Origin of the sequence: Mucilaginibacter gossypii (assembly GCF_900100945.1) — a bacterium.
In the GTDB taxonomy this organism is placed as follows: Bacteria; Bacteroidota; Bacteroidia; order Sphingobacteriales; family Sphingobacteriaceae; genus Mucilaginibacter; species Mucilaginibacter gossypii.
In genome coordinates this window covers 691,551-749,221 of record NZ_FNCG01000001.1, presented here as the reverse complement: position 1 = coordinate 749,221, position 57,671 = coordinate 691,551, and the positions used below count along the sequence as shown (strand labels likewise).

Below are 57,671 nucleotides of genomic sequence, written 5' to 3'. Positions count from 1 at the left end.
AGGTAAAAGCACTGCGTAGTTTATTTACAGAGATCAAAGTAAACGATTACTGGGAGGACCATTACCGGTTTGATGTACAATCCAAGCCGTCATCGAAAAATATGGGCGATGGTTCTGTTGATATTTTGCTGCTCAATGCAGTGGCCTTGTTCCTGTTTAGTTACGGCAAGCAGCATCAGCAGCAATATTATATTAGCCGTAGTCTTAAATTGTTAGAAAATTTACCGGCCGAAAAAAACAATATTATTGCTGATTTTGTTAACTTAGGAGTGAAAATTGAAACTGCGTTTGAATCACAGGCATTGCTTGAGTTAAAAAATAATTACTGCAACTATAAGAAATGCCTGCAATGCGGCGTTGGTAATAAGATACTAAAACTGGCTTGACACCATGCTACAGCGGATACTTACTTTTTTTGAACGGTACTCTTTTGGTGTATGCACCTACCTTGGCGAACGCTTTAATATCTCGATCTCCAAGATCAGGCTTTTCTTTATCTACTCCTCATTCCTGGCGGTAGGCTTCCCGCTTATATTTTATTTTTTTGCAGGTATTGTGTTGGATATCCGCAACTTCATTAAACGCAAGCATACCGGGGTTACTGATCTTTAACCGCTGATCGTTTCTGATTACGTTGATTTCGCTGATTTATATTAGGAGATCTCACCGACTATTTCCTGATTTCACCGATTTTGATTAGTGAAAGCACATCTTACATTAAACCAATTTGCCAGTTTTTACAGCATCTTGTAAGTTGCGCACCTTAAATTTGGGAGTATAGCAATATTGGGCCAGTTGTTTAACCCATGTAGTATTGTAGCCAAACATCAGTTTAATAACTTTTACCCGGGTTGAGCCTTTGGGATAGCCATATTTATACCAACTGAATTTAGATGGATCTATATTGAACTGTTCGGCAAAATCGGCAAGAAAAAGGTCTATCTCAATGTCAAAAATATCCAGATCAAGATCAATACTAGTATCGAGGTTCAGGCTATGCGGATCAACCTTATGTATCTTATACCTGTTGCAATAATCAACTATAAATTCTTTTAAGGGTGGCAGTATCTCTTCCATTTAAACGAATGTTAATTTGACCATTTAAGTTATGAGACGTAGCTTTTGAAATAAGGTTGCATACAAATTTACTTTATTTTTAAATCGTTTAAATTGAACCTGATAGTTCATAAATGTTAAATATTTATTGCTGTACAATGGAGCTTTATGCTACTAAAATCAACCCGATGTATTATTATTGCACCAGGTAAACCAGATACTTCAAATGAACCTAAAAGTAATTGCCTTTGATGCCGACGACACCCTTTGGGTAAATGAACCTTACTTTCAAGCTACCGAAGAAAGGTTTTGCAGCCTGCTCGAAAATTTTTCGCCACAGCACACCATTTCCAAAGAGCTTTTTAAAGTTGAGGTTGATAACCTCCCACTTTATGGCTACGGGATAAAAGGCTATATCCTCAGCATGATAGAGGCAGCATTGAGCATTTCTGAAAAAAATATTAGCGTTGATGTAGTGGAAACCATATTACAATATGGTAAGGATATGCTTAATCAACCGATAGAGTTACTGAACGAGGTAGAACATGTTTTATCCTCATTAAAAGATCATTACAGGCTGGTGGTAGCCACCAAAGGCGATCTGCTTGACCAGGAGCGGAAGCTCAAAAAATCAGGGCTGGCACATTACTTTCACCATATCGAAATTATGAGTGATAAAAAGGAGGATGATTATATCAAGCTGATCAAACACCTTGACATCAATCCCGATGAGTTTATGATGATCGGCAATTCCTTAAAATCAGATGTAATGCCCGTGATCAACATTGGCGGGCATGCTGTTCACGTACCCTATCATACAACATGGGCGCACGAACATGTAGAAACCGTTTTAACACACAAAAACTTCAAACATGTGCATAAGATCAGTGAAGTATTGGAATTTGTGAAGTTCTAAGTCTTGAGTCCTAAGTCGATTATACCAATTTAACTTTTGACTCAAGACTTAGAACTTAAAACTTAGGACTTAAACGCTCTTCTCCATTACAATCAGCTCAATATGCTGTTTGGCATCCCCAAAACGGCCATGTGCATGAAAAGGCTGAATTTCGCCGGTTGGTTTGTAGCCGCGGCGCTCATACCAGCTTATCAGTTCGGAGCGGATGCTAATTACTGTCATAGTTAAAGTATTGCAGTTATACTTACGCGCGTAAACTTCAGCTTCTTCTATCAGTGCGCGGCCCACTCCTTTATTCTGCAATAATGGCGATACACTAAACATGCCAACATACAACTTTGGAGTTCTGACTTCAAGATAAACAGTACCTGTAATATTGCCCTCCTCATCAGTATGCTTTAAAATGATGATATTTTCATCATTCATATACCCCGTCAGAGTTTGTTCATCAATGCGGGAGCCGCCAATTAAGTCGGCCTCAGTTGTCCAACCCCGTTTTGAGCTTTCACCACGGTAAGCGCTGTTTACTAAAACATTAAGTTCGGGTACGTCGGTAAGGGTAGCTTGGGTTATTACAGGCATATGATTAATTTAAGGATGCCAAAGGTAGTATTTGCGAATTTTAAATAAAAGCTATAACCCATAATTTTAAAGTCCGCGCACTTATATCAAATGACATTAAAAAAGCCATAAGTTTTAAAACCAAGCTGTATATTTAGTAGTTAATAACACATCTGTTTATATTAAATCCCGCCATGGCTTTTATAGATTATTACAAAGTATTAGAGCTCGACAAAAATGCATCCGAAAAGGATATTAAAAATGCTTACCGTAAACTGGCCCGCAAATATCACCCCGATCTTAACCCTAATGACGAAGATGCCCACAAAAAATTCCAGCAGCTAAACGAAGCAAATGAAGTATTAAGTGACCCGGAAAAGCGAAAGAAATACGATAAATATGGCGAGAACTGGCAGCACGGCGAAGCATACGAACAACAAGCGCGCCAACAAGCCGGTGCACAAGGAGGTTTTGGTGGTTATGGCGGCTTTACCGGAGCCGAAGGATTTGGCAGTGCCGAAGGGTTTGGAAGTGACGAGTTTTCAGATTTCTTTCAATCGATGTTTGGCGGCGCAGGAGGCGCGCGTAGCGGCAGGCAGGCAAAATATCGCGGGCAGGACTATAATGCCTCGTTAAGTTTAAACCTTCGAGACGTTCTTGAAACACATAAGCAAACGTTGACTGTCAATGGCAAAAATATCCGGATAACCATACCCGCAGGTATTGAAAACGGACAAACTATCAAAATAGCCGGGCATGGCGCCCCGGGTGTAAACGGCGGCCCCGCCGGAGATCTGTATATTCAGTTTAGTGTTGCACCTGATGCAAATTTCAAGCGTGATGGTAACAATTTGTACACCACGTTGAAACTTGACCTGTACACTGCAGTTTTAGGTGGCGAAATAACTGCCGATACATTAAACGGCAAAGTTAAAGTGAAAGTAAAACCTGAAACTCAAAATGGCATTAAAGTAAAGCTCAAAGGCAAAGGTATGCCCGTTTACAAAAAAGAAAATGAATTTGGCGATCTGTACCTGACCTATGATATTCAAACCCCTACCAACCTCACCGAAAAGCAGAAACAATTATTTGAAGAACTGGCAAAATCCTCAGCCTAAATTTAAAACATTATGAAAACAGCAGAATTAATAGCAGCAAACGATTTTTGTGTATATCATAATGTTGAATACACGTTCATTACATCTTTACATGAAGCGGGACTGGTTGAAGTAACCATCATTAATGAAACTGTCTTCATCCCTCAAACTGAGCTTCAAAAGCTGGAAAAACTGGTGAGCTTGTACGAATTGGATATTAACGTAGCCGGCATTGAAGCTATCTCTCACCTGCTTAACCGGGTTGAAAAATTACAGGAAGATATGCGGTATTTAAAAAACAGGTTGAGCTTATATGAATAAGAAAGCTTTCTTTTTAGGAATGCTTAAACCAAATATTTATTCATCATTCGCTCGCTTACAATATTGGCTTCATCGATAACACGTTCTGGATATCCCATGGATTTGAGTATGGCGATTCCGTTAGTGTTTTCAAGCAGGCCCTGCTTCAGGATATAGTCAAATACCAGGATGCGCCCGTCTTTTGATTCTGAAAAGGAATATACAACAAAATCCTCGTCGAGCAGCTGGGCCAGCTCAAGGTCGTGGGTTGATACAAAAACAAAATTTTGGTTAGCGGTAATGTACGAAAGCACAGACTTTGCTGCGGCTATACGTTCGATGGTATTGGTACCTCTGAAAATCTCATCAATGATCACCATGCTTTTTATATCCTCTTTCTGAGAACTGTTATCAATGATATCTAAAATAGCTAAGGCCTGTGCCTGAAAATAACTCTTGTGTTCATCAATGTTATCGCTGGTTTTGATGCTGGTTTGTATTTTGAGAAAAGGAGCCTTGTAGGCCTTTGCACAACTTGTAAATATAGTTTGCGATAGCAGCGTATTTAATGCCAGCGCTTTAATAAATGTAGTTTTGCCAGACATGTTTGACCCTGTGATCAATGCCCCCCTGTCTGCATTAGTTGTATAAAGGGAATTAGTTACACAATTAGCTACCAATGGGTGAAAAAGTTCGGTAATCTCTATTTTGCCATCAACACCCATAAACGCGGGTTTTGAATAAAAAGGCATACCGTCACGTATTGATTGTATAGCTATCAGCGTATCGGCCCTGCCAATAAATTTATACACTTCTTTAATATCCTCGCGGTATTTACTGACTTGTTTTAATGATGATGTATAAGTATTGGGCTCAATCACAAAAAGCAGTTTAAACAAATGGAAGGCTGCGTAAGCAATATCACTTTTACCATTCACGAAGCCGCTTTCTATGTTTACAAACTTAAGCGCTCGTTTTAAACCTCTTAGGCTGGAAAGGGAACACTTTACGTCGTGTACCTGACCAAATTTCCCGCTTTTAGCTAACGCCATTGCAACTTTATACATAACCAGCAATTGCGGTAACGATTTGGTATATCCTGAAATAGCCTTGCGGTTGCTGAAGTAAATAACAATGTTGTACGCAAACAACAATAGCAAAAAGATAAAGCTGAAAATGTTAGGAATAACAATCAGCGATAATAACGCAGCCAGGATCAGAAAAGGTGAAACCTTTATATAAAAATTAATTACCGATGCAAATACCGGTTCATGTGCCCTGAGAAAAAGATCGGCTATAAAGTAAGCATCGGGGTGGTTAAGTTTTGACAATTCCACTTCAAGCAATTCGCGGCCGGGTATATCCATGTTAAGATCCTCAATATCATTGTCGAGGTCATGCAAAACATCAAGCTCGGTTGTAGGGCAATGTAATAAATTAAACAAGTATTGTTTACCAGGGTTACTGTTTGTTCTGTCGATATAATTGAAAACACTTATCAGGTCAAGATCGTCGGCTGTTTGAGCCGAAAGCTTGTTTTTACTGTCTTCCGAATCCAGGTAAATCTTTATTAAGTCAAAGTTTCGGCGGGCGTTAATCGGTTTGCCCCACTTCTCCTGAATTTTTATCAGCTGCTTTTTTGTCCAGCGTAATTTATCATAATACGACTTAATATAAAGCACTCCAATTACGATAAAGACAACTATCGCAGAAAAAACAAAGTAATACATATCTAAAAATATAAAAATTTAATTAAACCAACTTATCCATCGCCAGTCATAATTATGTATTACAATTCAGGTATTAACTAAAATTTATGACCATGAAATTTATGCGATTTTCAATAATAGCTTTTGTGATGATGTTTTCATTTCAATTTGCAAAAGCTCAAAGTATAAGTATAAGCGCACATTTTGGCCGTCCTTATCATAGGGTAGTTTACACAAGCGGATATTACGGAACACCTGTTTACTATGGCAGGGACGTCTACTATGACCAGCCTGTCTATTATGGTCGTCCACGCTATTACGCAACAGGATATTATGACGCGCCGGTATACTATCAAAGGCATTATCGTGTTCATCGTTACTGCAGGCACTGGTAAAAACAAAAAGCCTCCGGATTTCCGGGGGCTTTCTTACAATAAGCAACTATGCCAGTATAAAACGGTCATATAATTAACCAATACTATTTAGATATACACAAAATTAGCCCCATTAAAAATGAGAAGTATCAAGGGTTGTGTTAAAATACAGGCAGTTTATTACTCAAATGTTACTTGGATTTATCCTTAAAAAAAGAATGTAATGCCCGTTGCGTAAATTCCGATAAAACCAATTCACCGCTTATAGCCGCACGTTGTTTAAGCAAATCATCCCAATCAGCAGTGCCTTCCCAAAGTACCTGTTTTAATCCGGTAAGTGCTGCCGGGTTATATAAAGCTAATTTTCGAGTAAGCTCATATACAGCCGCATCAAGGCTTGGAGTATCTTCATAAACCTCATTATACAAGCCGTTTTGCTTTGCCCATTGGGCAGTTTGAAAATCTGAAGCCCTGATAGTGACCTGGGAAAATGCTGATAACCCTATTTTACGGATCACAGCGGGGGCTATCACAAAGGGGCCAATACCTATAGCAAGCTCGCTTAACTTTATTGATGCCGCCTCGCTGGCCAGGCAATAATCGGCAGCGGCGGCAAGGCCAACCCCTCCTCCAACTGCTTTCCCCTGTACCCTCGCAATTATTATTTTGGGGCATTTGCGGCAGGCACTAATCACATTGGAAAACCCTTCAAAAAATAACGCGCCGGTTTCCCTATCCTTAATTTGCAACAGCTCGTCAAAGCTTGCACCCGCGCAAAAAGTACGATCTCCCGCGCTCTTTAAAACAATGACTTTTGTTTCCGGGTTATTACCGGCACTGAATATCGCATCGGCAAGTTGTTTTAATAGCGCCGAGGGCAGGGAGTTTTGTGCCGGATGATAAAAACAAATGGTGGTTACACCGTCAGGCTCATATGTAACGGATATATTTTCGTTTTCGGCAGACATATTTTATGTTTTATATCAGGTGGTTTTCCAACCAATATCAGAAGTATTTATGTCAACTGCAATTTTGAACCGAAATAAACAATGCTTACTTTTCAAGCAAGGGCAACTCAAAATAAAAGGTAGCGCCTGCACCAAGCTCACTTTCGACCCCTATATCGCCGCTATGATTATTAATGATCTCAGCTGAGATATAAAGCCCCATACCAAGGCCGCTCGTCATAAATTTTTTATCCTCAACACGATAAAACCGCTCAAAAATATGCTCGATCTGCGCGGCCGACAATCCGATGCCAAAGTCCGTTACTGATACACGTACCTTTCCGTTTATATTACCGGTTTCAATAATGATATTTTTATTTTCGGTTGAGTATTTTACAGAATTGTTAATGAAATTTATCAGTACCTGTTCCAGTCGCCCGGCATTTCCATCTATAAAAAAATCAGTTTCCGATTTATTGATAAAATTAAATTCAGGGTATAGGTGGATAGCGTTTTCTAAAGTTGACGCTACCAGGTCGCGAAGATTTATTTTCGCCCTGGCATATTCAAGCCCTCCCGCATGAATTTTACTTACATCAAGCAAATCGTTAACCAAACGCTGAAGCTTATTTAAAGCAGTGCCGGCCTTTTCAATATATTGTTTTACTATTGAGGGAACTTCCTCCTTTTTATAAGCCAAAATAAGCTGTAAATAACCTTTCAGGCTGGTTAAAGGTGTTTTAAGTTCATGGCTGGCCACACCAATAAACTCATCCTTTAAATCAAGCTGCTTTTTCTGTTCTTCGATATCTGTTGCGGTCCCTACCCAAAAAAGAATTTCTCCATTATCATCTCTTAACGGCACTGCGCGGTTAAGGTGCCAGCGATAAGTATTATCCCAGCGGAGGTATCTGTTTTCAAGTTCATAAACACTCCCGCTTTGCAAAGATTCGAGGTAAGCACTCATTGTTTTTTGCAGATCATCTGGGTGTACGATCTGTTGCCAGCCCCAGCCTGCTGTTTCACCATATCGCCTGCCCGTATAATCAAACCAGCGCTGATTATAAAAATCGACTTCGCCACCGGGCAAATTCGTCCAGGTCATTTGAGTAATGTTATTAGCCAGCAACTTAAAATGTTCCCTACTGATAAGCAAATCATTGGTACGCTCCCTCACAGTATCTTCCAGATCATTATTCAGCCTCTCGGCAATATTCTGAGCTTCTTCAAGCTGATCATTTTTAATTTTCAGCTCCCATTCGGTTTCCTTTTGAGCAGTCAAATCGGTCAGGATCAAACTCAATGCCGTTCCTTCATCAAGATCAAGTGTGGTAGATGATAATAAACAGGGAGTCAGTTTACCATCCCGATTTGATAACAAAACCTCGCCCTTACAATCGGCATTCCAGCCATCCCTAATTATCTGCTTATATTTTTCCACCGAAACTTCGGCAACAAAAGCGTTAAAATCCAGCCCGATCACTTTTTCTAACGGTTCATTAACCATAGCCGCAAAACTCGAATTGCTATATAATATAGTACCGTCGCCATTCAACGTAACCGCTCCTTCGTTCATTTTTTCAATAAAAACGCGGTAGGTTTGGTCGGCCGTTTTCAACGTATAAAGCTGGTGGCCTTCATCATCTTTAACTATAAAGGCATCAACCTGGCCATTACGAATAGCAGAAATGACGTCGGTAGCTTCTTCTAATTGATATCGAAGCTTATTGTTTTCCGCAAGCAACTGCTCATATGTAAGTTTGTCCGGCTCCATAATTAGCTTTCTGTAAATATTCCCAGCCCTTTTAAAACTTTGTCTGTATTTGACATATCTCCGATAAGCTTGCGTTCAACGCCGGGAGATTTTTTAATAAGTAAAGGCAATGCTATGATCTGTTCTTCCCGTGCGATGAGCGGTTGCTGGTAAACATCAATTATCTCGAGCTCGTAATTAGGCTTAAGGTACCGCTCACAAATAATTTTTAAGTTGGCTATTGCCCTGACAGAATTGGGCGATGCTCCAATTACAAATAAACGCAATCGAAAAAACTGGTTTTCTCCTTGATCTAAAGGCAATTGGTTTTGCTCGGTCATCTAACTATTTACTTACTGGTATTATATTCAATCCAACCAAAACTTTTTCCTCGTTGCTCAAGTCGCCTATTATTTTGCGAATCGGTTCAGGTACTTTTCTTACCAACGTGGGGATTGCAAATATTTGATCCCCTTCGGCCAGTTGAGGCTGCTGCAGCAAGTCAATTACTTCAATAACATACTGACCTTTCAAATGTTCTTCACAATATTTTTTAAGGTTGGTGAGCGCGGTAACTGATTTAGCAGTTTTGCCCGCTATATACAGCCTTAACTCATATTTTATAACTTCATCCAGTTCCATTATTTTTTTCTTTTTGATTTACTTTTAAGCGTATCCGCATTTCCCCGGCGAATGTCGGTTATCTCTTGCCGGTTTCTTTCTATAATATCCTGTTTCAACTCTTCTTCCAGGTATATTTTGTTCAATTCCTCCTCTGTCGACTCAAATTCGGCCTGCAAGCTTGCAATTTTTGATTCAAGCATCATACGCCGGCGCAATATCTCTTTATCTTTACGAGTTATAGCAAACTCCCTTAGTGCCACGCCTGTTTTTTCCCTTAATTTTTGTGCTTCCCTTGCCGATCCTGTGAGCACTCCATCGGGGCCAAGATAAACGTCAACCAGGCTCAGCCCCTTATCGGTAATTGTAAACTCGCGTACCTGGTTTGAATGGCTCATACCGCGCGACTTCATGATGTATAACCCCCTGTTACGCTCTCCGTTCGATTCGATATCTCTTACAAGCAGCCAGGTGTCAACTAATGATGATACACCTTCGTCGGTTTGTTCACTTACCACCGTATTTAAACTGAGAGCAGTAAACATAACCGTGATCTGTTCGTCCTGTAAAAAATCTATCAGCCTTATCAGCATCGATTTTACTTCACTTACCGAACCCACCGTAATGAGGTTTGTAATCGGGTCGAGGATCACCGCTGCGGGCTTAAATCTTTTAATGATCTTGTAAATAGCGACGAGGTGCATTTCAATACCGTAAAGCGTAGGACGCGAGGCATGAAACTCGAGCAAGCCATTGTCGATGTGTTTTTGCAGGTCGAGATTGATTGATTTCATGTTGCGAAGGATCTGCTTAGGCGCCTCCTCGAAAGCAAAATAAAGGCACCTCTTTTTGTTGCCGCAAACTTCATTGGCAAAGCTGGCCGCAATACTTGTTTTACCGGTACCGGCCGTGCCCGAAACGAGGATACTGCTGCCCTGAAAAAAACCCTTGCCTCCAAACATGCTGTCAAGAGAGGGTATCCCTGATGAAATTCTTTCGGATGACACTTCTTTTTCCAATCTTAAAGATGTTACCGGAAGTACAGAAATGCCATCTTCATCAATTAAAAATGGATATTCGTTGGTACCATGCTGTGTACCGCGATATTTTACCACGCGCAAACGACGGGTTGAGATCTGATTTATAACCCTGTGATCAAGCAGGATCACACAATCTGAAACATATTCTTCAAGCCCCTGCCGTGTTAATGAAGAGCCGTCACCTTTTTCGCCGGTTATTATAGCAGTTACACCTTTTTCCTTTAAAAAAGTAAAAAGTCTTCTAAGCTCGGCCCTCAATATAATTTGGTTTGATAAACCCGAAAAAAGATTTTCAAGAGTATCCAGTACTACTCTTTTTGCCCCGATGCTGTCAATAGCAAAGCCTAAGCGAATAAACAAACCTTCCAGGTCATATTCGCCTGTCTCCTCAATCTCGCTTCGGTCTATATGCACATGATCAAGTCTTAATTTTTTATCATCCTGGAGTTTAATTAAATCAAAGCCCAGCGATGCTACGTTCGAAGCCAATTCATCTGCCTTTTCTTCAAAAGCCATAAATACACCGGGCTCGTTAAATTCGGTAGCACCCCTCACGATAAACTCAAGCGACATAAGTGTTTTACCGCAACCCGCTTCACCACATATCAGCGTTGGTCTTCCATTAGGTAAACCACCGCCCGTTATTTCATCTAAACCGGTAATACCGGTAGGAGTTTTGGGCAATTGCTCAAACGTTATAAGCTGCTGTTTTTTATGCAATTTGGTCATAATAAATCCAATCTGTTTAACTACCCGCATACCACAACCATCAAGTATACAGGATTTTGTTTTATTGGTATGGTAATAGTAATACCTATGAAATTGTTTTGATATAATTGATTTTATGGAGTAAAAAAAACAAAAAACATGGTAAAATTACCGTACTATTAATACAAATAATTCTCCTGATTTTACAAACCTTTAAAATCTCATACCATCAAATTCTCTAAAAACAGAATTTAAACATTTATACAGGTATACTGTTTAGAAAATACAAGGTATACGCTTCTGTAACCCGTTTTTATCAATAATTGCAGCTATATTAATATAACAGGCATACTCACTAATTGAAATATTATGATGTATGAATTGAGATTTTGATCTTAATTATTATAGCCTATATTTATACATATTATTTATATAATGAATAACAACGCCGGCCTTCATCAACAATTAAACGAAGATATTTTCCGTATTCTGTTCAGGGAATCTCCTACCCCTATAGCATTATATGTTGGCAAAACAATGGAGATCAGGATTGCCAATAAGGCCATGACAGATATATGGGGAAAGGGAGATGATGTTATTGGGCATAATTACTTTGACCTGCTGCCCGAATTCGAAGAGCCGGGCTTTCATGCAATATTATCAAATGTATACGATAACGGTACGGCTTATAAGTGGAAAGAGCAAAGGGTTGATCTTATGGTTAACGATAAGCTTGAAGAATTTTACTTCAACTTTATTTTTAAACCGTTACATAACGACGATGGTAAAGTTTGGGGCGTGTTGAATACAGCTACAGATGTTACCGAACTGGTTAACACCCGTAAAAAGCTGGTTGAAAGTGAACAACGTGCTCAATTTGCCCTGCAAGCTGCCGAACTGGGAACCTGGGATTTAAACCCCAGATTACAAACCGCAACATGGGACGACCGCTGTAAAGAGCTCTGCGGTTTTCGAAAAGATGATGAGATAAAGTATGATGATCTGTTGAAATTTGTCCACCCGGAAGATGAGCAACGCTTGCGAACAGCAGTAATGCAGGCTTATGATCCTGTAAGCAATGGAAATTATGATATAATCGTCCGCACCGTTGATGACACAGGGCACCTGAAATATTGGATCCACCTGAAAGGTAGGGCTTACTTTAACGATAATCATGAGCCTATCCGCTTTGCAGGTACCGTACAGGATATAACCCGCGAAATATTAGATAAACAAGAACAACAAAAACTGATTGCACTGATTGATAAAACAGCCGACGTGGTTGCAGTAGGCAGCATGGATGGTTCTGTAACCTATATCAATAAAACAGCCTACACTATATTAGGTATTGGGAGTACAAAAGAAGCTTTAAAACCCGGCGTTGAATATTTTGCAGATCATGAAGCAGACAAAGTAAATAATGAGATAAACCCCGCGGTACAGCAGTATGGTAAGTGGGAAGGTGAAATGCACTACCGGCATTTTAAGACAGGAGAAAATATTCCGGTTTACGTTAACTGTTTCAGAATCGATGATCCGTTAAATGGCTTGCCTATTGGTATGGCATCCGTAGCCCGAGACCTGCGCCCTGAAAAAGCGGCAAGAAATGAACAGTATAAATTATTGTCGCTTATTAACCATACCTCAGATTTTGTAAGCCTATCCAACCTTGATGGTAATGTAACTTACGTAAATACCGCCGGGCGAAAAATGTTGGGTATCAAAGGCGCCAACGAGCACAGGAGGCACAACAGCGAATATTTAATGCCTGATGAGCTTGATAAGCTGAGGGACAAAGTAAATCCAATTTTAATGAAGCATGGTAAATGGAGCGGTGAAGTACTTTACCGTCATTTCCAAACCGGCGAAGCCATACCTGTGTACGGCACCACCATGCTGGTTTATGACGCTGTAACCGGCTTGCCACAGGGCAGGGCTTCAATTGCAAGGGATCTGCGAAGGGAAATTGCCGATAAAAAAGCCCTTACTGATAGTGAAAGATTGCTTAAAAACATCACTAATGCATCGCCAACAGTACTTTGGATGGCCGATGCTCAAGGTAATATTACTTACGTAAATCAAACCTGGGTTGATTGGACTGGTATTAAATATGAGGATAATATGGGCGCAGGGTGGATCAACGCACTTTTAGAAGAAGACAGAACCAGGGCCGGTGAAAAGTTCTTAGCCGATTTAAATGCCCGCCGGTTCTATGAAGTTGATTTTAGGATCACACGCCGGGATGGTGAAATAAGATGGTGTATAGCCACCGGCAATCCGCAATATAATGAGCAGGGGGAATTTACCGGGTACATAGGTGCCTGTACCGATGTCACCGATAAAACACTTGCCGAAAGCGAAGTGAAATTACGTAACAGGGAATTGAATAACCAGATCAGGCAGTTTGAGTTTGTTACTGGTTTTATGCCGGTGCAACTTTGGACGGCCCGCACGGATGGCCAGGTCGACTACTTTAATCAACGTGCTGTAGATTATTTTGGTGCCCAGGCAAATGAAATAGCAGCATCCTGGCTCAATGCTATTCATCCCGATGATAGGGATGCTTGTGTTGAGGCTTGGAATTATGCAGTGAACACGGGTAATGTTTACCAATGTGAATTTAGATTAAAAGACAAAGATCAAAATTACAAGTGGCATTTGTCCAGGGCTTTACCTTTCATAATTGACGGAAAAATCATTAAATGGTTTGGTACCAATACAGACATTGATGAGCAAAAACAATTACAACGACAAAAAGATGATTTTTTAGGTATCGCAAGTCACGAATTAAAAACCCCGGTTACGAGCATAAAAGCATATGCCCAGGTATTGGGTGCTATGCTTACCAAAGAAGGCGAACAAAAAAAGGCCGAAATGGTGCTTAGGATGGATGCCCAGATTAACCGTCTTACAAACCTCATAGGCGATCTCCTTGATGTTACCAAGATTAACTCGGGCAGGCTACAGTTCAATAAAATATGGTTCGATTTTAATGAAACCCTACAGGAAACTGTTGAAGACCTGCAGCACACTACACAAAAACATAAACTTATCCAAAACTTTACACCAACAGGCCGTATCTATTCAGACAAAGATCGGGTAAGCCAGGTTATTACCAACCTCATTACGAATGCTATCAAATATTCGCCTCATACCGATACCATCATCATCAACACTCGCCGCGAAAACAATGAGGTGATTGTTTGTGTACAGGATTTTGGCATCGGGATACCCGAAGACAAGAAGGACCGGGTGTTTGAGCAATTTTACCGCGTAAGTGGGAACAAGCAGCATACATTCCCCGGTTTGGGGTTAGGATTATACATCTCATCAGAAATTATTAAGCGAGAAGGCGGCAGAATGTGGGTAAACAGCATTGAAGGCAAAGGGTCTACTTTTTGCTTTGCATTACCTGTAGACGATACCAACAGTTATTCACCTGTTGGATAGTTCACAATAAGGTAAATTTATCACAGCTAATTTCAGAGGGTTTAACCAAGCCTTTACGCCTAAAATGAATACAAAGAACAAGAAAATCATGATTGCAGATGATGACCCGGGCATTGTTGATGCTATGGAAATGCTGCTTGAATTTGAAGGCTACGAGGTAACATCAACCGTAGATGGTACAACAGTGCTTGATATGAAAGACGAACTCCCCGACTTGCTACTGTTAGATATCTGGATGAGCGGCGAAGACGGTCGGGATATCTGCAAGAAGCTAAAACAAGACGAGCTAACCAAAGATATACCTGTTATCATGATATCGGCAAGTCGCGATATACGTGATTCTGCAATGATGGCCGGCGCCGACGACTTTTTGGCCAAGCCTTTTGACATGAATGAGTTACTAAAAAAAGTGGCCCATTTTGTTCAAAAAACTTAATAATAGACAAGCAACATCAATCAACTAAATAACAATTACCCCCTCTTCGGAAAGAACCTTATAGCGGCCGTCTCACCCGGCCGCCGGTTCTTCCAGTTGCTTAAGTTATCCCTTTAAATTAATATAAACGTGACATGCTAAATGCTATTACGCCCCCCGGAATGCCCCCGGCGATGTCTGTTTTATCCGGCTGCCGATTCAGCCAGTTGCATTTATGGCATGTAGTTAAACTGGTCATTTCACTGGTCAACACCTAACTAAAATATAAAAACATTAACCCATATGGTATGTTATTTATTAAAACAAAACAACAACGCCATGGGAATTTTACAGCACGTACAACATCAGATCTCAGCACTGAACGATCTGATCAAAATAAATAACGACAGGATAACCGGATATCACAAAGCTACCGAAGCAACAGATGAAGTCGGATTGAATTTACTTTTTAATGAATATATTGATCAAAGCAAAAACTACGTTAGTGAAATACGCGATTACATTCATGTATTAGGAGGAGATCCTACAGACGGTACTACCCTTGCGGGGAAATTTTATCACGCCTGGATGGATGTAAAATCGGTTTTTGTCAGTAAAGACAGTCACTCGATACTTTCGGATTGCGAATATGGCGAGGATGTAGCAAAAAAAGCTTATCGCGCCGCGCTTGACGATAAGGAGCTGATATGGGAAGATGAGCAGGTTGTAACCATGCTTAATAACCATTTAGAAGGTTTAAAAAAAACGCATGACACCATTAAATCGTTAAGAGATGCGGTTAATGCCTGATCATAATTTTGTTATATTGAGCAGATGAGCAATTCAAATCAATCATTTTTTTCGGCATGCGGCATGCCTGATCAATTCGCTAAGGTTACCTGCACACAGGATAAGGTGATTTATACGCTTTCGCAATTAAAGCAAGCCACAGTAGCTGATATTGCATTGAAGCTAAAGGAATACGAACCTGCGGTAAATACTTTTACACACGAGAAAAACACGATTGAAGTACTTAATTATCTTTTTGACCGGGGATTGGTAAAGATCACCAAACAAAACGGCGAGTTAAACTACAACCTGGTCAACGCTTAAGCAGGTTGTAGTTTAATGTATTTTATTACATACCAGGCGCAAGTGGTTTGGCCGAAACTACGCTATCAACCACAAAAACGCTTACTCCCCGCCATGGCAGCGTATGCAGGTATTCTTTATAGTGAAGTTCTAAAAATGAGCCTGCGTTACTGCTCAGTTTTTTTGCCACTTTTTCATCGGTTACAGAAAACATAAATTCATTTGAGCCAATTGTACCCCCTGTTACCTGCGTACGGATTCCGCTTTGAATTAACCTACCTTCATAAGTTTTAAATACGTAACCTTTCTTTACAAAATAGTTCATGGTACCGGCTTTAGTTCCCTCGCCAAAAACAAAATAATATCGATAGTAAAAAAAGCCTACTATAATCAGTAGTAATATAAGGGTGATAATAACCTTGGTTTTTGTTTTCATCGGAGATTTTATTTGCTAACTAAGCTACAAAAACTTAGCAGGTAAGCAAACATTTATATCATGACAATGGCCTGTTTAGTTTGCCGGCTTCTCTCCTTCTTTAATTTTCGTGAGGTTTACTTTTTTAAAAGACTCCACTAAAAAGGTAACCAAACCAGTTAGGTTAAAAGGTGGATCATTTGTAGTTAGCGTAAGTTTGTCCTTATTGTTTTCAAAATCGATATCCAGGTAATAATTAGGTGCATCTGTAACCTGGCTACCCTGTTTCCAATCGTACATCTTTTTTAATTCACTCCGTTTTAGCCAATAGTTCAGGCTATCGAGCTGTAGCCTGGTAAGCTTTCCGGCATAATCACCTTTGTAGGGGTCAGCAAATTCGCCCCCTTTTAAACGATACGTACCATCTGCCCAAATATTAATCAGTAATTGAGGGCAATTGCCATAACAGGTTGAGGATAGGAAACGAAGTTTTGAAAATTTGATCCCATTATCAAAACTGGATTTATAGTTTTTAAACTGCAAGGGAGGGCGACCGGCTAATTTTACAGCATTATCATTAACAGCTTTAATAGTTAATTTCTTGCCATCGAAATAATTGATGATAAACTTAAAAACGTCAATATGCTGTTGTTTAAAATTATCTGCACTGGTAGTATATGTATCAATTATTTTAAGCGTATCATGCTCTATTTGGTATTTGTTTTCGTGTTTCTTATATCCATCCAAATTAAAATAAACCTTGCCGCTATTAAAATAAAGATAACCGAGATCTTCGGTTATCCACTGTTCTGATTCAACAGTAGCATGCTGGCCCATTACCGGGCCGCACAGGACAGTGAGAAATAAGATAAGCAGTGATACGCTTTTCATGTAAACTAAACTTACAAACTCAAATAATATTGGGTAAGGGATTCAAAATCGTCAAACTTATTATCATAGTCATCGGTATTGCCAAAACCGTAACTAACAAACACAAATGGTATACCGGCAAGGCGCGTTTGTTCAGCATCGCCATTAGTATCGCCTATGTAAATCGGGTTCTGCAAATTGTGTTTATTCATGAGCAGATGCATATTATGGTTTTTAGGCATCTGGTTGGTGCCATAAGCCATGCTATCTGTAATAACCTCATTAATGCCTGCCCACGTTAAAAACAGCGGTATGATACCTACCGCGCAATTGCTTAAAACAAAAAGTTTGTATTTGCTTGCCAATTGTTTTAAACCCTCTGTAACCCCACCGTACATAATACCACCGCTGGTTGGCAATATTTCGCGTCTTACCTGGTTTACAGCATTGTAGATCTCCATCCCCTTTTCCTCATCAAATTCGGGCAGCATTACCCGGGTAAGTTTTTTACCATCCATACCTATCACGTGCAGCAGTTCATCTCGTTTAATAGTCCTTTGAATGTCAAGCTTTTGAAATATCAGGTTCCATGATTCGGCGTAGGTGTCAACGGCATCCCAAAGGGTTCCGTCCATATCAAAAATGAGGCTATCGGGTTTCTGCATTAGCTAAAAGTATGTTTTTCGCTAAGATGAAAAATTAACGGCAATTAATGTTCATGTTTTCTTCATTATTAATCCTCACCTTAGCATTGTGATAAGGTTAACGCGGGTCGGCTTAGCAGGAGGCTGAGCCCGCAAAGAACCCCCGCCTCTCGGCGGGGGTTTCTTTTTATACAGGGTTATATTTTTATGGTCTCAGGTTCTCAGTTATGGTTATCTCGCTAAGACTTCCCACTTAGAAGCTGTTTAAAAACGATTCAAGATTTTTTCAGGTAGAGACGCATAATTGCGTCTCCGGTAGGACAATCGCTTTTGCAGGCCATCTTACCACCGTAAATTGCATGCGGGAGACGCAATTATGCGTCTCTAAAATTAAAAACAACCACATTTAAACAGTTCTTGGAACTTAAGGCTTCTTATTAAAGACTTATCCCATCCCCTACTTTATAAATTTCATGAAACTTGATTCCTTGATTGTCAAAATGTTTTTTGTACGCGGCATAACGCTGAAGTATGAAAAAATCTTTAGCAAACCCGTCGTGCACAGGCAAAATTTGCTTAGGATGCAGCTCATCGGCAAAGGCCGAAATTGTTGGTTCATTGGCAAATGGAGCCATCGAAACCATGATCAGCAACTCGATACCTTTAAAATTCAAAAGCTTCTCTTCCATCGAATCAACGGGGTGCAATACTTTGTTATTGATTAGGAAGCCGGTCATTTGCGGTAGTGGATTATCCATGATAAGTTCGTGCCTCACCGGGAAAGCCTGGAGTTTAAATGGCCCGGCCCGATGGGTGCCTTCTTCAAGAATTATATATTTTAAATTGATCTTATCTAATTCCCTTCCTACCTGCGAATTAGTGACAACTACTGCGCCGCTTAACTCTACAATAATTTTTAAGATATCTATATCGAAATGATCGGGGTGGATATGGGTGATCACAATAGTTCTTACATCAACAAACAATTGCGGTGTAACCAAACCTTCGGCAAATGAAAACTTTCCGGGGTCAAACAAGAGCTGATAACCGTCTAATTCAAAAAGCAGGCATGAATGAAGGTATTTTGATATTTTCATAAGCGCGTAGGTTTATTTCCTAAAGATACACAGGAAAGACTTATGAAGTTTTAAAAAGTTAATCCTGATTGAAAAGCGGATATCACGCTCAGTGTTTGGACTCCAGGAATTTAGGGAGCGAATTATATATAAAAGCGTAAAGCCTTACGAGGTTTTAAAACTAAGTAAGGCTGATTTTTACAACAACTCCGTAGCCAAATTGGCCAGTTCGCTCCTCTCCCCTTTTTGCAGGGTGATGTGAGCATAAAGCGGATGCCCTTTTGCTTTATCTATTAAATACGACAGTCCGTTACTTTCGGCATCGAGATATGGGGTATCTATCTGGTAAATGTCACCTGTAAATACAAATTTGCTGTTCTCTCCGGCCCTGGATATGATAGTTTTCACCTCGTGCGGGGTGAGGTTTTGCGCTTCATCAACAATAAAGAATATCTTACTGAGCGTGCGCCCGCGAATAAAAGCCAGTGGAGCTATCGAGATTTTATCATTATTGACTAACTCATCAATTTTGGCCTGCATTTTTTCGTCGTCACCGAACTGATCCTTTATAAATTTTAGGTTATCCCATATCGGGGCCATATAAGGATCAATCTTTGATTTAATATCGCCAGGCAAAAAGCCTATGTCTTTATTGCTTAAAGGAACAATAGGGCGGGTAACAAAGATTTGACGATAATATTTACGTTGCTCGAGCGCGCTGGCCAAAGCTAATAGCGTTTTACCCGTGCCGGCGTTTCCTTGTATAGTTACTAATTTTATATCCGGGTGCAATAACGCATGAATAGCAAAAGACTGCTCGATATTACGAGGGTGAATATTTAAAACAGGCTGCTCGGTAACTTTTTCAAGCTGCTTAGTTTGTGAATTGTAAAAACCTACAGTATCGCCTTTTTTTCCTTTTAATACATAAAAGTGATTGTTGGTATACGAACCTATCTTTAAATTTTCGGCCGGTAAATTTTCATTTTTATTCAGAGTGGTGATCAGTTTTTCCGTCACCTTATCTACATCCGTTTTACCCGTATAAAGTTCCTCCAGGTTTTTGATCTTGCCCGTTTCATAATCTTCGGCATGCAGGTTAAGGGCTTTGGCTTTGAGGCGAAGGCAAATATCTTTTGATACCAACACTACCTTTTTGCCAGGATTTTCTTCCTGTAAGCCAAGGGCCGCGTTGAGGATACGGTGATCAGTTTTATCTGAACCAAAAATCTGCTCGGCATCCTGGCCGGTAGTTTTAGTATCCATGGCAACTTTAAAGCTGCCTTTGGTTTTACCATTAAGCGGGATCCATTCGTTGATCAGTCCATTGTGCGACAGGTCATCCATCAACCGGATAAAGCTTCGGGCTTCAAAGTTGCGGGTATCATTACCGTTCTTTTTATTATCGAGCTCTTCCAATACCTGGATGGGTATGGCAACATCGTGCTCCTGAAAGTTTTGAAATGCGTTGTGATCATACAGGATCACAGAAGTATCTAAAACAAATATTTTCTTCTGGTTACGCTGACCGTCCTTCATATCCGCCTAAAATAACGATTTTAAGGTTTGAAGAAAAATTTCTCCTCAAACAAAAAACCTGTAAAAGCGAAAACGGGAGTCATCTCTTGCGATTTGAACTCCCGTTTCCAAACTGTTGTTTAACCGTAGTTGCCCAACAGCATCAAGTTTTGTGTATCTCTTACCGACATGATCTTCGTCCGTTGCTCTCACGAGCGGTCGACTATTTTCAATGTCACCGGTTTCTGTTGTTTCCCTCCGTGGAGTTCTTCTTCTTAATTCCGGTACCTCCTTTAATTGCTTTCTTTTTTCAAAAGACTTTCGCCTTTTTCATTTTTTCTTGCAACTCAGGGACTTCCCTTGATCTTTAGTTCCCCCGAAGGTTCACCCGATTCAATTTCTGTTTTCCTGAAAGGCTGTCAAAGTACGTCGTTCTTGATGATTACAATATCGGGACATTACCGTGATTTGGCAAATATTTTTGATTATTTTTATTAACAGTTTATTAACAACAAATCAACACTTATCAACATTGAATTTCAGTCCTTCTCAAGTATAAATTAGGGTAATTAACTGAAATACAGACTACATTATTAACATCAACCTTTATTAACAAAATGCATGAAAAACCATTTGTATCGAAAAAGAAAAAATGCTCAAAATCTTAAAAACGTTAAATTTTCTCTGTTAAATGCCGCCAATATCGCCTGGGAATATGACGCACATGAAGCCTGGTATTTTTGCGTGAAGCGATGTTTATACTATTAAAATAATTCTTCCAAAGGTTTTGATAGACACCTTCGTCCTCACTATAAGCCGCAATTACATTAACCGGTTTACTTAACTCATCAAAATTCATTTCGATGAATTGCGTGTCATGAAGATCGTAGTACAGCCCATAATTTCTTTTAGTATCATAGATCATCCATTTTTGATCGGTATAGCGGCTTTTGAAATGCTTAATCAACAATGGCAATACATTAAAATCAGGCTCAATGGCAGCATAAAAAGTTCCGTCATTCAGTTTTTGAAACCTAACAAAAGCTTCCATCCTGTGTTTTTCGCGCCGCACCATTTTTAAAATTTCCGACAGGCGCATTACATATTTATTGCCATAATCTTCTTCAATATTTTGGTCGCTGTCAAAAACATGACGGATAAAACCAAGCACGTTGCAGTCTTCGCCGGCAATTTCGGCCATGTGACTAATGTAAAGGCGCTGCACCCCGGCAGCTGAAAGTTTTTTCCGCAATCCCTTTAATACCCGGCCGGCGCGCGCCTCGTCAGTAACAATAGGAATTATCTCTTCAAACAACGCACCGCTGCGCCACTCCCCTTTCAATAACTTTACAGGATACAGTTTGCGTTCGTAAATCTCGAATACAGCTGTAAGCAGCCCCTCAAACGTTCCGTCATAAACCAGCGTGTTCATATTAAAACAGGTTAAGTTGGGTTTGTGTATTTTTAATGTACTTGCTTTGCGATTGGGCCATAATAAATTGCTTAATGTTTTGCCCCGTTAAATCGCGCCGTTCAAATTCATTGCTTTTGCAGGTAATAAAGTATCGCGCCCGGTTAATGGCCACTCCTATTTTTTTTAGCTGTTCCCAGCCCAGCCCGGCAAATTTACGTGCAGCCAAAATTTTTTGTGCCGATAACAAACCGATACCCGGCACCCGGAGGATCAGTTGCAAATCGGCCTTATTGATATCAATAGGAAAAGCCTGCATATTGCGGATTGCCCAACTGAGTTTGGGATCAATATCCAGATCAAGTAACGGGTTTTGATTATTGACGATCTCGTTTACATGGAAACCATAAAAACGCATGAGCCAGTCGGCCTGATAAAGACGATTTTCGCGCACCAGCGGCACCGCGGTATTAAGGGCAGGAAGCCGCTTATCGGCCAGCACAGGTACATAACCCGAATAATATACCCGTTTTAAGTTAAAATTTTTATAGAAATAATTAGCCGATTGCAGCACCTGCTGATCGCTTTCGGGTGTGGCACCAACAATTACCTGGGTACTTTGCCCTGCAGGTGCAAACATGGGGGCGTTTTTGAAAAGCTTTTTCTCTTCTGTGTTTCGGATGATCTCCTGATTCAAAAAATGCATCGGGTCAATCATGTCCTGCCGGTTTTTATCAGGTGCAAGCAGTTTCAATCCGGCTTCTGTAGGCATTTCTAAATTCACACTGAGCCTGTCGGCATATAACCCGGCCTCCTGCATTAGCTCCGCACTTGCACCCGGAATGGATTTTAAGTGGATGTATCCGTTAAAGTTATGCTCAGTTCGGAGTTTTTTTGCTACGTGCACTAATCGCTCCATGGTATAATCAGCATTTTTAAAAATACCAGAGCTTAAAAACAAGCCTTCAATGTAATTGCGGCGATAAAAGTTAATGGTAAGGTCAACTACTTCCTGTACCGTGAACGCGGCCCGTTTGATATCATTATTCTTCCGAGACACACAATATGCGCAATCAAAAATACAATGATTGGTAAGCAGGATCTTCAATAACGAAACACAACGCCCATCTTCCGTATAACTATGGCAAATTCCGTTACTGGCATTTCCCAAACCCTTGTCCTTATTTTTCCTGTTACTTCCGCTCGATGCACATGAAACATCATATTTAGCCGCGTCGGCCAAAATATTAAGCTTTTCCGTTATCCTGTCTACATTCATACCAACCAAAAATACTAATATTTTTAGCAATCAACCAAATTGCGGGATAAATAAAAGGGAAGCCATTTTGTTTTTTTTCGCTGTATGCCTCAACAACTTTTTCCTTCACGACATTGATACCGCTTTTTAGCACTATTACTCATATTTACTTCCAGCACCGCGTGAGCATCTATAGCGAAAAATGGAACCACCTGCCCACCGTTGCGGAATTCAATATTTTTTGAAAAAAGCTCCGCAGCTACATAGATTAAGCCAGATCAAGCGTTTTTTGAGTCAATCAACGCAACAAACTCTAATGTATTTGCAACAAGCGCGAAAGTAAAACTGATTTAAATGCCGTTTTTTTTAATTCCTTTACTAATCATAAAATCCGCAATGCAAAAAATCTATTCGGTCCACATTTGCCTATATCCCACTTGGGACACCTATTGCCGTTGGTAAAGTGAAAAGCCTTAAATGTGTCTTGTATACAAAACAAATAGAAAAATCCAAGTGGGCGCTTTTCGAATCAGTTAACCACTTGATAGAATCAATGCATTTTTCATCAAGCATTTAAGAAGATTTACGCGGTTCGAGAATTTGAAAAAGGCTACTTGGTGGAGATTGCAGCATACCTGACCACGTTATTTCGCGTTCATCAGATAAACAGTTGTGTCGATAATACCTAAATTTAAATATGTAATTCAGAAAGATAGTATGTAAAAGTGTTACAGAATGCAATGATCCCTTCTCCGGAACACATTGATCAATGGCTCCTGGATATCCACTAAGACACGACAATCGCCGATGGAGTTTAGGCTTCATTCAAGTAATCAACGGTTAGGTGATCAGACGTTGAGCAAATGTGTCGCCGCAGCCTTGTTGAGTTTCGCCGTGTCTTTCCGACCGGTCGCCTGTGCTACCACCATTGCTCCCAGGATGAGACTAAGTAACTGTGGTAGTAGGGTTTTGGCCTGAGCAGGTTCAACCAATTGACTTAAACGTTCCTGAATAAACGCTGATGCTTTTTCCAGGTGCCGGTCTACCTTTGCCCGAAGCGGCTTTTCTTCGTCTGTGCTAAAATCACTCAAGCCACGCGTAAAAACACAGCCATTGAAATCCGGGTCCGCGATCCAGTCATCCACCGCGTCAAAAGCAGCCAACAACTCCGCTTTAGGCTCATTACTTGCTGCCCCCACCCGTTTTTCCAGAATATCAAACCGGAAAGCGTCCCAAAACTCCAGGTAAGCTGCGGTCAGATCAGATTTTGAAGGGAAATAACTGTAAAAAGTTCTTTTAGATACCTGGCTCTCCGCAATGATCCGGTCAATGCCGATCGTGTGTACATCATGTTCATTAAAAAGACGAATCGCGGTCTTTAGTATCCGTTCGCGTGGTTTCAGTTCTTCGATCTTCTCAGTCCGCAAATCCCTGAAGGAGCTAAGTGTATCTGCCATATTCAAAATTAAAAATTTTAAGTGCATGGATTATCAGCGGAATGTAAAAGTAGACAGTTCTGTTTACTTTTAATTGCAAAAGTATACAGATCTGTTTACTTTTGATCCAACAAAATTCACAGACATGACAAATCTTAGTCAATTCGAATTCAGGAAGCAACCCTGGTTCGACCAAGAACATTTCGAAGGCTTTAATCAAGCCATTCCCATGAAAACCATAGTCATTCATTGCTTCGACCCCCGCGCTTCGGAAATACCGCAAGCGGTGGCCAACTACTTCGGAGACGAAGTGTACCCGGGCGAAAACATCCTTGACGCCGACGGTAACCGGGTGGGTAATACCCGCACGATGTTCACGGTATCCAATGCCGGCGGCCGCGCCTTCTCTGCGCTGCAATCCGTCGCTACTATGGACTATCTCTTTCATTTTGAGAAGGTAGTTGTGGTTCACCACTCGTTCTGTGGCGCTACCGCCTTTGAGCCGGAACATCTCATTCATTCGTTTCATGAGCATCACCATGCCGACATCGCAACACTGATCGATCATGACAGCATGGCCATACTTGACTTCGAGCAATCCGTTAAACACGACCTGGAACTGCTGCGCAACAGTCCGCTGGTGCCCAAAAATATCAAATTGTATGGTTTCTTTTATGAGATCAACAGCGGTCAGCTCACCGAGATCGCCCGTGATATCCCGGGCGAAAATCAATAACCTGCAAGCAGGCGAGCCTTGTTCGGCGACCCGCCTGTTCATTTTAATCTTTAGTTCATGAATTCAATAATTTTAAAACCGGATACACCACCGGTCCGCGCGGCGGAAGCTTATGCACGCAGCGTCTCCAGCCCGATGCTGTTCAACCACGTTATGCGCTGTTATCATTTTGCCGACCTGTTCGCCAAAAAGCACCAGGTAGCGGCAGACCAGGAGCTTCTGTTTCTTTCCGCTGTTCTGCATGATCTCGGTTTTACATCATCCGTGCCCGGCCAAAACCGCTTCGAGATCGAAGGCGCCGAAGCCGCAAGGCAATTCCTGCTTGAACACGGCGTGAGCGACGAGCGCGCCTGGAAAGTATGGCACAACATCGCGCTGCACGTTGGCGACCTTAACCTGTTTAAAGATGATGCGACGCGCATGCTGCAATACGGCATCCTTTATGATATTACCGGGCTGCCGGCTGGGTTCGAACTGGATGCCCAGGCAGTAGACGATGTCGTACAGCATTATCCACGGCTGGGTTTCAAACAAGGCTTCCTCGAACTGTTCGAGAACGAGTTCGAACGTAAGCAGCCCTACCCGCACCGTTTCCATATGTGCGCCTGCATCGAGCATCACCGGACCGGCCAGCTCAACATCCCAGTTCCGCAGGCCTTTTTTAATAGCGCCCCTTTTGCCGACTAATGAAAAACTACCAACGATGGATCTGGGCGCTGGCCCTGGCGATCAACGGATTGATCGCCCTCTCGGCTTTTTTACCCAAAGCAGCACTACCTGGCGGCATAAAAATTATGCTACTGCCACAGATCAATGCCATTTTAAATGGCCTTACCTTTGTGGCCTTACTGGCCGCACTGATAGCCATTCGGCGTAAACGCCGCGACTGGCACCGGCGTTTCATAGGAATCGCCTTTACCGCGACCAGCCTGTTCCTAATCAGCTACCTGGCCTATCATTTTACCACACCATCTACCAGATACGGAGGCAAAGGCACCCTGCAATATGTGTATTATTTTATCCTTACCACGCATATCCTCCTGGCCATCATCATCGTACCGCTGGCGATATACACCATAGCGCTGGCCCTCAAAGACGAGATCAACCGTCATCATAAAGTGGCCCGCTGGACAATGCCCATCTGGCTTTACGTCAGCCTTACGGGTGTTATCGTTTACCTGATGATCTCACCATATTACGCGCATTAATGACACCAGCCCTGTACTGCAGGGCTGGTTAGCCAATAGTTGATTTACTTACCAAACAATAATGCCTCCTTAAAGCCCCGACAATCTGTGTCAGTAATTCAGCATTCCGGGTTAGCAGCCCCCGCCAGGTCCGGGCTATCTTTGATCATTCAATATAAAACAAATGGAAAAGCAAATCAAAGTACTCATCACCGGCGCGACCGGCAAGAGTGGTGGCGCCGCCATCGATGAACTATTAAAAATGGGCTATCCAGTGCGGGCGCTCGTCCATCAACCGGATGAACGTTCGGCGCGACTGGCTGCCAAAGGCGTTGAGGTGGTAGCCGGTGACCTGTTGAACCTCGACGACATCACTGCAGCCATGCAGGGCATCGACACCGCATACTTGTGTTACCCCGTTTTGGTGCCCGGCGTATTACAGGCTACCGCTTATTTTGCCATAGCCGCTAAGGAGAATGGACTGAAAGGCATCGTCAATATGTCGCAGATATCCGCCAGGCGAGAAGCCAAAAGCAACGCAGCCCAGGATCATTGGGCAGGAGAGCAATTGCTCAACGCTACCGGCATTCCCAGCGTTCATTTAAGGCCTACCTTTTTTGACGATTGGTTCTTGTATATCCGCGACCTAATCCGGGAAAACAACGAAATCGCATTGCCTTTCGGCAACGGACGTTGGGCACCGGTTGATTCTGCGGACCTGGGGCGCGTAGTCGCCAAAGTAGCCACCAATATAACCCCCTATGCCGGGCAGATCCTTCGGCTTTACGGCCCGCAGGAATACAGCCTGGCAGAAATGGCTGCGGTCATATCCGGCGAACTGGGAAGAACGATCCGGTACCAACCCGTGACCATAGCTCAATTTTTTGAATGTAATGCCAAAAGACCGGCCAGCGAACATTTCATCCAGCACGTGACCCACGTCGCGGAAGATTGTGTAAACGGCGTTTTCGCCGGGACAAACGACCTAATTGAAACCATCACCGGCCAGCAGCCGGAGACACTGTCCCATTTTTTCAGAAAGAACAAAGCGGTGTTCAGCTAAACGGTAAATCTGTGCCAGTATTCGTGCGATCCGGGTTAGCAGCACTGGCCGGCACCGGGCTACCTTTGGTGCATAAGAAATCGGTAAATCATTTAAAATCAAAACCATGAAACAGAAAATTCGGCTAATCACAGGTGCCAGCAAAGGCTTAGGCCTGTAAATCGTTAAAACCGTTCTTGCAGCGGGCGACAAGGTCATTGCTACCGTCCGTAATGATGCCGCCGGCCTAAAGGTTGCCCTGGGCAACCCGGCAGACCTGTTGGTTGTGATTCTGGATGTCACCAAAGAGGCCGAAGTAAAACAAGGGGGGCAGCAAGGCCCTCGAGCAGTTCGGGCAGATCGATGTCCTCCTCAATAATGCCGGTTTCGGCATCGTTGGCGCCATTGAAGAAGCTTCGAATGAAGAAGTGAGGCGACAGTATTACACCAATGTGTTCGGTGTGCCGAACCTGGTCCGCGCGGTGTTGCCAGGTATGCGGGGAAGAAAGTCAGGGCACATCATCACCGGCTGGTGATAGTTTAGTGAAAGCAACTTAGCATAAGTGTTGATAATTGACGGATTAAGTTATGCTACTACACTTTATACGATCGAATACCTAAGGAATAAGCCCGGATACTACACTCCCGGGCCTTATTCCTTAAAACTGTTGACCATGCGAATGAACTTACGTAACATCAGATCGAACATTCCATGGATCGTTGTTACAAATAACCAATTTTATGGCTGCTTTTTATTAACCGTCCACTCAGCCATCTGGAAGTCACGACTGCCATTATTGGTCTTAATGCTTATCCTATAAAATTTATAGGCAACATTATTATTAAAATGATATAAGATCCGTTGAAAGCGGTTGGCAAAAACTTCGTTGTTCTTGCTGTGCAGGTTTATCCAGCGTATTCCGTCCTCAGAACCCTGGAGGATCCATCCTTTCGGGTCACGGTCAGGAGAGTCATTTGCCGATGTCATGGTATATGCTCCTGCAACGGCAGGTGTTTTAAGCTCATATTTCATCACCAGGTCGCCTGAGAACCCTGATTGAAAAAACTTGGTATTCGGATCGCCGTCAACCACTTTTAGTGACCCCTCATTTGCATTTGGGCCGCCGCCATTGTCGCGTGATACAGTCAATGTACCGCCTATGGTAGCAAAATAACTTTCACCAACCTTGGTGCGGTCAAAATTAGGGTCGGCAACGTTCAATATTATTTCCCGGGCAGCTGAGTATCCCTGTGAATTTCTGGCCGTTAATGTCACGTGATATAAGCCATCAAAGGCATATCTGTGCTTCGGTGCTTTTTCTGCCGATGTGCTATCGTCGCCAAATTGCCACAGGATATCTTTATAATTGATGGATGTACTGGTAAACTGATAGCTTAAAAAATCAACGCTATCTGTCCGGGCCACTGTGAAACCTGCGATGGGTTTGGGCTCATCTGGTTCGGGTTGGGGCGCTGGCTTATCTTTTTTACACCCGGCAAACAACAGGGCTACCGTTGAAAATACCGAGATAATATGCAATGTTTTTTTCATGTCCTTAATTTTCATTGATCAATTAGCGTAGCTGGCTTAAGGGGCGGGGAATAATTGGCTTTGTGGTACTATTCTTCTACCGTTGATGCCGGCCGACGGAACTTCAAAAGTTAAACGTGCACGCTGGCCACCCACGTTTTCGCGATGATCGGCTTCTATTTTATAGCGTTTACCGCGTTCCAGAAATATTTTGGCGGTACGGCTATCCTTATCCCACTCGGTAGTGAAATCATTAATAATGGCCTTGCCATCTATATATAATCTTGATCCGTCGTCCCATTCGTTCTGCCAGAACACGTATTCACCCCGAACGGGTGCAAGGAACTCGCCAGTCCACCTGGTCGAGAAATTATCATGACTTATACTTGGTATGGCGGCTTGCCAAACCCCGTCATTAGGCCAATCAATAGTGGGTTCTATTTGTACCAGATCGGGCTTTCTGCCATCAAAATCAAGCAGTTGGTTGTTTGAAAAGTACTCCGCTTTTAAGCCTGTTCCGTTTCCGGTGATGTAAGAGTTATTATCAAGGTTAACCTCTGGCTCCACCAAAACGATCAACTTGCTTTTTATTGGATGCAATATATGTTTTGACGGATTAACCAAACTCACCACAAAACCAAAACGTTTATTGGCAACTATATTGGCATCAAAAACAGGCCATCCTATTGATAAGCGTACCACCGCTGTACTGGCGTTGGAATTTACCCTAATCAGGGTATCAATAGAAAATTGATCGGGGTTAAGTGCGATAGTGTTATCAGGCAGCACTTTTTTACTTACCAAAGTTGTAATGGTATCCATGTTTAATTTCACATGAACATTAAACGCACCGGCCGGTACACCTGCCAGGTTTACAGTTAACGGAATAGTGATACCTGCAGGCGACGTAGTGTAGTTTTTCTGATAGTCAACATCCATAATGCCACCGCCATTCAAAAGCGACACATAATGAATATCACTCTCTTTAATAAGCTTTTTGGTATCAAGCACCACCAGGATATTTGATTGCGATCCTTTAATTTGGTTGCCTTTACCCGGATTCGTAAGCTTAAATGCAAAAGCTATGTTTTTGCCATAGTTAGCTTCTATGGCCGATAACCTGACGCTGGCAACGGCAGTTGCTGTATCTGACCCAAATGCTACATTGATTACGCCGGGATAATCAATTGCACCCGCAGGTAATACCACTGTATTTTTAAGTGTACCATTTGCTATCAGTTTGGTTACCGTATCATTATTAAATGTTATACCTACCTGGAATGCTTTGGTTGCCGGTCCTGATAAGGATATTTTAAATGGAACTTTAACTATTTCGTTACCAGCAGTTGCATCACCAGTATTGGCTCCTGCGCCGGAAACGTTTCTGTCGGTATTTTGAATTGGCTTCAGCTCATCAAGATCATTTTGCTTGCAGGCTCCCGCTATCAGGGCAATTAACCCGATAAACAAGATATATCTGTATTTTTTCATCATCAAATATTTTAGTTTGTAATGGTTAAATTTACTGATCAAGCCAAACGCGGCCGTCAAGCCCCCAGGCCTGCCTGTTAGGTATTCTGAACCAGTTTATTATTTGTGCCGGAATATCTGCCGTTTGCGGAACAAATATGGCCAGTGCCCCTGCCGGCGGCGGACAAATCAGATCATTAAAATCTTCCCATTGATAAGGGCCTTTTAATTGAAAGTCGCGGGCCTGCGGGCCAACATCCCTGATCTTGTCGCCCTGGCCATCTGTGCCCGGCCAATATGCTGCCAAAAAGGTATAATAAGGATGACCTTCGCTAATGGATGTTTCGCAGGCATAATTTCCAATCACGGCATCGGGTACGTCGACCTTGAAAAATCTGATGTCGGTTACATACACATCAGGTGTACCATGCCCGGTACCATTTAAATAGCCTAACTTTAAAGGGCTACTGTTACTAAAACTTCCTGATGAGGTTACATCCAGCTCATTATTAAAAACCCCGTCGGTATACGTTCTGATATATCGTCTGCCCGCGCGTATTTCACATTTAACCGACAGGTTTTGCCATCTGCCCTTTTGTAAATCGCCGCCACGGCATTGATGATAATCGTTATCCTTAGTCCCCCGGTATTCAAAATACCAGTAAGCATCTTCCAGATAAATCACCCAGCCAACACCCGGATGACCTGCCGACCATTGCGCTCTTTTCCCGAGAATACTTGGCCAAAAGAATTTATCCTCATTCTTCTTAACTTTTAGCTCGATGGTGAACTTGGTAGTATCATCGATGTTAAAGATATCAGCTGTATCTATCTCGGCTCTCACTCCCGTATCTTTCAAACGTACTGTGCGCCCCAAATACCTGTTGCCGGTAAATGGTTTACCTATTATTCTTTGTTTATATTTTGGATTGTAATAGATAGTAAATGTATTGGCGGCGGTGTTACTGAAAACTGTATTATCGTTCTCGGTAACCGGGATATTGAATTTACCACCACCGCTCGACGCAATCACTACCAGCCAATCTTCATTGGCATAATTTTTCCTTTTTTTCAGGGCATTAATAATCTCACCTACGTAACCGTCAAATTTTTCGATAGAAGCTTTGTATTGCGACGATGAATTGTCGAATCCATATTTGACACCTGCTTCTTTAATATCATTAAAATGGCCAACTATCAATTGTGCCGTGTCGGTATTCAGGTCATTAACTACAGCTGTTTTAATTTGCTCATCAGTACTATACAACTCGCTTACGGCAGCACCCTGTGTTAACTTATTTTTAAAAATAGCCGAGGAGGAAAAAGAAACGATTTTGGCATTTGGTCTTTCTTCTTTTATCCTTTCAAAAAACACAGGATAAGTTGCCAGGTTGTTGCCGGCAAAATCATCCGACAAGATCTTGTGCTTTTCTTTTTTTACGCCGGTTAGCATATTGGCCCAGTTGCTTACATCGCGGGTCGAGTCCGGATCGCTCAATGCAACCCAACTGTAAATTGAACTGGGCAGTAATGCTTTAATATTAGGCACATTGGCACTATTTACTGATGAGCCCCGTGCCCCGTCAACAATCAGGTACAAAACCTTACGTTCGCCGGATGTTGCTTTGGCGGTATCAGTATAATTTTTATCGGGCAGCGTGCGCACAAAATCCTTATTACATGATATTGTAGCAACAGCCAATGCACAAATAATTGAAAAAATGATCTGTTTGTATTTTTTCCTGTTCTGCATTTCTTTATAGATTATAAGTTCAATTAAAATTTATTCGATGGTAACGCGTATAATATTGCTAACCTGAATATTATCAAAATGGTCAAAACCACCAATCAGCAATAACGCCCGCTTTCCATCAGTCGATTTGGTTTCAATGATATCAGACAATGTACCTGAAAATGGTCCTGTAGTATTGTAATTCCCGGCAAGTTCACCTTTGGTATTTAGTACCATAAAACCATTGCGGGTAACGTTATTATACTTTTTAAAGCTGCCACTAACTACTACCAGTCCATCATTAAGCTGCCGGGCAAAACCAGGATAGCCTCCCTCAAATGTTTTAGCTACGAAAGTTTGATCAAGACTACCATCCAAATTAATCAGCGCCATGCTGATGGCCGGTTTGCCATCGTATGTTCTGAATATCCCTGTTATCAGGTATTTTTTGGTTACCGGGTTGTACGTTAAAGATGAAATGCTATTATCGGTACCTGTCCCGGTTTTAAATGAGTCGTCTATGTTTCCATCGGCACTTAAGCGAATTAAACGGCCTGCGTTTTTTTGATCAAACGTGGTAAAACTTCCAAACAGCACCAGTTTTTCCAGCTGATCAGCGTCGGTATGCATGTACGAGTCAACAGGGCCGTTTGCCGAAGGCAAGCCTTTGTTTGTCGCTATGTTAAAACGATAGGTTTTGTCAAGTGTCCCATCCAGGTTAAAACGGGCTATCTGCCGGATCTCCGTACTGTCAAGAATCACCGTGTCACGGGTAAAATCATGATTATGTTCGGTATAAACCCGTCTTACATAATATCTGAAACTCCCTGTTGCCAGTATTTTGTTCTGATGCTTGTATATTTTAGATATATAGTCGTTAGTACCGCCATTAAACTTCGGAAAATATTTGGTTGTATCTGTTTGGGACGGGCGCCTGTAGGTTTTTACGCCAATGGTATCAATACTGCCATCAACATTTAAAGTGGTAATATTACTAATGTTTTCTGTGCGCTGATTGTAGCCGCTAAATCCTCCGGCTATCACATATTTTCCACCGAGTTCTATTACTCTCGATAATGATCCGTTTGCTGCCTTACCCGTGCGGAAAGTGCGGTCAAACTCGCCATCTGCCGATGTTCTTACAATGCGGTTAAGCGGGGTGATAATCCCTTTATTATCATAATTGGTAAACCAACCCAGCACCAGGTTCCGGCCATCGGCAAGAGGATACACCTGGTTTACATTGCCATTTGCTCCGGCAGTTGCCCTGAAAGAAGGATCGATATTAATCAATCCGGATACCTTAAATACCGGCCCGAGCACTAACTGATCGTCAATTGCTATTGACGTAATACCTGTGCTGCCAAATGGTGGAACTTTTACCTTAATAGTTGATTCAGTTACTTCGGTAACCTGGCCGGGTTCGCCGTTAAACATGAACTTTATTTTGCCTTTGTAAGGAATAAGTCCGGTGGCTTTGAATGTTACCTCGGTACCCACCGTCCCATTTGCCGGTGCAGGTATTGCATCGCGGCTAAGGATGACGCCCAATGGTGGCTTTCCCTCCCCATAGGGGTCAGAATAAACTGTCTTATCCTTTTTGCAAGCTTCTATTATGAGCACCAGCAGGATAAACGTGATGATATAGTTAAGTCTTCTCATATTCAATTTATTATCATTGAAAGAATATTGTTAATAATGTTTTACTCAGAATGATGAAGGCCTGCAAAGTATATTTCCTCATAAAAGTCGTACCGGTTAAACCCAAAATAGGCTCCGTCATATTGCAGGGTATGTACTATCCCGTTCGTAGGTTTGATATCAGATGACGAAACCTTATTACCGAAAACCACGTTTTGCGCATTATTAATGTCATAGATATAACTGATTATCAATGTACGCGGACCAATGTATTTGATGTTGTTCGCGTCGTCATATATCACACCAATATTCACCACATCGCCGCTGTATGAATAATAAAGCGCTCCGGGATACTGATTTTGCAGGTTAAAATCTATTTGCGGATAATCTTTAAGCCGGTTGATCCCCTTGAACATATACCGTTGCAGATATTTTTTCCATATGGCAGAGTCGATGTCCGACAGCTTTTTCACGGTATCACGACCGGCCTCGTACAAAAATTGATTTAAAGAGCCCCTGGTTTTGTAGTCACCTATGGTTCTTTTTATAACATCATCGTCTGGTGCAAAAAAGGTAAAATCACTTTTGCGGAATGTTTCTTCCATACCAGCCAGTTTTACGATCTGGGCAATGGTATCAAACGGTACTGCTTTATCCTGCAGGTATTGAAGCATATCGGCAGGGTAATCAGCCTTAGCTTTACCTCCGTCTTTATAATACTCATCGCGTTTACAGCCGGTAAGCACCAGTAAAAACCCGGCAAAAACAATAATTATATTTTTCATATTTCTTATCATTACTTTTTAGGAATAGGTTAATTACCTCCGTTAACCCAATACATATTTAATGTCATGAAGGGGTTATTGGCCAGGGCGTTATTGCTGATTGGCCATGTCCAGGCACCACGGTTAAATTTGTCCAGCGTCAATACGTTATATGACCATTCACTGTTCATAATTCTGCGGGTACGTACCAGGTCAAAGTAATGGTGCCCCTCGCCCATCAGTTCCCGCGATCTCTCCAGGAAAATAAAATCCTTAAGGTCTTGGCCCCCGCCTCCGGTATAGCGCGAAGCTTCTGCCCGGTCCCTTACTTTATTCAGCAAAGCAATAGCCTGATCGTCCTGACCGAGTTCCGCCAGCGCTTCTGCACAGAGCAGTATTTCACCTGCGTACCTGAATATCATAAAGGTGTTGTCAGGATTGGCGTCCTCCTCCCCGGTTGCAAATGAATTTTGAGCAAATTTCAGCATCATGAACTTTCCGTTATCGGCGTAGATGTCTGAGTTAAACCAGATTGTAGCGCGCTTGTCAGCCGTACCTGAGTATAGTTTTTGCATATACTCGGCCCTGAAATAGGCAAAGCTTATACGGTGCGTATATTCCGGCCTTTTATATGGATAATGCAGAAACATATCGCCAATAGGGGCAACATTGGTGTTCTGATCGCCATAGTTTATACTGCGATAAAACTCAAACAAACTCTCGTCCGACCGGCCTTTGATAACCGTGGCCCATTCATTGATGGGTAACAGCCTGTAAGCATTGCTCTTAATCAATTCCTGCCCAAGGTCTGCAGTCTCCTGGTAGTACTTGGTTGCATTGGGTTTGTCGAAACCGGCATTCCACATGTTCATGTTCATGATAAGCGCGATAACGCTGCCCCTGCTTGCACGTACCCCTTTTAAAGCAGGATCAGAATAAGTCCAAGGCAAACCGTCCTTATATTTTTTAAGGTCGGCGATGTTTTTGTTTAAAACAGATACCATGTTTTCGCGCGGTAAAGCTGTTGAATGGTAAGCATCGGTATAATAAGGTACGTCGCCATAAAGCCTTACCATAAAGAAGTATGCAAGCCCGCGTATAAAAGCCGCTTCGCCCTCAAACTGCTTTTTTTCGCTGTCTGATACGCCGGGCACGCCTGCTTCCAGTTTCGAGATGAGGATGTTGGCACTTTGTATTACCTGGTAATAGCCTGTCCAGTCGGTAATGCGATAAAAGTTGTAAAAATTCCAGGGCGGATTGCCGTTGATAAGCCCAAGCAGGTCATTCCGGCCTAATACCTCTACATATGCACGTGCGGGCCCATTATCTGCCTGAGGTTCAGATAAAACCTCTCCCGAACGATATTCGCCCGTAGCACCAATAAAATGCGTCTCGTTGATCTTGCCAAAAAATGTTCTTGACATATCATAAATATTGGCCACCACATCATCTTTCGATTGGTAAAAATTATTCCCTGTTAGTTTATCAATGGGTTGTACGTTCAGAAACTTTTTACAGGCTGGTAAACACAAGCTTGCTGCCGCTGCTAAAATGTATATAACACTTTTTTTCATGATCTTGAGTTTTATTTACTTGTATTGAGTTCAATATTTAAACCTAAATTATATGTGCGCGGTACCGGGTACCCACTTGATATATCCCGGCCCAGAGAAGTTACGTTTTCGGGGTTGGGGCCATTATATCCCGAAAATGTGACCAGGTTATTGGTTGAGAAATAAACCCTAACGTTATTGAACCCGAACCTTCGTACAAACTTTTTGTCGAACATGTAGGATAGTGTAACCGTGTTGATCTTTAGGTATGAACCTTCTTCCTGCCACAAATTTTGATCGGAACGAAGTGGCCTGATCTGATTGAACCTCGAAAACGAATAGGGATTAGGATACTTGGATTGATCACCCGGTTTTCGCCATATATCCAGATCGTCCAATGGAACTGCTGCCAGCAGGGCGTAAGGATCTCTCATGATCGACAACCTGTCTGATAACGCGTTATTTAATATTGTTCTCTTGGCGGTATAGGAGGCATAAATATTTAATCCAAAATTTTTGTAGTTGATATTTGTCGATATACCACCGGTAATTAAAGGTTGTGAGTTACCGGTTATTTCATAATCCCGGTCATCGAGGATGTAATCGCCGTTAACATCTTTAAACCTCGGGTCGCCGCCTTTAAAGGCAAGCCCGCTGGTTTGGTATTTTTTACCGGTTACAGGGTCTACCGGTACATCACCATCGGTTGAATAAACACCCTGGTTAACCAGCAGGTAATTTGACAATGTATTTTTACCTACCCTGAAAACAATGTGCTGATAGTTATTATAATCAAATTTGATGTATTGTCCGTTGTATTCGGCGGGTAACCTCAATAGGTAATCGCGGTTAATAGCGCCATTGAATGATACCGTCCAGTTAAAATCCTTGCCGGTTAAAGGCCTTAACGTTAGCATCAGCTCATACCCATAATCGGCAATGGATACGTCATTGCTGGATTTTTTCTGAAAACCTGTACTATTAGGTAAAAATCGGTCAAAAAGTAAGTTATCAACCTTTTTGTAATAAGTGTCAAAAGTCAGGTCGACTTTACCCTGCAAAATCGTCATGTCAAACCCAAGGTTGTACTGCGTAGTGGTAGTAGGCTTTAATGCCGGGTTAGGCACAAATTCATAATTAATACCAATGGTTGGATTATTGTTGAAATTGCCATTAAGGTTATACAAGCCATAAATGCTTTGCAAACTGCCAGTTGGTACGATATTTTGACCCCAAGTTAACCTTAAACCTCCTGAAGTGAGCCAATCCCAATTTTTAAACCAGTTTTCCTTGTAGTAATTCCACCTGAAACCGGCTGCAGGATTTTTGGAATACGGATTCTCTAAGCCATTTGAGGATGTACCATCTAAGCGGTATGATAACTCCAGTACATACTTCTTTTTATAATCGTAGTTAAAGGAGCCTGCAAATGAGGCGATGGTTGCATTTTTAAAGTTCGACAATACACCTCCGCCTCTTGAGTTATATGGGTCCGACCCTACTGGCCCCTGCAATTGATCATTAGGTATACGGTTTTGCCTGATGATACCGCTTTGGCCACCTTGTTTATATATTTCATTAAACGTATTAATGAATATCGTATGGTCGGCGCTGAATGTTTTGGCATAAGTAAGTGCATTACGGTTATATAATGTGAAATTACGGCCCTCATAATCATATACCTGCGCAAACTGAGCATTTGCAGCTGCGGGAGTGAAGGTTGATTCTGCATCTGAGGTATAATCATAACTGATGCTTGAGGATAGTGCCAGCCCCGGTATAAACTCATAACGACCATCAATATTGGTACGGATATTTCTTGTGCTGTTACTGTTTTGGGTTTGTAAAGCAGATGTTACGCCATCTGGTGAGAGATAAAATGAAGGAGGCGGCAGCAGTGTAGATGCCTGACCGTTCGAGGCCACTCCTTGTTGCAGTAAGCCCACACCATTGCCCTTAGCCTGGCTTCCCAACGAGCCGAACAATGAACCAAAGAACCTGAATTTATCATTTGGCTTAAACTCCATGTTCATATTCAGGTTATACCTGTCGAAACCGGTGTTTTTGATCACGCCTTTTTCCGAATAAAGCCCCATGTTCACTTTGTAGTTAAAACGGTCGTTGCCTCCGTCTAAGGCTACGTTATGGCTTTGGTTATGCGTTGTACCATAAAAAATAGACTGCCAGTTTGTTGAGTTGTTCCAATATGCGTTCAAACTATCAGCCAGGAACCCGGTTTGCCCTAATTTCCTTAACTCATCAATAATTGTTGCATTGGATAATATCTGCTGAATTTTTGCCCGGCGTTCGGAATTACCACCCAGTGTTGCACGCAGCTGTGGGACGGCGTTAACGAAGAAGTTGCCGGTATACCTTACCCGGGGTACTTTAGAATTTCCACGCTTGGTAGTTATGATGATTACGCCATAAGCCCCCCTTGATCCATACATGGAAGTTGCCTGCGCATCCTTCATGATCTGTATGCTTTGGATATCCTCTATCGGGATCAATGATAACGGGCTTACCCCCGGCCCCTGCGTTTGAAAACCAAATTCAGCAGCCTTATCCGCATCTAAAGGTACCCCATCAATAATATACAGGGGGGATGTAGGTTGCAAGAACGATTCACTACCGCTACCGGATACACTCAGGGCTGATAAACCACGCACCTGAACGGAACCCCTGAAACCTGGAGCACCAGTATTGTTCTGAACGTTTAAACCAGCTACTTTTCCCTGTAGCAGGTTTTCGACGTTTGATGCCGGCACATCCTGGATGTCCTTTTGGGTTAAGGTAACCGCAGCGCCTGGTGATGATTCTTTATTCCTGTTTTGGTAGGCCACAATAATTACTTCATTAAGGCCCTTTTTGTCTTCAGTCAGCGTTACAGTTATGTTTTTTTGGCCGGGCTCAAGTTTTACTTTTTCCGTAACAAAACCTACAAACGTAAAAGTAAGTGTGCTGTTAGCCGGTACAGAAACGGTAAACTTTCCCTTATAATCAGTTTGTGTCAGGCCTTTACTGCCCATATATATATTTACACCGGGTAAAATTTTATTGGTAGCTTTTTCAACCACCGTACCGGTAACCGTTATATTTTGTGCTTGTGCATGAACATCTGCGCAGAATAAGATCGTGCAAACAGCAAGCACTATATAAAATAGTATGTGTTTTCTCATGGTGATAAGTTTTAATTCGGTTATTCGTCTTCAAACTTTGGATTGTCCTTCAAAAAATGGAACACTATCTCCCAGTCGCCTTTTTTGTATATAGCGAAATCTATCCCGAAGCTTGCCACTACCCTACTGCCGCCAAAACCAATTCGCGAATATTTAAATTCGGCATGGTCCCTGGTTCCTCCGGGAGCATATACAGTTGGTATTTCAACTAAAGGAATAGGATATGCAACATCGTATTGTACATATGTTGTAGTTTTTTGCATGTTGAAGCCATGCACTATTTTATCCCAGGTAGTTTCGTTAAACAGGGCCGGATTCATCTCTACTGAGTCTTTGTTCAGAAACTTAAACCTTAACGAATTTCCCGTACCGCCGGTAAACGGGCGGATATAAACCACCACATCCTTTTTATCGTCATTACTCTGCAGCGGGATGTCGGTTACCTGGCCTATTACCCCGTTTAAAAATGGCCTGATGTAGTTTCGGCTGGCCGGATTATATGGCGTTTTGGGATGAGGCGCAGGCATGCCGGAGTAAATGTTAAAGTCATCAGAAGGCTCATAAGGACGCTCGCGGAATGGGCGTACCTGCAGGTCGCGAATTATAGTACTGCCACCCGTGTTGGTTATTTTTATGTCAAAATAGCGCGTATCCTGCGGAAAATTGGTACTATCAGACGGCCTGGGCTTGATCAGCTCATTATTGGAAGAAGCCCACATAATGAACTCGCCCGACGAGCGCACTTCAAATAAAGGGTGATCTTCCAGCTTGCGTTTTGCCTCTATCTCGGCCAGGCTCTTTTCAAGCCCGTTGTAGGGCGCTGTCCATACATATGTTGGCCTTTTTTGAAAAAGATCTGTTACAGGCTTACCGTCACCAAAACGCGCGTTGATGATCTCAAACTTTAATGGCTGGGTTGAGTTATCTCCATTAAACCCGCCCATTAAAGTGGTTCGGCCTAAAATCGGTTCAAAAACTTTATTGCTGTAGTTTACATTCGAACTCAGATAATCTTTTTCATCGGGAATGCCATACATCTTCTTGCAACTACTGAGCGCGACTGCAGCAAATAGTAGAGCTACAGATCCCATTTTTATGAATGTTTGCATCTCTTTTCGTTTTTTTAATGTATTGATATTTTGATCTTCCATGCCTTATTTTACTTTATTGATGGTCCATTCGGCCAGTTGGAAAAGGCCCCCGTCACGCAGCTCGGAAATATCCACCCGGTAGAATTTATAAGCGGTGGCGTTAGGGCACCTGAAAACTTTGGTCTGGTATCGTTCTTCGAAGAAGAAGTTACTCCGGCGATCTAATTCCGTCCAGGTTTTGCCGTCATTTGAGCCTTCATAAGTCCAGGCCCTGGGGTCTCGTTCAGGTGCATCATTGGCAGATGTGAGCGTATACACCCCTGATACGGCAGGCTCATTTAGCTCAAACTGCATCCATAACCGTCCCTGAAGTTCGGCCAGGAACTTGGTATGATCGTCGCCGTCAATTACTTTTTTAGAGCCTTCGCCATTATCCGGACCGCCATTGTTATCTCTCAAAACGGTAAGCTTGCCACCTATCAGGGTCATCAGGTTTGGCGGTGGCGGAACAAAGGTTAATCGGGATACAAATTCATCAAAACCGAAAATGTGATCGGGACTTACCACATGAACAATACCATTTTTGGTGCTGATATTATTGGAGCCGGTGGTAGTGGTTGACCAGTTTCTGATAAACTTGCTGCGTTTGGTATTGCTAAACTCAATAAGATCCGGGCCGCCACCGGTAAGGCCGGAAGCTGATATTTTGGAAACCTTGCCATGCATAGGATATCCGAAACGTACGCTGAAAAGATCAAGCCCGTCCTGCAGCAGCAGGGAATCAGTTGTACGTTTACCCCTGATAATATAATATGAAACCATGGTGTCCAACTGCACGCCATCAATTTTTGCCAAAAACAGCGGATCTTTGTCGCTTTGCCTTCTTAATGTATTCAGGTTATTAATTGCCAGCTGAAAACTTGGATTAGTAACCGCAAAAAGGGTAACATTGCTGTCCATGAGCGTTTGCTGCAGTCCCATCCGGTTGACTACCGCCAGTAATGAATCATATACACCGGGCTTGCTTTTTAAATACTCATAAGTATTACCCGCAAATTTTGAGTTGGTGCCTGTAGCGTCATGGTAGCCGCCATCCTTTTTGCAGGCAGTTTGCAACAGGGCTGCAATCAACACCGGCGTTAAGGCACTCATATATTTTTTTAACTTTTTCATATATGGTCAGTTTATTTCCAGAATGGGTTTTGGGTTAACAGATTGTTTTGAGCGATGAGCTTACGCGAAACAGGCCAGTATATCCCCTGCGAATTGATGAGTTTCATGAATGCCGGGTTGTTTTGCTTGATTTTATTATAGCGTACCAGGTCATACCAGCGATGTCCCTCTCCCATCAATTCGCGATGGCGCTCCTTAAATATCAAATCAATAATGTCCTGGTCGCTGTCTATCGTAAGATCTCCCATCCCCCGGCGGGTCATGATATTAAAAACTTCATTTTCGGCCCCGTTCACATCCCCTAAAACAGCCAATGCCTCGGCCCGGAGTAATACGATATCCTCTATCCTTGTAAAGATCAAAGCACTGGTGAAGTATCGGAAGTTAGGATCAGAAACGCCCCCCAGTATCACTTTTATTTTGCTAAAAATGGGGTACTTGCCATTGATATTGGTGAAGTACCTTTCGGTACGGGGCTGACCAAGCGTATCTATACTAAAGCGCTCATCCTTTGGCAAGTCAAATATTTTCAGGATAGTATCTTTAGGCATGTAGATATCCGGCACTTTTTTATTCACCACGGGTTCGGCCAGGGTTAACTCTTCCAGGTGGCCTGTTACCGACCCGTCAATATGCCCCCAGTCAGAGTTAAAACCAAACATCTGGCTGGTGTTTTTATTGAAAAAGAACCCGTTTGATTTGGTCAGATCTTCAGTGCTTTGAAAATTGATGCCGCTTTTACCATAATTATCTTCAACAAACTTGGTATAGGTAGCTACATCGGTATAATTACCTTGCCAGGCCGCCAAATGAGCCAGGACCGCATAAGCTGAGTTCTTTGTAGCTAAAGCACCTCCCCAGCGGGTAGCATCTTCATTATAGTAATTGCCGGGCTGCTGCACATCGTTGTTACTGTATACAAATGGCAGATCAGCTGCGGCTTTAAGCATTTCCTGCTGCGCCCATACTAATATTTTGCTGCCGCTTTCGCGGGGCTGATTTTCAAACTTGCCATCGTGGGATGAGGTAATGAATGGTACATCTCCCCAAATCCTTACCATATAGAAATAGGTAAAGGCCCTTAAAAAACGTACCTGGGCAACATCAACTATCAAATAGTTTTCTGTATAGCGCTTATCGGCGGCTTTTACATCGCCAATACGTTCAAGGAAAATATTCGCAGCATTAATTATGGCGTAAAATCTCGTCCAGTCGCTCAAGGCGTCAACAGTTGGGTATGAGGCGTTGAGCTGATTACTTGCAATTGCTTTCAGGTCCTGCCGGTTCGGACTAATAAATTCGCCTGTACGTACATCGCCATAAAGCCAGTGACCATCGTTGTCAGATAAGGCTGCACGGGTAAGTGCATACACTCCTAATAAGCCCGCACGTGCATCTTCAAGCTTATTCCACATGTTTTTTTCGCCCACAACCCTTGTTGAATCAATATCCAGGGTTTTATTACAGCTTGTTATTGCCGCAGTAAACAGGGCCAGGACGATACATAATGTCTTTTTCATTTTTACAACATGATTTTTGTGATCGTTTTTCATATCATAATTCCATTTTTACACCCAGGGTATATGTTCGTGGTATAGGCAGGCCGTAACCGGTATCATAGCCATCATAATTCACCAATTCAGGATCCTGACCGGTATAAGGGGTTATAGTAAACACATTATTTGCGGTGGCATATACATAAAACCTGGTTAGCTTGATTTTCTTTAAGCGCATTGCTTTGGTTAGGTCATACCCAATGGAAACGGTTCTTAATTTCAGGAATGAAGCATTTTCAAGAAAAAGGTCCTGATCAACGCGATATGGGATAACAGTACTCCATGGGTTATACAGTGGGTATTTGCTATAGTCTCCGCGTTTTTCCCAAAATGTGATCTCTTTAACAGAGTTTACATCGCTGTTACCTTCCCGGTTAATAAAATCAAACCGGTTGGCCATTTCCTGGTGTATAAGGTCGCGCCCCAGGTTGAAATAGAGATTGACATTTAAATTCCAGTTGCCGTATCTGAAATTATTATCATAACCACCTGAAATTTTTGGTAAAGAATGTCCCTTTAATACCTTATCGTTATTATCGATTACATTGTCGCCATTGATATCACGCCATCTGGGATCGCCGGCATGCAGGGCGATGCCATTGTACTTAAGTGGCTGCCCATTTACAACGGGTACTTCGCTTTCCGCTTTATAAATGCCATCATTTACCAGTAACCAATACTGATCAACCGGGCTCCCTACCTTTAAAAGCCTGTTATCAATAATGATCTGATTTAAGCCCCTTGGCAATGCTTTGAGCTTATTGACATTATGATTTAGATTCAATGAAGATGTCCATCCAAATTTTGTGTTCCGGATGATATTGGCAGATACAGATACATCTATACCGGTATTGTTTACAGCCATACCGCTCTCAATTGACTGCTTATACCCATACTCCGCAAAAGCGGGAATACCTATCAGCAAATTCTTTTCCTGTTTCAGGTACCAATCAACCGAAAGGTGCAAACGATTATTAAGAAAACCGGCATCTGTGCCTATATTAAGCTGATTAGAATATGACCATGGTATGCCATAACCAATCCAACCGGTAGAGTAAGGCCTGGTAAGCACACCAAAAGCGTTATAGCCAGGTACGGTTAAGTTACCTGTATACCCTACCGATGCTGTATACTGAGGCCCCTGCGCATAGTTGTCAAAGGCATTAAGACGGCCGATCCTCCCTGCGCTTGCACGCAAAATAAGGTCGTTTATAATAGTGCTATTATCTAATACCTCCTTCTTAATGTTCCAGGCTGCAGATAATACCGGCGAATAGAACCACCGGCTGGTAGGCTGAGCATTTGACGATCCATCAGCACGTACCGTTGCGGACAGAAAGTATTTTTCTTTGAATGAATAATCCGTTTTTGCATAAAACGAAACCAGGTTATGCTTGATCTTATCCAGAAAACGATAGGTCAATTCGCGGGGGAAGGCTGTTGAATTGAGATAGTTAGGGTTATCAGACCCGTCCGGGTTTTTCGGGTTTGAATCCAGGAGGTTTATCTTAATATAGTCATTCACTCCTTTGTATGCATAGGCGTTGCTGTACTTATAAATGTCCCATTGCGTTGATTGCCCCAGTTCAAAATGGAAATCGTTCACTTTATTTACTGTCAGATCATAGGTTGCCCTGTTATCAGCCATTATCCTTTGGCTAAAGCCAAAATAATTGGAAGCATAGCTGTTGCCCTGCAAAAGCGTGCGCGCATAAAACACATCGCGGTAGCCTTCATTATAATCTAAATTGAAGGTGGTTACGAATTTAAATTTTCCGAGATCGATACCTATTTTGGCATAGCCGTCAACAATATTTGTTTTGTTGTTATCGAAGCCTTTTTTGTACTGCGCCAGGTAGTCGGCATAAAATTCTTTGTTTGGTGGTAGCGGGGCGCTGAGATCTGGGAAATAGTTGATTTGGGCAAATCTGTCGCGGAGATACCTGTTTCGTTGCCGCTCAATCCGGTTGGCATTTACCATAGCCGAAAAAAGTAGCCATTTGATAGGTTTCATATTAATGTTGAACATAGCGCTATATCGGTTTAGCACTGTTCCATCAGCAACACCATTATTCTTCAGATCCCCCAATGAGAAACGGAAGTTAGCACGATCTGTGCCCCCGGAAATTCCAAAATTAATACCATAAACTGCAGCATTACGATAGTAAAGATCGCTCCAGTCTGATTTCCCGCTATAAACATTGTTTAATGAATCGCTCAGGTAGATGGGATAGTTCTCATCATCAGAGTATCTGCCATTGGTAGTATAAAGGTCGTAAAAACGCTGTCTGAAAGCATTTTCATACTTACCGTTTATAGTGGTTACATGCGGCCGCTGTGCCAAACCTATATACGAATCAAAGGTGATGCTTTTAGCGGCAATAGGGGTTTTAGAGGTTAAAACGATAACACCATTAACAGCACGAGGCCCATAAACCGCCGTGGCCGACAGATCTTTTAACACTTCAACCGAGGCTATATTATTCATATCAATACCAGCAAATGGGTTGGTGGCTGTTCCCATCCTGTTATAGTTATATAGCTGTATATCATATGCAAATGGGTGTTCTGTTACAAGCGGAATACCATCCAGTACAACCAGTGGCTGCGATTGGTAAACATCCCTTGGAGAAAGAAGCGGCATGGGCGCCCCTCTCATAAACATATTTTGAACGGTACCGGGTTCGCCCGAAGGTTCCTGTATATACAGCCCTGCAAATTGCCCTTTTAACAATTGCTGCAGGGAAACAGCCGGGAATTTGGATAGATCATAAGGCTTTTTGGTAACACTATCTGCCAGCTTATTATAAAGGGTATGCTTTATAATAATATTCATGCTGTCTTTTAATAATGAATCTTTTGCCGTTGTATCCCGACGGACGTAAGGCTTACTATAAAAAGGACGTTTTACTTTGCTTTTTCTGCCCTCATTCCCCTTAGCTAAGCCTGTAAGTGCATTTGTGGCAATTGCTGCGAAAACCACAAAGCACAGCCATAAGTATCGCATAATGAATGGATCTTTTAGATTGTAAAATAATTTTTGATTTAACGGGCCATGTGCTTTTATGCCTGCAAACGAGTTATGCAGATGACATGCACCTTTAGATTAAGTAGAATGTAATTCTTTTTCCATAGCGCTGATTTACAAGCGAAAAGAACAGAAATCAAAAATAACCGGCAGGAATATTTTTGATAGCGGCGCATAGCTATACACCCCCAGGTTTGCCATCAAAAATGACCATACCCAAGCGTTCTTTTCACTTTTGGTGATTAGGTTAATTAATAAAATTCTTGATACCTAAAATCTCAGCAAGAGATTTTTCCGAAGGATCAACCCCGTCAGATGATAGGCTTCTGAAAGATGAGGTACAGGTAAATAATGTTTTTCATGTCAGTGATATTGGTTAATTTAATAATTACATAAATCTCAAAACAAGCAGTTCAGGTAGCTTAAACGATTAAGTAATAAAGTATTTTTCACAATTGGTTTTAACAAATATAATTAAGAAAAACGTTTTACCAAGTAATATCAAAAAAATAATAAACTTTTATTATTTCAAGTAGCAACAATCGATCTCCATTGAAAAAATGACAAAAAAATCAACAAAAACTTTAGGTTTTTTCACAAAATATCAATAGTGCAGCCAGTAAAATCCTGATAAAATGTTAAAAAATCATGTTCCAACCAATTAAAATCAGCCATAAAATGTAAGAATTACATTTTTAGTTAAGTACTGCAACCTGCACTTCATATTCTTGCCCCGGCAATAGGTCTTTTCCGTTCTTTGTTTTCGATATTGCTTGCTCACTTTCTGCGAATTAAGTCCATCGGTTATAACTGCACACCGCTTCCCGGCGTGACCATCATTCACCTTTGGAAATATCAAAATGCGGGGATATTAGGCCGGACAGACGGACATCCACCGGTAAACCAATCATGTATATATTAAGATTGAAAAATTTATAGCCGCCGGAATAGCATACCGAAAAATTAAATAAAAACCGGGCAAAGATAAAATTATTGTAATGGGGTTATATCATCTTATTTTGTTACTCTTGGGCCCGAAGGCAAAAAATACAACCAGCCAAAACCGATTAGGAAAAGAATTGATGAGGCGATAAAAGATGGGAAGGCTATATCTGTATTTTTTTCTAACGCGTTATTTAGCGCGGTGTACAATAGCCATACCTGGATACTCACATTTAATATCAGGATCATGATCAATGCCAGCATGAGTGTGTTGGTTTTATTAGGATGTGCCTGATTTTGGGCTTCGCGGAAATTACTCATAACTTAATTATAATGTTTGTAAAGGCTAATGACCTTATGATCTGGATTGACGATTCGGATCCGGTTTGTCGTTATCGGGTTTAAAATCTTTGACGTATACTTCTTCCCCTTTAATCACTACAGTTAAACGGGGTAACGGTCGGGGCGGTGGGCCGGCAAGCACTTCGCCGGTAAAAGCGTCGAACAAGCCATTATGACAAGGACATTCAATTTTTCCGCTGCCGGGTTTATAAAAAACCGCGCAGGATAAATGGGTACATTTTTGTTCATAAGCCCTAAACTCATCATTCTCCATGCGAATAAGAATATAAGGAATAGTACTGCCATTGATCACAAACGAGCGGGTCCCTCCTACCGGAAGTTCGTGCTTCTTACAAACAAAGTGTTCACCCACGATTTTATCCGGCGGAAAAAAATTAGCTTTTATGGCAACATACCCGCTTCCAACGGCCAACCCACCAGATACGAGGCATAAAAATTTTGCAAAATCACGTCGGCTTACCTGGGTAGATTCAAGCTGATAGACCGGAAAATCTTCTTTCCAGTGATTATCCTTTTTATCTGTGGCCATAAATAATGTCAGTCTATAATTAATGAAGTACTTCCTTTGGGCATCATGATGTTTACTTTGGTGCTCACACTTTCTTTTCCGAAAATAAAATTGTTAACAGGCGTGCTATTCGGGCGCATCTTTGCAATTTCTTCCCTTGTACCATAATACAGTGCCTGTGTTGGGCAAACGGTGGCACACATCGGTTTTTTGCCCGCGCTGGTTCTGTCGTAACACATATTACATTTCATCATCAGGTCATAGGCCTCATCTTTTTTAGGGACGCCGAAAGGGCATGCCATTACGCAGTTTGAACAGCCTATACACCGTGCTGTATTGGCAGTGTGTACTACGCCAAACTCATCTTTCGTTATAGCATCTGCCGGACAAACGTTAGCGCAAACAGGATCGTCACAATGCATACAAACCTGCACGGTGGTTTGTACGGTAACGGCGCGATCAATATAATTGACATGGATCATAGATTCGTGGCCGTTTGTTTCACACTCTGAACAAGCCATTTCACAGGCTTTGCATCCAATACATCTTTGCATATCTACAAAGAATTCCTGTTCTGTTCTGTAATTGGTTACGGGCATATCTTATAATTTCGGGTTACAATTTATTAAATACTCGCATACGCGCCTGACGCCGTTGACGGCGGCGATATAACGCCCAAAGGCTTCAGGTTACAGGCGCAAACTTTAAACTCCGGGATTTTTGATACCGGATCAAGCGTTGCCGGTGTAAACTGATTTGCCGACTTTTTGCCAGGCCAATGGTAAGGCAAAAAAACAGTGTCGGTGCGGATAGTCTCTACAATATTGGCAGGAAACTCATCTGTACCTCGACGGGTAGATACCTGCACCAGTTCATTTTGTTTAATTCCATATTTCCGGGCAAGTTCCGGGTGTATTTCTAATTTGGGTTCAGGATACAAATCAACCAGTTTACCTATCCTGCGGGTTTGTGTTCCGCTCAGGTATTGTGATACAACCCTGCCGGTTGTTAATATTACCGGGTATTCTTCATCTGTAATTTCACCGGGATCCCGGTAAGTCACCGGGTTAAAGTGGGCTTTACCGTCGGGAGTCGCAAATTTTTTATCTTCCCATAAGCGCGGCGTACCCGGATGATCCAAAGTAGGGCAAGGCCAGAAAACGCCCATTGTGTCTTCAATTTTTTGGTAAGTAATACCATAATAATCCGCAGTGCCGCCTTTTGAAGCAACCCTTAACTCATTGAATAACTCTTCGCTGTTACGATAAGTGAATTTATCTTCGGCACCAAGTCTTTTTGCCAATTCCAATATGATGGATGTATCGCTGCGTGCATGTCCCGGCGGGTTCACGGCTTTGCGGATCCGAACTACACGGCCTTCGGCGGTAGTAACCGTTCCTTCCTCTTCTTCCTGTAATGATCCGGCCAGAATAATATCAGCATGACGGGCGGTTTCATTCATAAAAAAATCAATACAAACATAAAACTCGAGTTTCTCCAGTGCTTCGCGCACATAATTATTATTAGGCAGAGAAACCAACGGATTAAAACAAATGGATAGCAGCCCTTTTACTTCACCCCGGTGAATGGCCTCAATAAGTTCATAGGCGGTGTAACCTTTGCCGGGCATATCTTTTTCATCAATTCCCCAAACCCCGGCTATATACTTTCGGTGTTCAGGATTGGTAATATCACGATTTCCCGGCAGCTGATCACATTTGTGGCCATGCTCTCTCCCCCCCTGTCCGTTTCCCTGGCCTGTAATAGTACCATAGCCGCAATATGGCTTACCAATACGGCCGGTTGCCAGGACAATATTGATACAGCCAAGCACATTATCTACACCTTTTGAATGATGTTCAATACCTCTGGCGTGTAACAAAAAGCTTGTTTTTGCTTTGCCCCACCATTGTGCTGCCAGTTCAATTTTCGCTTTTTCAATACCGGTAATTTCTTCGGCCCATTCCAGCGTGTAATCCTTAACAGCTGCCAATGCCTTATCAAAATCTGTGGTATGGTTGTCAATAAAATCATGATCGAGCATATCATGATCGGCCAGGTATTTAAGTATTGCGCCGTACAAAGCGGAGTCGGTTCCGGGCCTGACCGGTAAATGCAGATCGGCGGTCCTGGCCAGTGGAATAACCCTGGGGTCAACCACGATTAATTTTGCCCCATGGTCCCGCGCACGCCAAACCCAGTGTGTTAAAGTCGGAAAGGTTTCGCTGATGTTAGCGCCCGCTACAATAATCACTTCCGCCTTCTCCAGGTCGGCATACGTATTTGAGGTGCGGTCGAGTCCGAAAGCTTTTTTATTGCCGGCTCCCGCGCTAACCATACATAAACGACCATTATAATCTAAATTGGCGGTTTTCAATGCTACCCGCGCAAACTTGCCCATCAGGTAGCTTTTTTCATTGGTAAGCGAAACTCCCGACAGCACAGAAAAAGCGTTCTTTCCGTATTTTTCCTGTATCCGTTTTATTTCGGCCACGGTTTTATCCATCGCTTCATCCCACGAAACCGGAGTAAAGCCTACGCCTTCCTTGCGTTGTAAGGGCTGTAAAATCCTGTCTGGATGATTGTTCTGCATATATCGTTGTACGCCTTTTGGGCATAAACGTCCCTGGTTAAAAGGAAACTCCTCCCAGGGGTCAAATCCAACAACTTTATCATTTTTAACCAGTAGCTTTATACCACACTGCATTCCGCAGAAACAGCAATGCGTTTTTACCGCTTTATCCGGCTCATCACGGCCGGCAAAACCTTCGCGGGGAGGATAATTCAAATGCGGGCCAAACTGTTCTATTAGCTTTTCGGGCGAAACTGGTAAATGGGCCATAAATTTGTATTCTATGTTAAATTACTACTGCGTCAATTAACCGAAAAGGTTACCTCCATTTTGCTGCCTGGCTTTAAGATGAGCCATTGCCAATCTTGAGCGCTTCCCTTCTGGGCTCAGATCAAGGTGCGATGTACCATCCTCAAGTGTAAAGTCAAAGCCTAATTCTTTGGTTACAATTTTCAAGTCGTTTATATGCAACTGGGTAGCAAATTCCTGGTGGGTATGAGGGCATACCGCCATCCCCCTTTTTATACCTTCCTTTTTGTAAATATGAGCGCCTATCTGGGCCGGCCGTTGTATAATATGAAAAAACTTGCCAAACGGGATCCAGATAAGAAACATAATAACTGTTATAGCATGGGTTACGGCCATATAATCATATGCAATGCCTTTCATATATTCATAACCATAGCTCAAGCCAAGACCGGTAACAGCAATAGCTAAAAGCAGGATTAACGGCAGCAAATCACCCTCAAAAGTTTGCGTAGCAACTAAACCGGCATTAGTGAGGCGACGACGCATAAATATCAATACGCCGGCAATAACTAACCACGAGCACCAGTAAAGGGCCTTAAAAATCACAAAAGCCACAAATGAACCAAGTGCAAATTCAAACATTTTGAATCCGAAGAAATGGGCTTCATACATGTGCACTCTCGAGGGGTTTATACTGGTTGCGGGGTTCATGGTAAAATTTATCCAGCCAAAGGTTAAAGGAAAAGTAACACAGAAAGCCATTGTGCAACCTGTTGCCATTAAAAAATGGCCTATCCACCGGCTCCGTCCGCGGGGATAAATAAACTTTTGGAAGCCAATATTTTGTATAAACTCTTTTGCAAATGAAATAACATGCAAAAATATCTTCCCGGTAAAAAAAAACTGAAAGGTGCGCTTAAAATACATCCAGGTAGGTGGCCTTTGCAACCATACGGTATAACGGTAAACTATTCCGAAAAAAGCGAACACAGTTCCGAATAAATAAATAATTAATGCGGGGTCGAAATTTTGAAGCTTACGTGAGCCATAAAAAACGAACGAGATTAACAATAAGGAAACTCCTGTAGCTATAAATAGGGCCTTTTTATTAAGAGACATATCCATCTGCTAATTGTATTAAGAAGTATGATAATTGCCGGTTTCAATAAGCCGGATTAGATTTTCACCAAAAATATACAACTATTTCTGATGCGGGTTTTCCTGGTTTCTGTTTATTATTATAATATGCCGTGGCTATTATAAAACATTTAAAAATACAAAAAAAACAGTTTCTTGTATCGGTTTTAATTACATTAGACTATATTCTTCAATAATTACCTTTTATTAATGCCTCTTTATTTCCTGTTATCATAAACTTATTACGAAAATATGGAAGCTCAGCATACAGCACTACCACCTAAACCAGGCGAACCGATTACGGGCCACTCACTCCAAACTTTCTTCCCTGGTTACTTTGCTTTGGTAATGGCAACCGGGATAGTTTCGGTTGGTGCCTTTTTATATAATATGAAACAGGTTGCCAACATCTTGTTATGTGCTAACGTTATTTTTTATATTGTGCTTTGGGCTGTGCTCATATTCAGGGCAATTAAATACCCTACAGATGTATGGAAAGATATAAGCAGTTCGTCGCGTGGAGTCACTTTTTTAACCATCGTTGCCGCGAATAATGTTTTAGGGAACCAGTTTGCTTTAATGACCTCCTATAAAGATGTAGCCATTTTTTTATGGGAATTTGGCATCGTACTCTGGGTGATGATTACTTACACCTTTTTTATTGTGATCACCGCCAAAGAACCTAAACAAGGAGTGGAAGCGAGTTTAAGCGGTGCCTGGCTGCTCATTGTCGTAGCCACCGAATCTGTAGCGGTGCTGGGGGCTATTATTGCCGGTGAAATGGTTCATAAGGATGTTACTATTTTTATATCGTTTTGCGCTTTCCTCATTGGAGCAATGCACTATATGGTATTTATATCGTTAATTATATACCGCTGGCTTTTTATAAGCATGAAAGCGGAGTTGTTAACCCCTCCTTATTGGATAAATATGGGTGCCGTAGCCATTACCACGCTGGCGGGTTCACGTTTATTGATGTACTCACACAATCATGAATGGATAAGCGGCATTAGCTATTTTTTACCCGGGCTCACGGTTTTTTTCTGGGCGTTTGCAACCTGGTGGATCCCTATCCTGTTTTTATTACCTGTATGGCGGCATATCATACAAAAAGTTCCCGTGAAATATGATCCGCAATATTGGTCGCTCGTTTTTCCGGCCGGTATGTACGCCGTAGCTACCTTTAATTTTTCCAAAGCGCTTGATCTCCCGTTTATCCTGCCCATTTCCAATATCTTTATTTATTTTTCAATTACAGCATGGGTGATTGTTTTTGCCGGAATGTTAAGAGAGTTCATCCGTTTTTTGCATTCAGAAAAGAGCCTTTAAATATTTCAAAAACTTAAGTATAAAGGCATTGCTTTATTCTAACCTCAAAAGCAACAGAAAGGGAGAACAATCAATAATAGTTAAAATCTGTTTTGGAAAAAGCGGCTAAGATTGTCCGGAGTTTTTTATTTAAAGGTCATTGTAATGTTTTGGCATAATTAACCGTATTGGTAATCAAATTGTATTTTTTTTATTAAACCCAAAAAAAGGTTTTGAAATTTCAAAAAAAAGCCGATAATTGCCACCGAAATATCAGAAAACTCGAGCTATTGATTAAAGATTCGCATCTGGATACGATGCACCGGTCAATATCAACAGAAAGATATTTTAATATTACCATTTGGTTAATTTATTAGTTTCCTAAACCTTTCTTTTTGATGAGCATCCGTATAACTATCCGATCCTTATATGTTTTAATTTTACTATCCTTCACTGCTGCGTTAAAAGGCTATAGTCAAACCATACCAGTTGGAAGCTATGCTGAGGAGCTATTACGCAGGGATCAGGTAGCAGGAAATACAGGCAATACGTCATCGCTTGTTATCAGGCCTTTAGCTTCAACGGTTGCTGATCCTGCGTTTCAGCCATTGATTTCGAGCCATGAGTATTTAAAATTCAATTTCATGGGCATGCCATCGGGTTTACGCATCCTTCCGTTTAACTGGTTAAATGAATACAACGTGAACCGTCCCTTTGGCTACAATAATTCCTCCTTGTATCCCAATGCAGGCTATCAAAGCATGCTTAGCGGCGGTTTCTTGTTAAAAGCCGGAATTCTCAACGTACAGATAAAACCTGAGCTGGTTTACGCACAAAATAAAAGCTTTTCAACTTTTGCAGATGTACAGGCCCGAAACAATTCGCCGGCACTTATGGGTGCTTATTTTGGCCAAATCAATGGAATTGATGCACCCGAACGATTTGGTACATCTTCTTTAAAACATCTTTATCCCGGGCAATCAAAAATCACTTTGACGTATAAAAGCATTGAAGCCGGCGTATCTACAGAAAACTTGTGGTGGGGACCAGGAATAAGAAATTCAATCATGATGAGCAATTCGGCCCCTGGCTTTTTCCATTGGACCTTCAATTCAACCAAACCGGTTAAAACACTGGTTGGCTCATTTGAGTGGCAGATCATAGGAGGCAATCTAAAACAATCGGGTTTTGCACCAGACGATGTAAGCAAACTTATATACGGCAGCAATTTATATAGCCCCAAACCTAAAGTTACAAGGTATATTTCGGCCTACAGTGTCAACTGGCAGCCTAAATGGCTAAAGGGCTTATACCTTGGCCTTTCTGCTTATGACTATCTTGACAAAGACTCTCTTTATCATAATAAAAACATTATCCGTAAAGTAATTCCGGTTATTACCGGCTCTTCACTAAAGGCGAATGACATCAACAACGGACAAAACGGCGACCAACAGGATTTTGCGTACGCGCTCAACATCAGACAACTGCTACCTTTATACAAAGCTGAAATTTACTTTGAATGGGCTCGTAATGACCGCACCGGAAGTATTTCTGACTTTTTACAGGAACCCGAGCATTCATCAGCATATACCTTTGGCGGACGCAAATTGTTTGAACTTAGCCGGGGCGGCTTTATACAAATTAAATCGGAAATAACACAGTTGCAAAGAGCGCCAACCTATTTGCTGCGTGACGAACCTTCATGGTATATCCATTCGCAAAGCCCGAGAGACGGTTATACCAATTATGGCAGATACATAGGTGCTGGAATCGGACCAGGTGGTAACAGCTTTATCTTTGATATAAGTTACCTCAAAAATTACAACTCTTATGGCCTTATGCTGGAAAGGCAGTTACATAACAATGATCTGTATTACCAGGCTTTTACTGAAGCCAGAGTAAGCAATCTTCACTGGGTAGATATTGCGGGTACATTTTATGCTAATCATAAATTTAAAAACTACCTGCTCTCGGCAGAAGCTACCCCTGTTTACACGTTGAATTATGAATACAAAAATGGCTCGACTTTCAATTTACATGCCAGGATTAACTTTACTTATTTTTTTAATTAATGAACAATTTTAGCCCCGATTTTTAGTTTATCGATCAACACACCATTTATACTAGAAATTAAAAAAATCACTTTAACCCCTAAAATGGGAAATTGGTTTACTTTTGCAGAAAATATTATCATTTATTGGAGTGTTATTTTATACTCTGATGACTTTCACATATGAACAGACTTCGCTTTCTTATATTTTTAATTGCTGTACTCAGTTTCGGAGCAGTTACTAATATTACCGCCCAAACCAACTTACAAAACATTTCCTCAATTAATGTCGACGATATTTCAGATCAGCAACTGATTCAGCTGCTACAGCAAGCTCAAAAATCAGGATTAACCGACGCTGAGTTGCTACAGCAAGCTCAAAGCCGGGGAATGTCAGCCGCACAGGTTCAAAAGTTAGAACTTCGTATAAAAAAATTAAGGACCAAAAACAACGAATCATCCAATACCCAACCCGATTCGACACTTACACGGCAAGGCAGGCAACTTAATTATAAACCAGATACTACTGATACCCTTTACACCAATAAAGATTTATTTGAAAGCTTAAAGCCAAAAATTTTTGGCGCCGATATTTTTAAAAATAAAAACAGTTCATTTGAACCCAATCTTAAACTGGCTACCCCGTTAAATTATATTGTTGGGCCTAATGATCAGCTTAACATAAGTGTTTACGGCAGCTCTTTGGTAAACTGGAAACTGGAAGTATCCCCCGAAGGAAATATAAACATTCCGGGGGTTGGCATTTTAAATGTTGGCAGTAAAACTATTGAACAAGCCACAGCTTTGATAAAAAGTAGGCTTGCAGCGAATAATTATGCGGTTGGCCGCGGTACAAGCGTACAGGTTACCCTTGGAAATATCCGTAGTATTCAGGTAATTATTATAGGGCAGGTAGCTAAACCGGGCACTTATACCCTACCCTCGCTCGCTACCGTTTTTAATGCATTATATATGGCAGGCGGCCCAAATGATAATGGTAGCTTAAGGCAGATAGAGGTTATCAGGAATAACCACATTATCAGGCACCTGGATGTTTATGATTTTTTGTTAAAAGGCGATCAGAAAAACAACATTACCCTGCAGGATCAGGACATTGTACGCGTACCAACGTACCGGACCAGGGTGCAGCTTGTTGGTGAGATTAAAATACCTGCCTTGTTTGAAGTTTTGCCGGGTGAAAGCCTGGATAACATTATAACTTATGCCGGAGGTTTTACTGATAGTGCATATACTGCCAGGATCAAAGTATCGCAGGTAAGTGATCAGCAGCGCAAAATAACGGATGTGTTGGAAGCCGATTATAAAAACTACATTCCGTTAAGGGGCGATAAGTATACTATTGAACCTATTATATACAGGTTTGAAAACAGGGTAGTAATAAAAGGAGCAGTTTTCCGGCCTGGCGATTATGAACTGCAAAGTGGGCTAACACTGCTGCAATTAATTGACAAAGCCGCGGGATTAAAAGAAGACGCTTTTACCGAACGCGGTACAATTACCCGCCTAAAGCCGGATAACAGTACCGAAATAATAGGGTTTAATGTTAAGGACGTTATCAATAAATCTGTAAATATCCCCTTACAGCGTGAAGATATTGTTAACATCTCGTCCATATTTGATTTAAGAGATAAATACACCGTTACTATTAATGGTAATGTAAGGAAACCGGGGAAGTTTGCTTTTTCAGAAAATATGAAAGTAGAAGACCTGATTTTAAAAGCCGGCGGTTTTGCAGAAGGCGCAAGTACAAACCGTATTGAAGTAGCCCGGAGGATAACCGATGCCGATCCTTCATCTAAAAACAGTTCAGTATCGCAGGTTTTTAGCGTTAATATTGACGGTAAGCTGAAACCGGCAGACGCTAACTTTGTGCTTACGCCCTTTGATATTGTTTCGGTATATAGCCTGCCCGGATATGAAAAGCAAAAAACAGTAAAGGTTGAGGGCGAAGTTTTATACCCCGGCTCCTACACCATCAAAAGTAAAAACGAAAAAATATCCGACCTGATTGCCAGGGCTGGCGGGCTTACCGCCTCGGCCGATGCAGCGGGCGGTTCGCTAAAACGCGATAATTTTGCAATACTGGGTATAGATAAAAACAAAGCAGATACGGCATCAGTAAATGCTGAACGCTCGGCCCGGATAAACAGGTTAAAACAATCATACAAAGA

The 57,671-nt window shown here is 41.8% G+C and carries 49 protein-coding genes and 1 pseudogene (2 of these 50 cut by a window edge); 18 read left to right on the top strand and 32 right to left on the bottom strand.

Features of this window, described 5'->3' with window-relative positions; translation table 11 throughout:
* Positions 1–386 carry the final stretch of a DUF2851 family protein gene (locus BLS28_RS03185; RefSeq protein ID WP_091162831.1) on the top strand. 901 nt of this gene lie to the left of the window's left edge, so 386 of the gene's 1,287 nt are visible here — the last part of the coding sequence; the start codon falls outside the window, past its left edge; the stop codon is at positions 384–386.
* Positions 387–390: 4 nt separating this feature from the next.
* Positions 391–612 carry a PspC domain-containing protein gene (locus BLS28_RS03180; RefSeq protein ID WP_022830549.1) on the top strand — a complete coding sequence of 74 codons (222 nt, stop codon included), beginning with the start codon at positions 391–393 and terminating at the stop codon, positions 610–612.
* Positions 613–717: 105 nt separating this feature from the next.
* On the opposite strand, the gene BLS28_RS03175 is transcribed toward BLS28_RS03180, so the two are convergent.
* Positions 718–1,077: a DUF1493 family protein gene (locus BLS28_RS03175; RefSeq protein ID WP_090526004.1), complete on the bottom strand. Its 360-nt coding sequence runs from the start codon at positions 1,075–1,077 to the stop codon at positions 718–720.
* 205 nt (positions 1,078–1,282) lie between these two features.
* Here BLS28_RS03175 and BLS28_RS03170 point away from each other — a divergent pair, with 205 nt between their 5' ends.
* Entirely contained in the window at positions 1,283–1,972 is a 690-nt protein-coding gene (locus tag BLS28_RS03170; RefSeq protein WP_091162830.1) for an HAD family hydrolase, read from the top strand.
* 69 nt (positions 1,973–2,041) lie between these two features.
* On the opposite strand, the gene BLS28_RS03165 is transcribed toward BLS28_RS03170, so the two are convergent.
* Positions 2,042–2,554 (bottom strand): GNAT family N-acetyltransferase, encoded by a 513-nt coding sequence (locus BLS28_RS03165; RefSeq protein ID WP_091162829.1) that lies wholly within the window; start codon positions 2,552–2,554, stop codon positions 2,042–2,044.
* A gap of 173 nt (positions 2,555–2,727) precedes the next feature.
* On the opposite strand from BLS28_RS03165, the gene BLS28_RS03160 reads away from it, so the two are divergent.
* A complete protein-coding gene (locus BLS28_RS03160) occupies positions 2,728–3,651 on the top strand; it encodes a DnaJ C-terminal domain-containing protein (protein WP_091162828.1) in 924 nt (307 codons plus the stop codon).
* Positions 3,652–3,663: 12 nt separating this feature from the next.
* Entirely contained in the window at positions 3,664–3,951 is a 288-nt protein-coding gene (locus BLS28_RS03155) for a chaperone modulator CbpM (RefSeq protein WP_091162827.1), read from the top strand.
* Between the two features lie 23 nt (positions 3,952–3,974).
* Here the strand turns inward: BLS28_RS03155 and BLS28_RS03150 are convergent, their stop codons facing one another.
* A complete protein-coding gene (locus BLS28_RS03150; RefSeq protein WP_176844353.1) occupies positions 3,975–5,612 on the bottom strand; it encodes a MutS-related protein in 1,638 nt (545 codons plus the stop codon).
* A 291-nt stretch (positions 5,613–5,903) separates the two neighbouring features.
* Between BLS28_RS03150 and BLS28_RS03145 the strand changes: the two genes are divergently transcribed.
* The gene (locus BLS28_RS03145; RefSeq protein ID WP_091162825.1) at positions 5,904–6,107 is read left to right on the top strand and encodes a hypothetical protein; all 204 of its coding nucleotides are present in this window, start codon (positions 5,904–5,906) and stop codon (positions 6,105–6,107) included.
* Positions 6,108–6,204: 97 nt separating this feature from the next.
* Here BLS28_RS03145 and BLS28_RS03140 read toward each other — a convergent pair whose 3' ends face one another.
* The 5 genes from BLS28_RS03140 to kaiC all read right to left on the bottom strand — a co-directional run bounded on the left by BLS28_RS03140 (position 6,205) and on the right by kaiC (position 11,103).
* A complete protein-coding gene (locus BLS28_RS03140) occupies positions 6,205–6,981 on the bottom strand; it encodes an enoyl-CoA hydratase/isomerase family protein (RefSeq protein WP_091162824.1) in 777 nt (258 codons plus the stop codon).
* Positions 6,982–7,066: 85 nt separating this feature from the next.
* A complete protein-coding gene (locus BLS28_RS03135; protein ID WP_091162823.1) occupies positions 7,067–8,734 on the bottom strand; it encodes a PAS domain-containing sensor histidine kinase in 1,668 nt (555 codons plus the stop codon).
* A gap of 2 nt (positions 8,735–8,736) precedes the next feature.
* On the bottom strand, positions 8,737–9,054 hold the full coding sequence (locus BLS28_RS03130) for a circadian clock KaiB family protein (RefSeq protein ID WP_091162822.1): 318 nt from the start codon (positions 9,052–9,054) through the stop codon (positions 8,737–8,739).
* Positions 9,055–9,058: 4 nt separating this feature from the next.
* Positions 9,059–9,355, bottom strand: a complete 297-nt coding sequence (locus tag BLS28_RS03125) for a circadian clock KaiB family protein (protein WP_091162821.1) — start codon at positions 9,353–9,355, stop codon at positions 9,059–9,061.
* On the bottom strand, positions 9,355–11,103 hold the full coding sequence (kaiC, locus tag BLS28_RS03120) for a circadian clock protein KaiC (RefSeq protein ID WP_091162820.1): 1,749 nt from the start codon (positions 11,101–11,103) through the stop codon (positions 9,355–9,357). Before kaiC ends, BLS28_RS03125 begins: the two co-directional genes overlap by 1 nt.
* A 414-nt stretch (positions 11,104–11,517) precedes the next feature.
* On the opposite strand from kaiC, the gene BLS28_RS03115 reads away from it, so the two are divergent.
* From BLS28_RS03115 to BLS28_RS03100, 4 genes are all read left to right on the top strand, one after another.
* On the top strand, positions 11,518–14,532 hold the full coding sequence (locus tag BLS28_RS03115; RefSeq protein WP_091162819.1) for a PAS domain S-box protein: 3,015 nt from the start codon (positions 11,518–11,520) through the stop codon (positions 14,530–14,532).
* 64 nt (positions 14,533–14,596) lie between these two features.
* Positions 14,597–14,968, top strand: a complete 372-nt coding sequence (locus tag BLS28_RS03110) for a response regulator (RefSeq protein WP_091162818.1) — start codon at positions 14,597–14,599, stop codon at positions 14,966–14,968.
* Positions 14,969–15,286: 318 nt separating this feature from the next.
* Positions 15,287–15,757 (top strand): ferritin-like domain-containing protein, encoded by a 471-nt coding sequence (locus BLS28_RS03105; protein WP_176844352.1) that lies wholly within the window; start codon positions 15,287–15,289, stop codon positions 15,755–15,757.
* A gap of 63 nt (positions 15,758–15,820) precedes the next feature.
* Positions 15,821–16,060, top strand: coding sequence for a hypothetical protein (locus BLS28_RS03100; RefSeq protein WP_143020681.1), 240 nt, complete (start codon positions 15,821–15,823; stop codon positions 16,058–16,060).
* Between the two features lie 25 nt (positions 16,061–16,085).
* On the opposite strand, the gene BLS28_RS03095 is transcribed toward BLS28_RS03100, so the two are convergent.
* From BLS28_RS03095 to BLS28_RS03060, 8 genes are all read right to left on the bottom strand, one after another.
* Positions 16,086–16,475 carry a hypothetical protein gene (locus BLS28_RS03095; protein WP_091162815.1) on the bottom strand — a complete coding sequence of 130 codons (390 nt, stop codon included), beginning with the start codon at positions 16,473–16,475 and terminating at the stop codon, positions 16,086–16,088.
* A 75-nt stretch (positions 16,476–16,550) separates the two neighbouring features.
* Positions 16,551–17,345 (bottom strand): DUF6438 domain-containing protein, encoded by a 795-nt coding sequence (locus tag BLS28_RS03090; RefSeq protein ID WP_091162814.1) that lies wholly within the window; start codon positions 17,343–17,345, stop codon positions 16,551–16,553.
* A gap of 11 nt (positions 17,346–17,356) precedes the next feature.
* Complete coding sequence (locus tag BLS28_RS03085) at positions 17,357–17,989, bottom strand: HAD family hydrolase (RefSeq protein ID WP_091162813.1); 633 nt, start codon at positions 17,987–17,989, stop codon at positions 17,357–17,359.
* A 416-nt stretch (positions 17,990–18,405) separates the two neighbouring features.
* Positions 18,406–19,065, bottom strand: a complete 660-nt coding sequence (locus tag BLS28_RS03080; protein ID WP_091162812.1) for an MBL fold metallo-hydrolase — start codon at positions 19,063–19,065, stop codon at positions 18,406–18,408.
* Between the two features lie 177 nt (positions 19,066–19,242).
* Positions 19,243–20,583 (bottom strand): PhoH family protein, encoded by a 1,341-nt coding sequence (locus tag BLS28_RS03075; RefSeq protein ID WP_090526023.1) that lies wholly within the window; start codon positions 20,581–20,583, stop codon positions 19,243–19,245.
* Positions 20,584–21,235: 652 nt separating this feature from the next.
* Entirely contained in the window at positions 21,236–21,994 is a 759-nt protein-coding gene (locus BLS28_RS03070; RefSeq protein ID WP_091162811.1) for a TIGR03915 family putative DNA repair protein, read from the bottom strand.
* A 1-nt stretch (position 21,995) separates the two neighbouring features.
* A complete protein-coding gene (locus BLS28_RS03065) occupies positions 21,996–23,252 on the bottom strand; it encodes a putative DNA modification/repair radical SAM protein (RefSeq protein WP_091162810.1) in 1,257 nt (418 codons plus the stop codon).
* Positions 23,253–24,079: 827 nt separating this feature from the next.
* Positions 24,080–24,688, bottom strand: a complete 609-nt coding sequence (locus tag BLS28_RS03060; protein WP_091162936.1) for a TetR/AcrR family transcriptional regulator — start codon at positions 24,686–24,688, stop codon at positions 24,080–24,082.
* A 208-nt stretch (positions 24,689–24,896) separates the two neighbouring features.
* On the opposite strand from BLS28_RS03060, the gene BLS28_RS03055 reads away from it, so the two are divergent.
* The 5 genes and pseudogenes from BLS28_RS03055 to BLS28_RS31515 all read left to right on the top strand — a co-directional run.
* On the top strand, positions 24,897–25,403 hold the full coding sequence (locus tag BLS28_RS03055; RefSeq protein WP_218134333.1) for a carbonic anhydrase: 507 nt from the start codon (positions 24,897–24,899) through the stop codon (positions 25,401–25,403).
* A gap of 57 nt (positions 25,404–25,460) precedes the next feature.
* A complete protein-coding gene (locus tag BLS28_RS03050) occupies positions 25,461–26,090 on the top strand; it encodes an HD domain-containing protein (RefSeq protein WP_091162808.1) in 630 nt (209 codons plus the stop codon).
* Positions 26,090–26,611, top strand: coding sequence for a DUF420 domain-containing protein (locus BLS28_RS03045; RefSeq protein ID WP_091162807.1), 522 nt, complete (start codon positions 26,090–26,092; stop codon positions 26,609–26,611). Before BLS28_RS03050 ends, BLS28_RS03045 begins: the two co-directional genes overlap by 1 nt.
* A 163-nt stretch (positions 26,612–26,774) precedes the next feature.
* Entirely contained in the window at positions 26,775–27,653 is an 879-nt protein-coding gene (locus BLS28_RS03040; protein WP_091162806.1) for an NmrA family NAD(P)-binding protein, read from the top strand.
* 326 nt (positions 27,654–27,979) lie between these two features.
* Positions 27,980–28,168 (top strand): annotated as a pseudogene (locus BLS28_RS31515) (SDR family NAD(P)-dependent oxidoreductase); the annotation flags it as partial.
* Between the two features lie 203 nt (positions 28,169–28,371).
* Here the strand turns inward: BLS28_RS31515 and BLS28_RS03030 are convergent.
* From BLS28_RS03030 to BLS28_RS02955, 16 genes are all read right to left on the bottom strand, one after another.
* The gene (locus tag BLS28_RS03030) at positions 28,372–29,184 is read right to left on the bottom strand and encodes a PKD domain-containing protein (RefSeq protein WP_176844351.1); all 813 of its coding nucleotides are present in this window, start codon (positions 29,182–29,184) and stop codon (positions 28,372–28,374) included.
* A 36-nt stretch (positions 29,185–29,220) separates the two neighbouring features.
* Complete coding sequence (locus tag BLS28_RS03025; RefSeq protein ID WP_176844350.1) at positions 29,221–30,654, bottom strand: PA14 domain-containing protein; 1,434 nt, start codon at positions 30,652–30,654, stop codon at positions 29,221–29,223.
* Between the two features lie 31 nt (positions 30,655–30,685).
* The gene (locus BLS28_RS03020) at positions 30,686–32,386 is read right to left on the bottom strand and encodes an alkaline phosphatase family protein (protein WP_091162803.1); all 1,701 of its coding nucleotides are present in this window, start codon (positions 32,384–32,386) and stop codon (positions 30,686–30,688) included.
* 30 nt (positions 32,387–32,416) lie between these two features.
* Positions 32,417–34,027, bottom strand: a complete 1,611-nt coding sequence (locus BLS28_RS03015; protein ID WP_091162802.1) for a DUF5008 domain-containing protein — start codon at positions 34,025–34,027, stop codon at positions 32,417–32,419.
* A 41-nt stretch (positions 34,028–34,068) separates the two neighbouring features.
* Complete coding sequence (locus tag BLS28_RS03010) at positions 34,069–34,791, bottom strand: fasciclin domain-containing protein (protein WP_091162801.1); 723 nt, start codon at positions 34,789–34,791, stop codon at positions 34,069–34,071.
* 29 nt (positions 34,792–34,820) lie between these two features.
* The gene (locus BLS28_RS03005) at positions 34,821–36,344 is read right to left on the bottom strand and encodes a RagB/SusD family nutrient uptake outer membrane protein (RefSeq protein ID WP_091162800.1); all 1,524 of its coding nucleotides are present in this window, start codon (positions 36,342–36,344) and stop codon (positions 34,821–34,823) included.
* A gap of 11 nt (positions 36,345–36,355) precedes the next feature.
* Complete coding sequence (locus BLS28_RS03000) at positions 36,356–39,502, bottom strand: SusC/RagA family TonB-linked outer membrane protein (RefSeq protein ID WP_091162799.1); 3,147 nt, start codon at positions 39,500–39,502, stop codon at positions 36,356–36,358.
* Positions 39,503–39,522: 20 nt separating this feature from the next.
* A complete protein-coding gene (locus BLS28_RS02995) occupies positions 39,523–40,611 on the bottom strand; it encodes a DUF5007 domain-containing protein (RefSeq protein ID WP_223266251.1) in 1,089 nt (362 codons plus the stop codon).
* Positions 40,612–40,656: 45 nt separating this feature from the next.
* A complete protein-coding gene (locus BLS28_RS02990) occupies positions 40,657–41,766 on the bottom strand; it encodes a discoidin domain-containing protein (protein ID WP_091162798.1) in 1,110 nt (369 codons plus the stop codon).
* Positions 41,767–41,777: 11 nt separating this feature from the next.
* Positions 41,778–43,286 carry a RagB/SusD family nutrient uptake outer membrane protein gene (locus BLS28_RS02985; protein WP_091162934.1) on the bottom strand — a complete coding sequence of 503 codons (1,509 nt, stop codon included), beginning with the start codon at positions 43,284–43,286 and terminating at the stop codon, positions 41,778–41,780.
* 34 nt (positions 43,287–43,320) lie between these two features.
* Positions 43,321–46,329 (bottom strand): SusC/RagA family TonB-linked outer membrane protein, encoded by a 3,009-nt coding sequence (locus BLS28_RS02980; RefSeq protein WP_223266250.1) that lies wholly within the window; start codon positions 46,327–46,329, stop codon positions 43,321–43,323.
* A gap of 1,035 nt (positions 46,330–47,364) precedes the next feature.
* Positions 47,365–47,613 (bottom strand): DUF6755 family protein, encoded by a 249-nt coding sequence (locus tag BLS28_RS02975; protein ID WP_090527418.1) that lies wholly within the window; start codon positions 47,611–47,613, stop codon positions 47,365–47,367.
* 34 nt (positions 47,614–47,647) lie between these two features.
* Positions 47,648–48,184, bottom strand: coding sequence for a Rieske (2Fe-2S) protein (locus tag BLS28_RS02970; RefSeq protein ID WP_090527415.1), 537 nt, complete (start codon positions 48,182–48,184; stop codon positions 47,648–47,650).
* 8 nt (positions 48,185–48,192) lie between these two features.
* The gene (locus tag BLS28_RS02965) at positions 48,193–48,684 is read right to left on the bottom strand and encodes a 4Fe-4S dicluster domain-containing protein (RefSeq protein WP_354437211.1); all 492 of its coding nucleotides are present in this window, start codon (positions 48,682–48,684) and stop codon (positions 48,193–48,195) included.
* 104 nt (positions 48,685–48,788) lie between these two features.
* On the bottom strand, positions 48,789–51,005 hold the full coding sequence (locus BLS28_RS02960; RefSeq protein ID WP_091162797.1) for a molybdopterin oxidoreductase family protein: 2,217 nt from the start codon (positions 51,003–51,005) through the stop codon (positions 48,789–48,791).
* A gap of 36 nt (positions 51,006–51,041) precedes the next feature.
* Positions 51,042–52,103, bottom strand: coding sequence for an MFS transporter (locus BLS28_RS02955; RefSeq protein WP_256337326.1), 1,062 nt, complete (start codon positions 52,101–52,103; stop codon positions 51,042–51,044).
* Between the two features lie 270 nt (positions 52,104–52,373).
* Here BLS28_RS02955 and BLS28_RS02950 point away from each other — a divergent pair, with 270 nt between their 5' ends.
* The 3 genes from BLS28_RS02950 to BLS28_RS02940 all read left to right on the top strand — a co-directional run.
* Entirely contained in the window at positions 52,374–53,450 is a 1,077-nt protein-coding gene (locus tag BLS28_RS02950) for a tellurite resistance/C4-dicarboxylate transporter family protein (RefSeq protein ID WP_091162795.1), read from the top strand.
* A gap of 377 nt (positions 53,451–53,827) precedes the next feature.
* Positions 53,828–55,501, top strand: coding sequence for a capsule assembly Wzi family protein (locus tag BLS28_RS02945; protein ID WP_091162794.1), 1,674 nt, complete (start codon positions 53,828–53,830; stop codon positions 55,499–55,501).
* Between the two features lie 161 nt (positions 55,502–55,662).
* A protein-coding gene (locus tag BLS28_RS02940) for an SLBB domain-containing protein (protein WP_091162793.1) crosses the window boundary here: on the top strand, positions 55,663–57,671 show its 5' portion. 475 nt of this gene lie beyond the right edge of the window; 2,009 of the gene's 2,484 nt are visible here — the first part of the coding sequence; it begins with the start codon at positions 55,663–55,665; its stop codon lies off the right edge, out of view.

Bases quoted from the DNA above. Each gene is read 5' to 3' on its own strand.
- BLS28_RS03040 (WP_091162806.1), top strand. From the start codon at position 26,775: ATGGAAAAGCAAATCAAAGTACTCATCACCGGCGCGACCGGCAAGAGT.
- BLS28_RS03160 (WP_091162828.1), top strand. From the start codon at position 2,728: ATGGCTTTTATAGATTATTACAAAGTATTAGAGCTCGACAAAAATGCA.
- BLS28_RS03025 (WP_176844350.1), bottom strand. From the start codon at position 30,654: ATGAAAAAATACAGATATATCTTGTTTATCGGGTTAATTGCCCTGATA.
- BLS28_RS03005 (WP_091162800.1), bottom strand. From the start codon at position 36,344: ATGAAAAAAAGTGTTATATACATTTTAGCAGCGGCAGCAAGCTTGTGT.
- BLS28_RS02960 (WP_091162797.1), bottom strand. From the start codon at position 51,005: ATGGCCCATTTACCAGTTTCGCCCGAAAAGCTAATAGAACAGTTTGGC.
- BLS28_RS02980 (WP_223266250.1), bottom strand. From the start codon at position 46,329: ATGCGATACTTATGGCTGTGCTTTGTGGTTTTCGCAGCAATTGCCACA.
- BLS28_RS03000 (WP_091162799.1), bottom strand. From the start codon at position 39,502: ATGAGAAAACACATACTATTTTATATAGTGCTTGCTGTTTGCACGATC.
- BLS28_RS03165 (WP_091162829.1), bottom strand. From the start codon at position 2,554: ATGCCTGTAATAACCCAAGCTACCCTTACCGACGTACCCGAACTTAAT.
- BLS28_RS03080 (WP_091162812.1), bottom strand. From the start codon at position 19,065: ATGAAAATATCAAAATACCTTCATTCATGCCTGCTTTTTGAATTAGAC.
- BLS28_RS02985 (WP_091162934.1), bottom strand. From the start codon at position 43,286: ATGAAAAAGACATTATGTATCGTCCTGGCCCTGTTTACTGCGGCAATA.
- BLS28_RS03115 (WP_091162819.1), top strand. From the start codon at position 11,518: ATGAATAACAACGCCGGCCTTCATCAACAATTAAACGAAGATATTTTC.
- BLS28_RS03110 (WP_091162818.1), top strand. From the start codon at position 14,597: ATGAATACAAAGAACAAGAAAATCATGATTGCAGATGATGACCCGGGC.
- BLS28_RS03145 (WP_091162825.1), top strand. From the start codon at position 5,904: ATGGCAGGGACGTCTACTATGACCAGCCTGTCTATTATGGTCGTCCAC.
- BLS28_RS03050 (WP_091162808.1), top strand. From the start codon at position 25,461: ATGAATTCAATAATTTTAAAACCGGATACACCACCGGTCCGCGCGGCG.
- BLS28_RS03130 (WP_091162822.1), bottom strand. From the start codon at position 9,054: ATGACCGAGCAAAACCAATTGCCTTTAGATCAAGGAGAAAACCAGTTT.
- BLS28_RS03125 (WP_091162821.1), bottom strand. From the start codon at position 9,355: ATGGAACTGGATGAAGTTATAAAATATGAGTTAAGGCTGTATATAGCG.
- BLS28_RS03095 (WP_091162815.1), bottom strand. From the start codon at position 16,475: ATGAAAACAAAAACCAAGGTTATTATCACCCTTATATTACTACTGATT.
- BLS28_RS02945 (WP_091162794.1), top strand. From the start codon at position 53,828: ATGAGCATCCGTATAACTATCCGATCCTTATATGTTTTAATTTTACTA.
- BLS28_RS03075 (WP_090526023.1), bottom strand. From the start codon at position 20,583: ATGAAGGACGGTCAGCGTAACCAGAAGAAAATATTTGTTTTAGATACT.
- BLS28_RS03090 (WP_091162814.1), bottom strand. From the start codon at position 17,345: ATGAAAAGCGTATCACTGCTTATCTTATTTCTCACTGTCCTGTGCGGC.
- BLS28_RS02990 (WP_091162798.1), bottom strand. From the start codon at position 41,766: ATGAAAAAGTTAAAAAAATATATGAGTGCCTTAACGCCGGTGTTGATT.
- BLS28_RS02975 (WP_090527418.1), bottom strand. From the start codon at position 47,613: ATGAGTAATTTCCGCGAAGCCCAAAATCAGGCACATCCTAATAAAACC.
- BLS28_RS03045 (WP_091162807.1), top strand. From the start codon at position 26,090: ATGAAAAACTACCAACGATGGATCTGGGCGCTGGCCCTGGCGATCAAC.
- BLS28_RS03055 (WP_218134333.1), top strand. From the start codon at position 24,897: ATGAAAACCATAGTCATTCATTGCTTCGACCCCCGCGCTTCGGAAATA.
- BLS28_RS03155 (WP_091162827.1), top strand. From the start codon at position 3,664: ATGAAAACAGCAGAATTAATAGCAGCAAACGATTTTTGTGTATATCAT.
- BLS28_RS03140 (WP_091162824.1), bottom strand. From the start codon at position 6,981: ATGTCTGCCGAAAACGAAAATATATCCGTTACATATGAGCCTGACGGT.
- BLS28_RS03010 (WP_091162801.1), bottom strand. From the start codon at position 34,791: ATGAAAAATATAATTATTGTTTTTGCCGGGTTTTTACTGGTGCTTACC.
- BLS28_RS03175 (WP_090526004.1), bottom strand. From the start codon at position 1,077: ATGGAAGAGATACTGCCACCCTTAAAAGAATTTATAGTTGATTATTGC.
- BLS28_RS02970 (WP_090527415.1), bottom strand. From the start codon at position 48,184: ATGGCCACAGATAAAAAGGATAATCACTGGAAAGAAGATTTTCCGGTC.
- BLS28_RS03070 (WP_091162811.1), bottom strand. From the start codon at position 21,994: ATGAACACGCTGGTTTATGACGGAACGTTTGAGGGGCTGCTTACAGCT.
- BLS28_RS03105 (WP_176844352.1), top strand. From the start codon at position 15,287: ATGGGAATTTTACAGCACGTACAACATCAGATCTCAGCACTGAACGAT.
- BLS28_RS03060 (WP_091162936.1), bottom strand. From the start codon at position 24,688: ATGGCAGATACACTTAGCTCCTTCAGGGATTTGCGGACTGAGAAGATC.
- BLS28_RS03030 (WP_176844351.1), bottom strand. From the start codon at position 29,184: ATGAAAAAAACATTGCATATTATCTCGGTATTTTCAACGGTAGCCCTG.
- kaiC (WP_091162820.1), bottom strand. From the start codon at position 11,103: ATGACCAAATTGCATAAAAAACAGCAGCTTATAACGTTTGAGCAATTG.
- BLS28_RS02950 (WP_091162795.1), top strand. From the start codon at position 52,374: ATGGAAGCTCAGCATACAGCACTACCACCTAAACCAGGCGAACCGATT.
- BLS28_RS03015 (WP_091162802.1), bottom strand. From the start codon at position 34,027: ATGAGAAGACTTAACTATATCATCACGTTTATCCTGCTGGTGCTCATA.
- BLS28_RS02955 (WP_256337326.1), bottom strand. From the start codon at position 52,103: ATGTCTCTTAATAAAAAGGCCCTATTTATAGCTACAGGAGTTTCCTTA.
- BLS28_RS03170 (WP_091162830.1), top strand. From the start codon at position 1,283: ATGAACCTAAAAGTAATTGCCTTTGATGCCGACGACACCCTTTGGGTA.
- BLS28_RS03020 (WP_091162803.1), bottom strand. From the start codon at position 32,386: ATGCAGAACAGGAAAAAATACAAACAGATCATTTTTTCAATTATTTGT.
- BLS28_RS02995 (WP_223266251.1), bottom strand. From the start codon at position 40,611: ATGCAAACATTCATAAAAATGGGATCTGTAGCTCTACTATTTGCTGCA.
- BLS28_RS03100 (WP_143020681.1), top strand. From the start codon at position 15,821: ATGCCTGATCAATTCGCTAAGGTTACCTGCACACAGGATAAGGTGATT.
- BLS28_RS03085 (WP_091162813.1), bottom strand. From the start codon at position 17,989: ATGCAGAAACCCGATAGCCTCATTTTTGATATGGACGGAACCCTTTGG.
- BLS28_RS03065 (WP_091162810.1), bottom strand. From the start codon at position 23,252: ATGAATGTAGACAGGATAACGGAAAAGCTTAATATTTTGGCCGACGCG.
- BLS28_RS03135 (WP_091162823.1), bottom strand. From the start codon at position 8,734: ATGGAGCCGGACAAACTTACATATGAGCAGTTGCTTGCGGAAAACAAT.
- BLS28_RS03180 (WP_022830549.1), top strand. From the start codon at position 391: ATGCTACAGCGGATACTTACTTTTTTTGAACGGTACTCTTTTGGTGTA.
- BLS28_RS02965 (WP_354437211.1), bottom strand. From the start codon at position 48,684: ATGGCTTGTTCAGAGTGTGAAACAAACGGCCACGAATCTATGATCCAT.